Source organism: Roseateles flavus, from assembly GCF_039872765.1.
Taxonomy (GTDB): domain Bacteria; phylum Pseudomonadota; class Gammaproteobacteria; order Burkholderiales; family Burkholderiaceae_C; genus Roseateles_B; species Roseateles_B flavus.
Genome location: NZ_JBDPZC010000012.1, coordinates 37,867 through 94,325 on the forward strand (window position 1 = coordinate 37,867; position 56,459 = coordinate 94,325).

The 56,459-nt window shown below is 70.8% G+C and carries 44 protein-coding genes, 1 tRNA gene and 2 pseudogenes (1 of these 47 running past the window's edge); 21 read left to right on the plus strand and 26 right to left on the minus strand.

What is annotated here, in order from left to right; translation table 11 throughout:
* Window positions 1–216: 216 nt before the first annotated feature.
* From ABDJ40_RS20680 to ABDJ40_RS20690, 4 genes and pseudogenes are all read left to right on the plus strand, one after another.
* Window positions 217–2,472, plus strand: coding sequence for a sensor histidine kinase (locus ABDJ40_RS20680; protein WP_347612498.1), 2,256 nt, complete (start codon window positions 217–219; stop codon window positions 2,470–2,472).
* Between the two features lie 13 nt (window positions 2,473–2,485).
* A pseudogene (locus tag ABDJ40_RS24775) lies at window positions 2,486–2,767 on the plus strand (response regulator); the annotation flags it as partial.
* 243 nt (window positions 2,768–3,010) lie between these two features.
* A pseudogene (locus ABDJ40_RS24780) lies at window positions 3,011–3,196 on the plus strand (helix-turn-helix domain-containing protein); the annotation flags it as partial.
* Between the two features lie 65 nt (window positions 3,197–3,261).
* Window positions 3,262–3,337: transfer RNA gene (locus ABDJ40_RS20690), tRNA-Phe, on the plus strand.
* 84 nt (window positions 3,338–3,421) lie between these two features.
* Here the strand turns inward: ABDJ40_RS20690 and ABDJ40_RS20695 are convergent.
* Window positions 3,422–3,685, minus strand: coding sequence for a hypothetical protein (locus ABDJ40_RS20695; protein WP_347612500.1), 264 nt, complete (start codon window positions 3,683–3,685; stop codon window positions 3,422–3,424).
* Between the two features lie 314 nt (window positions 3,686–3,999).
* Here ABDJ40_RS20695 and ABDJ40_RS20700 point away from each other — a divergent pair, with 314 nt between their 5' ends.
* The 9 genes from ABDJ40_RS20700 (at window position 4,000) to ABDJ40_RS20740 (ending at window position 17,516) form a co-directional block, all read left to right on the plus strand.
* Complete coding sequence (locus ABDJ40_RS20700) at window positions 4,000–6,156, plus strand: diguanylate cyclase domain-containing protein (RefSeq protein WP_347612502.1); 2,157 nt, start codon at window positions 4,000–4,002, stop codon at window positions 6,154–6,156.
* A gap of 87 nt (window positions 6,157–6,243) precedes the next feature.
* A complete protein-coding gene (locus ABDJ40_RS20705; RefSeq protein ID WP_430765664.1) occupies window positions 6,244–7,416 on the plus strand; it encodes a glycerophosphodiester phosphodiesterase in 1,173 nt (390 codons plus the stop codon).
* Between the two features lie 440 nt (window positions 7,417–7,856).
* Window positions 7,857–8,933 (plus strand): pre-peptidase C-terminal domain-containing protein, encoded by a 1,077-nt coding sequence (locus ABDJ40_RS20710; RefSeq protein ID WP_347612503.1) that lies wholly within the window; start codon window positions 7,857–7,859, stop codon window positions 8,931–8,933.
* A 112-nt stretch (window positions 8,934–9,045) separates the two neighbouring features.
* On the plus strand, window positions 9,046–9,459 hold the full coding sequence (locus ABDJ40_RS20715) for a YkgJ family cysteine cluster protein (protein ID WP_347612504.1): 414 nt from the start codon (window positions 9,046–9,048) through the stop codon (window positions 9,457–9,459).
* Window positions 9,460–9,730: 271 nt separating this feature from the next.
* The gene (locus ABDJ40_RS20720; protein WP_347612506.1) at window positions 9,731–11,365 is read left to right on the plus strand and encodes a methyl-accepting chemotaxis protein; all 1,635 of its coding nucleotides are present in this window, start codon (window positions 9,731–9,733) and stop codon (window positions 11,363–11,365) included.
* A gap of 71 nt (window positions 11,366–11,436) precedes the next feature.
* Window positions 11,437–14,187: a patatin-like phospholipase family protein gene (locus ABDJ40_RS20725; RefSeq protein WP_347612508.1), complete on the plus strand. Its 2,751-nt coding sequence runs from the start codon at window positions 11,437–11,439 to the stop codon at window positions 14,185–14,187.
* Between the two features lie 108 nt (window positions 14,188–14,295).
* Window positions 14,296–15,597 carry a UDP-N-acetylglucosamine 1-carboxyvinyltransferase gene (locus ABDJ40_RS20730; protein ID WP_269631112.1) on the plus strand — a complete coding sequence of 434 codons (1,302 nt, stop codon included), beginning with the start codon at window positions 14,296–14,298 and terminating at the stop codon, window positions 15,595–15,597.
* 69 nt (window positions 15,598–15,666) lie between these two features.
* Complete coding sequence (locus ABDJ40_RS20735; RefSeq protein ID WP_347612510.1) at window positions 15,667–16,590, plus strand: hypothetical protein; 924 nt, start codon at window positions 15,667–15,669, stop codon at window positions 16,588–16,590.
* Window positions 16,587–17,516, plus strand: a complete 930-nt coding sequence (locus ABDJ40_RS20740; RefSeq protein WP_347612511.1) for a pseudouridine synthase — start codon at window positions 16,587–16,589, stop codon at window positions 17,514–17,516. The genes ABDJ40_RS20735 and ABDJ40_RS20740 overlap by 4 nt, the downstream gene beginning before the upstream one ends.
* Here the strand turns inward: ABDJ40_RS20740 and ABDJ40_RS20745 are convergent.
* Entirely contained in the window at window positions 17,483–18,298 is an 816-nt protein-coding gene (locus ABDJ40_RS20745; protein WP_347612512.1) for an endonuclease, read from the minus strand. The genes ABDJ40_RS20740 and ABDJ40_RS20745 overlap by 34 nt on opposite strands.
* A gap of 200 nt (window positions 18,299–18,498) precedes the next feature.
* Here ABDJ40_RS20745 and ABDJ40_RS20750 point away from each other — a divergent pair, with 200 nt between their 5' ends.
* Together ABDJ40_RS20750 and pbpC are read left to right on the plus strand one after the other, a co-directional pair.
* Window positions 18,499–23,556 (plus strand): alpha-2-macroglobulin family protein, encoded by a 5,058-nt coding sequence (locus ABDJ40_RS20750; protein ID WP_347612513.1) that lies wholly within the window; start codon window positions 18,499–18,501, stop codon window positions 23,554–23,556.
* Between the two features lie 72 nt (window positions 23,557–23,628).
* Complete coding sequence (gene pbpC, locus ABDJ40_RS20755) at window positions 23,629–26,034, plus strand: penicillin-binding protein 1C (protein WP_430765668.1); 2,406 nt, start codon at window positions 23,629–23,631, stop codon at window positions 26,032–26,034.
* On the opposite strand, the gene ABDJ40_RS20760 is transcribed toward pbpC, so the two are convergent.
* Window positions 26,035–26,763, minus strand: coding sequence for a hypothetical protein (locus tag ABDJ40_RS20760; RefSeq protein ID WP_347612514.1), 729 nt, complete (start codon window positions 26,761–26,763; stop codon window positions 26,035–26,037).
* 205 nt (window positions 26,764–26,968) lie between these two features.
* On the opposite strand from ABDJ40_RS20760, the gene ABDJ40_RS20765 reads away from it, so the two are divergent.
* Entirely contained in the window at window positions 26,969–28,279 is a 1,311-nt protein-coding gene (locus ABDJ40_RS20765; RefSeq protein ID WP_347612516.1) for a GGDEF domain-containing protein, read from the plus strand.
* A 76-nt stretch (window positions 28,280–28,355) separates the two neighbouring features.
* Here ABDJ40_RS20765 and ABDJ40_RS20770 read toward each other — a convergent pair whose 3' ends face one another.
* From ABDJ40_RS20770 to ABDJ40_RS20800, 7 genes are all read right to left on the minus strand, one after another.
* On the minus strand, window positions 28,356–29,177 hold the full coding sequence (locus tag ABDJ40_RS20770) for an HDOD domain-containing protein (RefSeq protein WP_269631120.1): 822 nt from the start codon (window positions 29,175–29,177) through the stop codon (window positions 28,356–28,358).
* Window positions 29,178–29,334: 157 nt separating this feature from the next.
* On the minus strand, window positions 29,335–30,096 hold the full coding sequence (locus tag ABDJ40_RS20775) for a TSUP family transporter (RefSeq protein ID WP_430765666.1): 762 nt from the start codon (window positions 30,094–30,096) through the stop codon (window positions 29,335–29,337).
* Between the two features lie 398 nt (window positions 30,097–30,494).
* Window positions 30,495–31,526 (minus strand): hypothetical protein, encoded by a 1,032-nt coding sequence (locus ABDJ40_RS20780; protein WP_347612518.1) that lies wholly within the window; start codon window positions 31,524–31,526, stop codon window positions 30,495–30,497.
* On the minus strand, window positions 31,523–32,470 hold the full coding sequence (locus tag ABDJ40_RS20785; protein WP_347612520.1) for an RDD family protein: 948 nt from the start codon (window positions 32,468–32,470) through the stop codon (window positions 31,523–31,525). The genes ABDJ40_RS20780 and ABDJ40_RS20785 overlap by 4 nt, the downstream gene beginning before the upstream one ends.
* A gap of 89 nt (window positions 32,471–32,559) precedes the next feature.
* Window positions 32,560–32,835 (minus strand): hypothetical protein, encoded by a 276-nt coding sequence (locus ABDJ40_RS20790; protein WP_347612522.1) that lies wholly within the window; start codon window positions 32,833–32,835, stop codon window positions 32,560–32,562.
* Window positions 32,836–33,056: 221 nt separating this feature from the next.
* Window positions 33,057–33,641 carry a tRNA-uridine aminocarboxypropyltransferase gene (locus ABDJ40_RS20795; RefSeq protein ID WP_347612523.1) on the minus strand — a complete coding sequence of 195 codons (585 nt, stop codon included), beginning with the start codon at window positions 33,639–33,641 and terminating at the stop codon, window positions 33,057–33,059.
* Between the two features lie 7 nt (window positions 33,642–33,648).
* Window positions 33,649–34,107, minus strand: a complete 459-nt coding sequence (locus ABDJ40_RS20800) for an Lrp/AsnC family transcriptional regulator (protein WP_269631127.1) — start codon at window positions 34,105–34,107, stop codon at window positions 33,649–33,651.
* Between the two features lie 151 nt (window positions 34,108–34,258).
* Here ABDJ40_RS20800 and ABDJ40_RS20805 point away from each other — a divergent pair, with 151 nt between their 5' ends.
* On the plus strand, window positions 34,259–35,188 hold the full coding sequence (locus ABDJ40_RS20805; protein ID WP_347612525.1) for a DMT family transporter: 930 nt from the start codon (window positions 34,259–34,261) through the stop codon (window positions 35,186–35,188).
* A gap of 9 nt (window positions 35,189–35,197) precedes the next feature.
* Here the strand turns inward: ABDJ40_RS20805 and ABDJ40_RS20810 are convergent, their stop codons facing one another.
* On the minus strand, window positions 35,198–36,481 hold the full coding sequence (locus tag ABDJ40_RS20810; RefSeq protein ID WP_347612527.1) for a hypothetical protein: 1,284 nt from the start codon (window positions 36,479–36,481) through the stop codon (window positions 35,198–35,200).
* A gap of 69 nt (window positions 36,482–36,550) precedes the next feature.
* Here ABDJ40_RS20810 and ABDJ40_RS20815 point away from each other — a divergent pair, with 69 nt between their 5' ends.
* Entirely contained in the window at window positions 36,551–38,908 is a 2,358-nt protein-coding gene (locus tag ABDJ40_RS20815) for a DEAD/DEAH box helicase (RefSeq protein ID WP_347612529.1), read from the plus strand.
* Between the two features lie 121 nt (window positions 38,909–39,029).
* On the opposite strand, the gene ABDJ40_RS20820 is transcribed toward ABDJ40_RS20815, so the two are convergent.
* The gene (locus ABDJ40_RS20820; RefSeq protein WP_269631134.1) at window positions 39,030–39,191 is read right to left on the minus strand and encodes a hypothetical protein; all 162 of its coding nucleotides are present in this window, start codon (window positions 39,189–39,191) and stop codon (window positions 39,030–39,032) included.
* 214 nt (window positions 39,192–39,405) lie between these two features.
* Between ABDJ40_RS20820 and ABDJ40_RS20825 the strand changes: the two genes are divergently transcribed.
* Window positions 39,406–39,771 (plus strand): thioredoxin family protein, encoded by a 366-nt coding sequence (locus tag ABDJ40_RS20825; RefSeq protein WP_269631135.1) that lies wholly within the window; start codon window positions 39,406–39,408, stop codon window positions 39,769–39,771.
* Between the two features lie 79 nt (window positions 39,772–39,850).
* Window positions 39,851–41,227 (plus strand): leucyl aminopeptidase family protein, encoded by a 1,377-nt coding sequence (locus ABDJ40_RS20830; RefSeq protein WP_269631136.1) that lies wholly within the window; start codon window positions 39,851–39,853, stop codon window positions 41,225–41,227.
* Window positions 41,228–41,287: 60 nt separating this feature from the next.
* Here ABDJ40_RS20830 and ABDJ40_RS20835 read toward each other — a convergent pair whose 3' ends face one another.
* The 5 genes from ABDJ40_RS20835 to ABDJ40_RS20855 are packed head-to-tail and all read right to left on the minus strand — an operon-like array spanning window position 41,288 to window position 46,333.
* Window positions 41,288–42,940 carry a GMC family oxidoreductase gene (locus ABDJ40_RS20835; RefSeq protein WP_347612532.1) on the minus strand — a complete coding sequence of 551 codons (1,653 nt, stop codon included), beginning with the start codon at window positions 42,938–42,940 and terminating at the stop codon, window positions 41,288–41,290.
* A 21-nt stretch (window positions 42,941–42,961) separates the two neighbouring features.
* Window positions 42,962–43,996 carry an NAD(P)H-dependent flavin oxidoreductase gene (locus ABDJ40_RS20840; protein WP_347612534.1) on the minus strand — a complete coding sequence of 345 codons (1,035 nt, stop codon included), beginning with the start codon at window positions 43,994–43,996 and terminating at the stop codon, window positions 42,962–42,964.
* A gap of 11 nt (window positions 43,997–44,007) precedes the next feature.
* Window positions 44,008–44,649 carry a MarC family protein gene (locus ABDJ40_RS20845; protein WP_347612536.1) on the minus strand — a complete coding sequence of 214 codons (642 nt, stop codon included), beginning with the start codon at window positions 44,647–44,649 and terminating at the stop codon, window positions 44,008–44,010.
* Entirely contained in the window at window positions 44,628–45,416 is a 789-nt protein-coding gene (locus tag ABDJ40_RS20850; RefSeq protein ID WP_347612538.1) for a helical backbone metal receptor, read from the minus strand. Before ABDJ40_RS20850 ends, ABDJ40_RS20845 begins: the two co-directional genes overlap by 22 nt.
* Window positions 45,413–46,333: a hypothetical protein gene (locus ABDJ40_RS20855; protein ID WP_347612540.1), complete on the minus strand. Its 921-nt coding sequence runs from the start codon at window positions 46,331–46,333 to the stop codon at window positions 45,413–45,415. The genes ABDJ40_RS20850 and ABDJ40_RS20855 overlap by 4 nt, the downstream gene beginning before the upstream one ends.
* A 296-nt stretch (window positions 46,334–46,629) precedes the next feature.
* Between ABDJ40_RS20855 and rbp the strand changes: the two genes are divergently transcribed.
* On the plus strand, window positions 46,630–47,097 hold the full coding sequence (gene rbp, locus ABDJ40_RS20860) for an RNA-binding regulator (protein ID WP_347612541.1): 468 nt from the start codon (window positions 46,630–46,632) through the stop codon (window positions 47,095–47,097).
* A gap of 171 nt (window positions 47,098–47,268) precedes the next feature.
* Here rbp and ABDJ40_RS20865 read toward each other — a convergent pair whose 3' ends face one another.
* The 9 genes from ABDJ40_RS20865 to ABDJ40_RS20905 all read right to left on the minus strand — a co-directional run.
* Window positions 47,269–49,590 carry a carbohydrate binding family 9 domain-containing protein gene (locus ABDJ40_RS20865; RefSeq protein ID WP_347612544.1) on the minus strand — a complete coding sequence of 774 codons (2,322 nt, stop codon included), beginning with the start codon at window positions 49,588–49,590 and terminating at the stop codon, window positions 47,269–47,271.
* Window positions 49,591–49,735: 145 nt separating this feature from the next.
* Entirely contained in the window at window positions 49,736–50,515 is a 780-nt protein-coding gene (locus ABDJ40_RS20870; protein WP_347612546.1) for an SDR family oxidoreductase, read from the minus strand.
* Window positions 50,516–50,532: 17 nt separating this feature from the next.
* Complete coding sequence (gene lptC / locus ABDJ40_RS20875; protein WP_347612548.1) at window positions 50,533–51,210, minus strand: LPS export ABC transporter periplasmic protein LptC; 678 nt, start codon at window positions 51,208–51,210, stop codon at window positions 50,533–50,535.
* Between the two features lie 31 nt (window positions 51,211–51,241).
* On the minus strand, window positions 51,242–51,847 hold the full coding sequence (locus ABDJ40_RS20880) for a KdsC family phosphatase (protein ID WP_347612550.1): 606 nt from the start codon (window positions 51,845–51,847) through the stop codon (window positions 51,242–51,244).
* Window positions 51,848–52,834 (minus strand): KpsF/GutQ family sugar-phosphate isomerase, encoded by a 987-nt coding sequence (locus ABDJ40_RS20885; RefSeq protein WP_347612552.1) that lies wholly within the window; start codon window positions 52,832–52,834, stop codon window positions 51,848–51,850. It lies immediately after the preceding gene.
* 50 nt (window positions 52,835–52,884) lie between these two features.
* Window positions 52,885–53,649: a hypothetical protein gene (locus ABDJ40_RS20890; protein WP_269631150.1), complete on the minus strand. Its 765-nt coding sequence runs from the start codon at window positions 53,647–53,649 to the stop codon at window positions 52,885–52,887.
* A gap of 33 nt (window positions 53,650–53,682) precedes the next feature.
* The gene (locus ABDJ40_RS20895) at window positions 53,683–53,898 is read right to left on the minus strand and encodes a hypothetical protein (RefSeq protein ID WP_347612553.1); all 216 of its coding nucleotides are present in this window, start codon (window positions 53,896–53,898) and stop codon (window positions 53,683–53,685) included.
* A gap of 130 nt (window positions 53,899–54,028) precedes the next feature.
* Window positions 54,029–55,300 carry a Glu/Leu/Phe/Val family dehydrogenase gene (locus ABDJ40_RS20900; RefSeq protein WP_269631153.1) on the minus strand — a complete coding sequence of 424 codons (1,272 nt, stop codon included), beginning with the start codon at window positions 55,298–55,300 and terminating at the stop codon, window positions 54,029–54,031.
* Between the two features lie 228 nt (window positions 55,301–55,528).
* Window positions 55,529–56,459 carry the 3' portion of a hypothetical protein gene (locus tag ABDJ40_RS20905; RefSeq protein WP_347612555.1) on the minus strand. 8 nt of this gene lie beyond the right edge of the window, so 931 of the gene's 939 nt are visible here — the last part of the coding sequence; the start codon falls outside the window, past its right edge; its stop codon occupies window positions 55,529–55,531.

Sequence of the window (56,459 nt, forward strand, 5' to 3'; positions counted from 1 at the left end):
CGCCCGGCCGCCCGAAGGCGCTCATTCCCGCCTGGCGGGACAGCACGCAGTGCGAAGGGTGCCCCAAGTGCCCGCCGCCCGGCCGCCCGAAGGCGCTCATTCCCGCCTGGCGGGACAGCACGCAGTGCGAAGGGTGCCCCAAGTGCCCGCCGCCCGGCCGCCCGAAGGCGCTCATTCCCGCCTGGCGGGACAGCACGCCCTGCGAAAGGTGCTCCCGTGAGCCGTGTGAGGCGCTGGGCCTGGCTGGTCTCGCTGCTGGCCGTCGCCGGGGCGGCCGGCCTGCTGGCCTTCCTGCTCTCCATCGGCGCCACCGCCGAGCGCGGCTTCTTCGAGCGGCACTACGGCTGGCTGTTCTGGCTGAACGTGGGCGTGGCGCTGATGCTGGCCACCGTGATCATCAGTGCCGGCGTGCGCCTGGTGCTGCGCGTGCGGCGTGGCAAGTTCGGCAGCCGCCTGCTGCTGAAGCTGGCCGGCATCTTCGCCCTGGTGGGTGTGGTGCCCGGCGTGCTGATCTACACCGTGTCCTACCAGTTCGTGAACCGTTCCATCGAGAGCTGGTTCGACGTGCGCCTGGCCAGTGCGCTGGAGTCCGGCCTCAAGCTGGGACAGGGCACGCTGGACGGCCTGGTCAACGAGCTGGGCGCCAAGACCAAGAACGCTGCCGAACGGCTGGGCGAGCAGGGCGGCAACCCGCCCATGACCCTGGCCCTGGAGCGCCTGCGTGACCAGCTCTCGGCCCGTTCCGTGAGCCTGCTGGGGGCCAACGGCCAGCCCCTGGTCGTGGTGGGTGGCGCCGAGAACCCCGCCCTGACGCTCAGCCGCACCAGCAGCAACCTGCTGCGCGACGCCCGCCGCCAGGGCGTGATCAGCAAGATCGAGGGCCTGGAGGACGAGGCCAAGGCGCTGGAGGGGCAGGCCCGCATCCGTGCCCTGGCCCTGGTCCCCAGCAATGACTTCAGCCTGGGCGCCAGCGACCGCTACCTGATGGTGGTGCAGGGCCTGCCGGGCTCGGTGCTGGCCAATGCGCTGGCCGTGCAGAATGCCAATGTCGAGTACCAGCAGCGCTCGCTGGAGCGCGACGGCATGCGCCAGATGTACCTGGGCACCCTGACCCTGGTGCTGATCCTGGCTACGTTCGCCGCGCTGCTGCTCGCCGTGACCCTGGGTGACCAGCTGGCCCAGCCCCTGCTGCTGCTGGCCGACGGCATGCGCCAGGTGGCCCAGGGCGATCTCACGGCCAAGCCCACCATGGCCTCGCGTGACGAGCTGGGCGGCCTGACCCGCAGCTTCGCCGACATGACCCAGCAGCTGGCCGACGCCCGCCACATGGTCGAGCAGAGCGTGACCCAGCTCGAGAGCGCCCGCACCCATCTGCAGACCATCCTGGACAACCTCACCGCGGGCGTGATCGGCTTCGATGCCCGCGGCGGCATGGACACCATCAACCCTGGCGCCACCCGCATCCTGCGCCTGCCGCTGTCGGCCTACCAGGGCCAGCGCATGGAGGCCGTGCCGGAGCTGCAGGAGTTCGCGGCCGAGGTCGCCCAGCGCTTCGCCAGCAGCGAGGATGCCGACGGTACCTGGCAGGACAGCTTCGAGCTCAAGCTGCCCGGCAAGGAGGCCCTCAACCTGCTCGTGCGCGGTGCCAGCCTGCCCGAGGGTGAGCGCCTGATCGTGTTCGACGACATCTCCGAGGTGGTCTCCGCCCAGCGCTCGGCCGCCTGGAGCGAGGTCGCACGGCGCCTGGCCCACGAGATCAAGAACCCGCTGACCCCCATCCAGCTGTCCGCCGAGCGTCTGCAGCACAAGCTGGAGGCCAAGCTGGAAGGGCCCGATCAGGCCATGCTGGTGCGCTCGGTGGGCACCATCGTCAACCAGGTGCAGGCGATGAAGCAGCTCGTCAACGAGTTCCGCGACTACGCCCGCCTGCCCGCCGCCCAGCTCAAGCCGCTGGACCTCAATGCCCTGGTGGGCGAGGTGCTGATGCTCTACGTCTCGGCCCAGGAAGCGGGCTGTCTGCAGGCCGAGCTGAGCCCCGAGCTGCCCCTGATCGTGGGTGACGCCACCCAGCTGCGCCAGGTCATCCACAACCTCGTGCAGAACGCCCTGGATGCAGTTGCTGATCGAGAGCAAGGGCATGTGCGGGTACGCACGCTCAAATCCGTCGGCGACACTGGCGAGCTGCGTGGCTTGCGCCTCGTGATCTCGGACAACGGTCCCGGCTTTGCGGAGAAGGTCCTCAAGAGGGCCTTCGAGCCTTACGTGACCACCAAGTCCAAGGGCACGGGTCTCGGTCTTGCCGTGGTCAAGAAGATCGCCGATGAGCATGGGGCGCGGATCCGCCTCAGCAATCTGCATCCTGACGGCGACGAGTCCCTGCCGCCGAACGGCGCGCAAGTTTCGTTATCATTTTCAAAACTCGCGACTGCACCGAGCCCGGCCGAGCCGAGCGAAGCTCCCGGGGCCGCGTGAACAGTAGGCATACATGGCAACCATTCTTGTTGTTGACGACGAACTGGGCATCCGCGCCCTGTTGTCTGAAATCCTGACCGACGAAGGTCACACCATCGAGCTGGCCGAGAACGCTGGCCAGGCGCGCGCCGTGCGCGAGCGCATGCGGCCCGACCTCGTGCTGCTGGACATCTGGATGCCCGACGTCGACGGCGTCACCCTGCTCAAGGAGTGGGGCAGCAGCGGCCAGCTGACCATGCCTGTGATCATGATGAGCGGCCACGGCACCATCGACACCGCGGTGGAAGCCACCAAGTTCGGCGCCATTGCCTTCCTGGAAAAGCCCATCACCTTGCAGAAGCTGCTGCGCGCCGTCGAGCAGGCCCTGGTGAAGACCGCCCCGCGTCCCGCTGCGCCGCCGCCCGGCCTGCCCAGCTATGCCGCGCGCCCCGAACTGCCCCTGCATGCCCACAGCGCCGTGATGAGCCACGGCGTCCACAGCGTCGCCCCGGCCATCGCCCCCGTGCAGGCCCTGGCCTCCGAGCAGCTGTTCGAACTGGACCGTCCCCTGCGCGAGGCCCGCGACGCCTTCGAGAAGAGCTACTTCGAGTTCCACCTGGCCAAGGAGAACGGCTCCATGACCCGCGTGGCCGAGAAGACCGGCTTGGAGCGCACCCACCTGTACCGCAAGCTGAAGCAGCTGGGCGTCGATCTTTCAAGAAACAAGCGCAACAGCCAAATTTAGTGTTATAGTCATGGTCTTCGCTGATCACTGCGCCGCAAGACGCAGGCGGTCGGGAAGAAAAAAATGGCCAAGTAGCTCAGTTGGTAGAGCAGCGGATTGAAAATCCGCGTGTCGGTGGTTCGATTCCGCCCTTGGCCACCAGAATTCGCAGAAGCCCGACCAGTGATGGTTGGGCTTTTTGCTTTCTGGCGCGGACCGAAAACCTGCGCGCCCGCGGCCGCGGGCTCAGCGGCCGCGGGCCGGCGGCGCTTCCCGGGTGACGATCTCCTGTCGCTTGTACTGCACCACGCCCTGCCAGGCGGAGCCCGCCACGCTGAGCAGGATCAGCAGGGCGAAGGCCTGCAGCTTGGTGATGCGGGGCATCTGCCAGATCGGCACGACGGCATGGTTCCAGCAGACCGCGAACACCCAGCAAAGAAGGTAGACGGCCAGCACCACCAGCACGGCCGGGCCGAAGCCCATGGCCAGACTGCTCCATTCCATGTTCATTGAGTCCTCCCGGCTCTGCCGCCGTCTCCCTTGTGTCGTCTCTTGTGGGCCGTGGCGCGCCGGATCGCCTCCGGGCCGCCCGGCCGGCGCGAAGTGTGCCATGGGGATGTGCACCTCGGCCCATCCCCTAAAATCGGGGGGCTGACAGCCAACCGTCAGCGCCGGTGCCCACATTGCGGCCCATGCATTCATGCGCGATCAGGGCATGAGGCCGGCGCGGGCCGTGGCGCTCCTCGGGAGTGCTCAGGTCGCCGGCAGCGTCAGGAAAACAGGGTAGCCCGGGTGTCAACGCAACGCCCAAGTTGGGGATCGCAATGGACGTGACCGCGCAGCGGCACCACGCCTTTTCTGGGCCGCCGGGCCTGCTGCTGCTCGCACGTCTGTGCTGCGTGGCCCTGGGCTACTACCTGACGGCCCGCATGGGCCTGCTGATCCCGTATGTGGGCACCCATGTGTCGCTGTTCTGGCTGCCCACCGGCCTTGCGGTCGCGGCCTACTACCGCTGGGGCGACCGCATGGCCCTGGCTGTGCTGGGGGCGGCCTTCCTGGCCAATCTGGAACTGGGCGGGCCGCTATGGGCGGCCGCGGGCATCGCGCTGGGCAATGCCGTCGGGCCCTGGCTGAGCAAGCAGGTGCTGCTGCGCCTGGACTTCGACGCCACCCTGGGCCGCCGCCGCGACCTGGGCGTCTACCTGCTCGCCGTGGCGCTGGGCATGCTGGTGAGTGCCAGCAATGGCACGCTGTGCCTGCTGGAGAGCGGCCTGCTGGCGCCCGGGCAGTGGCTCTCGGCCTGGACCACCTGGTGGACGGGCGACGCCGTGGGCGCGCTGCTGGGCGGCATCCCCCTGATCACGCTGAGTGTCAGCGCCCTTCGCCAGGGCTTTGGAGGGCGCCGCGGCGCGCTCAACCTGCTGCTGCTGGGCGTGGTGCTGGGCTGCGGCTTGCTGAGTTTCACGCCCTGGGTCACGCCGCATCCCGGCCTGGCCTTCCCCTTGCTGGCCCTGCCTCTGTTCCTGATGGCCCTGCTCGCGCTGCGGGCGGGGGTGATGGTGGCCTCGCTGGCCGTGCTGCTGCTGTCCGGCACGGCAGCCTGGGGCACCGCCAATGGCGCCGGTCCCTTCGCCTCGCAGGATGCGCACCTGGGCCTGCTGGCCCTGTGGAGCTACATCACGGCGCAGGCCTGCACCAGCGTGCTGATCTGCGGGCTCGTGGCCGAGCTGCTGGCCAGCCGCCGCCAGCAGCAGGCCCTGTTCCAGCATGCGCAGCAGGGCATCCTGCTGGTCGAACCGGATGGCCGCCTGAGCGCCTTCAATCCGGCCGCCGTGCGGCTCCTGGACCTGGACGCCGGCCTGCATGCCGGCCGTCCCCTGGCCGAGCTGCCGGCGGGCACGGGGCCGCAGCTGCAGGCCTGGCTGCAGGTCAATGGGGCCCTGCCGCAGGTCTCCCAGCAGCCCTACCTGAGTATCGTCACCTGTCTGGGCCGGCGCGTGGAGCTGGAGGCCCAGACCGCCCGCTACCGCGATGCACGAGGGCGCTGGCAGACCCAACTGATGCTGCGTGACGTCACCGAGCGCCGCCAGGCCGAGGAGGCGCTGCGCCAGAGCGAGCAGCGCATGCGCAGCATTGCGGACCGCCTGCCCATGCGCGTGGGCTATGTCGACCGCGAGCAGCACTTCCGCTTCATGAACCTGGCCTTCGAGCGGGACTTCGGCCGCCCGCGCAGCGCGATGCTGGGCTGCACGATCCAGGAAGTGATCGGCCCGGCCGCCCATGCCCAGGCCGCGAGCTCCATCGAGCGCGTGCTGGCGGGCGAGACGGTCACCCTGGATGCCGAGAAGACCACGCAGGAAGGCTATCAATGCGAGCGCCTGACCTTCGTTCCGCAGTTCGCGGAGGATGGCCGCACCGTGCTGGGTTTCGTGACCATGGTGGTCGACAACACGGCCCAGAAGCTGGAGGAGCGCCGCCTGATCGAGCTGAGCCTGTCGGACCCGCTGACCGGCCTGCTGAACCGGGCCGGCTTCGACCAGCGCCTGCAGGAGGCTCTGGAGCGGTCCGGCGCGCGTCCGGGCTGCATGGCGCTGCTGCTGCTGGACATCGACGGCTTCAAGGGCGTGAATGACCGCCTGGGCCACCCGGCGGGCGACCTGCTGCTGCGCGGCTTTGCCGGCCGCCTGGCCCGCACGCTGCGCAGCGCGGACGTCATCGCACGGCCGGGGGGCGACGAGTTCGCGGTGATCGTGGAGGGACTGCCGGACGAGCCGACCGCGGCCCGCATCGCCGGCAACCTCGTCGAGGCCATGCGCGCACCGTTCGTGCTGGAGACGCATGCCGTGTGCATCAGCACCAGCATCGGCGTGGCCGTGCATGGCGGCGCCGTGCCCGTGCAGGCCGCCGAGCTGCTCAAGCGGGCCGACCAGCGTCTCTATGCGGCCAAGGCCGCGGGGCGGGATCGTTACGTCGCGCATTGAGGCCGGCGCGGCGGAGCGACCGGGCGCCTGCATCAAGCTGTCATCTGCCGCTGCGATGCTCCCGGGCCTGTCTCCCTGGAGTTCCGCATGCAGAATCCTTCGCCTCTTCTCGGTCGCCTGATGCCTCTGGCCGGCCTTCTTGTCGCCACCCTGGCCGCCTGCGGCGGCAGTGCCTCCGAGCCTCAGGCGTGGCCGCCGGCCTCCGCCGTGATCGCCCACCGCGGCGCCTCGGCCCTGCGCCCCGAGCACACGCTGGCGGCCTACCAGAAGGCCATCGACGACGGCGCGGACATCATCGAGCCCGACCTCGTCTCCACCAAGGACGGCGTGCTGGTGGCCCGGCATGAGAACGCCATCGCCATCCTCAACGCCGATGGCAGCGTCAAGGAAGCCACCAGCAACGTGGTCGACAAGCCCGAGTTCAAGGACCGGCTGCGGACCAAGAGCATCGACGGCGTCAGCATCCGCGGCTGGTTCACCGAGGACTTCACCCTGGCCGAGCTGAAGACGCTGCGGGCTCGCGAGCGCATCCCTGCCATCCGCCCGGCCAATGTGGCCTACAACGACCAGTTCGAGATCCCGACGCTGCAGGAGGTCATCGAGCTGGCCAAGGCGCAGTCGGCCGCCAAGGGCCGCACCATCGGCATCATTCCCGAGACCAAGCACCCGAGCTACTTCCAGTCCATCGGCCTGCCCCTGGAGCCGGCCCTGCTGGCCGTGCTGGACAAGAACGGCTGGAACCACCGCGATGCGCCGGTGATCGTGCAGTCCTTCGAGGTGGCCAATCTCAAGGCCATCGCCCAGAAGAGCACGGTGCGCCTGGTCCAGCTGATCAACAGCAGCGGCCGGCCCTGGGACTTCATGCAGGAAGGCGCGGCCAACACGCGCGGCTATGCCGACATGGTCACCGCCGACGGTCTCAAGGAGATCGCGCGCTACGCCTACGCCGTGGGCCCCTACAAGGAATGGGTGATCCCCCAGACCCGCGACGCCAAGGGCGTGGTCACCGGCCTGGGCCAGGCCACCTCCTTCGCCCGCGATGCCCACGCCGCCGGGCTCAAGATCACCATCTGGACCCTGCGCCCGGAGAACGCCTTCCTGCCCACCAGCCTGCAGGGCACGCCCGGCAGCGATGCCACGGCACGCGGCAACAGCGTGGCCGAGATCCGCGCCTACCTGGACGCCGGCGTCGATGGCTTCTTCACCGACGACTCTTCCGTGGGGCGGCAGGCGGTGCAGGGCTGGAAGCCCGCGAACTGAGCGCCAGGACCCGCCCGAGCTTCTGGAAGGAGCGGTAACAACGCGTTAGTTACGTGAGTCGTGGTTCGAAGTCCCGCAAACCGGCTGCATCAAGCGTCATGGATGGTGCCAGATAGATACCTTTTTGAGGCCGGTAATGGGCCATAACGGCACAAGTGGTTCGCAAGTGGACTGGTTTTGCCGGATGCTGGCAGGGCGCTGATCGCCCAGCATGGTGGCACCGCAGGGCCTGAAGGCGCTTCCCTACCCGGGGCCGCCGGGTCGGCACTGCGGTGCAGGACCGACCTCGCGCGGGCTGCCCGGGCGACGGCCGCGCCTGGGATGGGCTGGCGTGATGCAGGCCTGCGGTGCCTTCCATCCCAACCCCGCCCGGCCCACTTTCGCCTCTGCCTCACAAGGTGCACAGGTCTTCGGGCCCGGGCACTCTTGAAAGGTGATCCATGACCAAGTCATCCCAAGCCCCCCGCCGCCAAGCCCTGCAGCTCATGGGCGCGGCGTCCGTTCTCGCCCTCTCCGGGCGCGAGGCCGCCAGCGGCGAGCTGCTCTACGGCGCGGCGGCGGCGGCCTGCCGCAACGACATCGAGTCCACCGCCGGGCCCTACCCCAACATCGACCCCCTGGAGCGGCGCGACCTGCGCGCCAACTCGCGCGGCAACACCAGCCTCAAGCCCGGTGCGCCGCTGACGCTCAGGATACGCGTCCATGACATCGAGAACGCCTGCGCCCCCATCCCGGGCGCCGTGGTGGACATCTGGGGCGCCGACGCCGTCGGTACCTATGCCGGCTATGCGCCCTTCAACACCGTGGGCCAGGACTTCTGCCGCGGCTACCAGCGCACGGACGCCAACGGGCAGGCCGAGTTCCTGACCCTGTTCCCCGGCAGCTACACGGGCCGCGCCCTGCACATCCACTTCTCCATCCAGAGTCAGGCCCGCAACCTGCGGCCCAACGACGACGGGCGCAACCTGCCCAATGTGTTCGTGGCCCAGCTCTACTTCGCGGCCAGCACGGCCGATGAGGTCTTCGCCAGCAATCCCATCTATCAGCAGGGCGCGCGGCGCACACCCAATGAGGCGGACAGCATCTACCTCAGCGACGGCGGCAGCACCTACATCGTCACGGTCACCAAGACGGCCAGCGGCTATGTGGGCGAGATCGACGTGGGCGTGAAGAAGGCCGCCATCGGCATGGGCACGCCCTCCACCGAGGTGCCGCTGACGTCCGGCGTGCCGGTGGCGGTGAGCCTGGCCGCCAAGCAGACGCGGCTCTACAGCATCAAGCCGGCGGCCGGCGCTCGCCAGCTGCAGCTGCGCCTCAGCGGCGGCACGGGGGATGGCGACCTGTTCCTGCGGGCCAACGCCGCGCCCACGCCCACGCTCTACGACCGCAAGTCCGACGGACCCACGAACGCCGAGAGCATCACCCTGACGCCGCTCGCAGCGGGTGCCAAGTACTACGTGCTGGTGCAGGCTTACGCCGCGGTCTCGGGCGCCAGCCTGGTGGCCACGGTGAGTTGACGCCTCCGGTGATTTGACGCGATGAGCAGGGATCCAGGGCCGCCCGCCCCGATGCGAAGGACGGGCGGCACGCTAGGATGCCGGGCTTTCCCTTCTTTGCCCGACCCCTGTCATGAGATCGTCCATCCACATCGTCGACGTCGACCGCACGGAGACCTGGACGCGCTACCGCAAGGGCCTGTGCGACAGCTGCGCCGCCAACTGCTGCACCATGCCCGTGGAGGCCCGCCTGGCCGACCTGGTGCGGCTGGGCCTGGTCGATGCCTTCGAGGCCGAGCACGAGGCCCCCAAGCAGATCGCCAAGCGCCTGAGCAAGGCGGGGTTGATCGAGCATTTCAGCTTCAAGCACGGCATCTTCCAGCTGGCCCGCCGCGCCGGCGGGGACTGCCAGTTCCTGGACGCCCGGACCCGGCGCTGCACGGTGTATGAGCGCCGCCCCGACATCTGCCGCAAGCACCCGCAGGTCGGACCGCGGCCCGGCCACTGCCCCTATGGCGCGCGCCGGGAACCGGCTGCGGCGGACTGAAGCTGCGGACTGAAGCTGCGAACTGAAGCTGCGAACTGAAGCTGCCGCCTGGCACCTGCGGATTTTCAGCGGGTTTCGGCGTCAAAGCCTGCAGCGCCATGTCCTACGAAGCCGGCTGGTGATCGCTTGCGGCCCTGCATCAGCTGCGTTACAAGACCGCACAAGGGCCGCAGAGCCTGGGTGTCATTCAGGCCTGGCGGCTGTACGCGTCGAGGGTGAAACACGGCGCAGCGGCTGTCCTGCCTGACCAATCTTCAGGAAGGACAGCGCCGTGCGCAACAACCAACCGGTCACCGACCGCGAGTACCTCTTCCCGCCCGGGCAGAACCTGGTATCAACCACGGATCTTCAGGGGCGCATCCTCTACTGCAATCCGGCCTTCATCGAGGTCAGCGGCTTCGAGCGTGACGAGTTGCTGGGCCAGCCCCACAACATGATCCGTCACCCCGACATGCCGCCGGAGGCCTTCCGGGACATGTGGGAGACCATCGCCAGCGGCCATCCCTGGTCCGGCCTGGTCAAGAACCGCCGCAAGAACGGCGACCACTACTGGGTGATGGCCAATGTGACGCCGTTGATGGAGGGCTCGCGCGTGGCCGGCTACATGTCGGTGCGAACGGAGCCCGGGCGCGAGCACGTGCGGGCCGCCGAAGCCGTCTACCGCCAGCTGCGCCAGGAGGCGGAGCAGGGCAGGCCGCTGCACCGCCTGCGCCGCGGGCAACTGGAGCGCGTTGACGTCCTGGGGCGGCTGCTCGCGCGGCTGCGGCCCGGCCCGCAGAGTGCGCTGGCCGGCCTCTTCCTGCTGCAGGCCCTGGTGCTGGCCCTGGTGTTTCCGCTGGGCAGCGCCTGGGCCTTGGCGGCTGGTGTGCTGAGCGCGCTGGCCGGTGGATGGCTGGCCCGGCGACTGCTGAGCGGCCCGGTGGATGCGCTGCTGCCCTTCGCCAACCGCATGGCCGCGGGCGACCTGACGCAGAGCCTGGGCCGCGAGCAGCGCGGCCACAGCGGGCGGCTGGCGCTGGCGATGAACCAGCTCAATGTGAACCTGCAGTCGGTGGTGCGAGACGCGCGCACCGAAGCCCACAAGATGCAGGCCGCCACCTCTGACATCGCCACGGGCAATCTGGAGCTGTCGCAGCGCACGGAGTCGCAGGCCAGCAGCCTGCAGCAGACGGCGGCCTCCATGGAGCAGATCACCGGCACCGTGCGCCAGACCACGGCCTCGGCCCACCAGGCCAGCGAGCTCGCCCGCGAGGCCAGCGCCGTGGCCGCCAACGGGCAGGCCGCGGTGGACGAGGTCTCGCGCACCATGGACGCCATCCGCCTGTCGTCCAGCAAGATGGCCGACATCATCCAGGTCATCGACACCATTGCTTTCCAGACCAACATCCTGGCCCTCAATGCCGCGGTGGAGGCGGCGAGGGCGGGGGACTCGGGTCGCGGCTTTGCCGTGGTGGCCAGCGAGGTGCGAGCCCTGGCGCAGCGCTCGGCCACGGCGGCGCGGGAGATCAAGTCCCTCATCGAGGCTTCGTCCTCCGACGTGGAAGCCGGCCATCGCCACGCGGGGCAGGCGCAGCAGACCATGCGGGGTGCGGTCGAGTCCGTGCAGCGGGTCGCCGCGCTGATCAGCGGCATCGAGCGCGCCGCCACCGAGCAGCTGGACGGCATCTCGCAGGTCAACTCCGCCGTTGCCAGCCTGGACATCATCACGCAGCAGAACGCCGCCCTGGTGGAGCAGATCGCCGCGGCAGCCGCGGCCCTCAAGGACCAGGCGGATACCGTCAGCGACACGGTGGGCATCTTCAAGCTGGATCGCCAGCTGGAGGCCGCCGAGGCACCGGATGCCGTGGCCCTGCGCAAGGCGGCCAAGGCCCGGCGCCAGGGGCTGCAGGTGCGGGCGGCGGGCTGAGCGGGCGCGGTGTGAAGGGCGTGGCGTGAAGGGCGCCTGGCGGCAGCCCCGAGGCCGTACAGTCGCCCCTCATGCAAGTCGACCGCCCAGAACTTCCTGACCGCCTGGACCCGCAGCCCGCGCCGCCCGGCGGCGGCCGGCGCGAGAAGCTCGGCCTGGCCCTGGCAGGCGGCGGCTTCCGGGCCAGTCTCTTCCATGTGGGCGTGCTGCGCTACCTGGCCCGGGCTGATCTGCTGCGGCATGTGGAGGTGCTCTCCACGGTGTCCGGGGGCAGTCTGGTCGGCGCGCTGTACGTGCTGCAGCTGAAGCAGGTCCTGGAAGCCCGGGATGCCCTGCAGCCGGGGAGCGCACCCCTGCGGCTGGAGGCGGACGACTACGTGTGCATCGTCGACGAGGTGGAGGTGCGCATCCGCGAGATCGTGCGCCAGAACCTGCGTATGCGCCTGCTGCTCAACGTGGGGCGATGGGTGGGCATCAGCCTGGGCCTGGCCTCGCTGGGCCGGCACTTTGCGCGCTACCTGGACGCACAGCTGTTCGGGCACGTCTGCTGCCGGCTCCATCGGCAGGCCGCTGCCGCCCGCCAGGTGCCCAGCGGCGGCCCGGACGGACCCTTCGCGGACTTCATCACCCGGCGGCCTCCCTGGAGCCCGCCGCGCCTGAGCCTGCGGGCGCTGCGCCTGTGCGCGGGGCGGGTCGATGCCCACGGCGGCACGGAGAACTACAACCGCGCGGCCCTGTGGAGCCAGGCGCCCGGTGCGCAGCCGGCCTCCGCCGTCACCCGCCTGATCCTGAACACCACCTCGCTGAACTCCAGCGGGCGCTTCTGGTTCTCCCATGCGGAGTTCGGCGAGTGGTATCTGGGCTATGTGCGCCAGGCCGACATCCGGGCCGACCTGTGGCCGCGCAAGTGGCTGCAGCAGGAAGCGCCGTCGCTGGGCAGCGCGCAGGCGTCACCCGAGCAGGTCGATCCGGTGCTGGACGCACTGTCGCAGGCCTACTGCAAGGAGTTCCGCGTGGCCGCCCTGCCGGAGGAGGCGCAGCTCAGGGCGCAGATGCGCGAACGCTGGCCGCTGCTGTGCTGGTGGCGCGGGACCGAGCCGCAGCTGCAATGGCAGCGCCTGCTGCCCCTGCAGGCGCGCCTGGCGTCCTGCCAGCTGGGCGCAGCCGGCGCGGGCGTGAAGCCCAAGACCGTGCCGATGTTGGCGACCCTGCTGCGGGACATCGAGATGGGCCGCGCCCGGCAGCTCAAGAACTTCGCCTGGCTGCTGCGCGTCGGGCGGCATGGCATCCAGGGCGGCCCCGCCGTGCGCGACGGCATGAGCGACCTGCAGCTGGTGGCGGGCTTTGTGGAGTCACTCAAGGCGGTGGACGACGGCTGGCTGGCGGCGCTGGGCCTGGCGCCTGGTGCCGGGGCCACGGCGATGCTGCAGGGCGGGGCCGAGGCGCCCCTGCACGACTGGGCCGATGCGCTGCTGCTGCTGGTGATCGAGGTCTACCAGTGCCGCTGCGCCGAGTTCATGTCGCCCCATGTGTGGCGGGACTGGCAGGACATGCCGCTGTCGGAGGCGGTGGCGGCCTCGGCCTCCTTCCCGCCGGTGTTTCCGCCCCATGTGCTGTCGACCCTGGTGGACGATCGCAAGATCCGCGCGCTGGGGCTCACCGATGGCGGGGTGTTCGACAACCTGGGCAGCACCGCCTTGCTGGACGAGCAGTGCACCATGATCATCGCCAGCGATCCGGGCGGGGTCTTCGACACCCGCGCCCGCGAGGTGTCCGTGGGCCGCATCGGCCTCATGGGCCGCCTGGTGGAGCTGCTGAGCGAGCGGCCCAACCAGCTGTTCCGCCATGAGCTGCGCGAACGCCGCCGCATGGGCGAGGCCTTCGAGGCTTTCGCTGCCGGCACCCTGGGGGCCGACGCCGCGCAGTTCGTGGAGGCCCGCTCCCTGACGGCCCTGAGCACGTTCCGGATCGCCCCCACGGAGGATCTCAACAGGCCGGGCAGCCGCGGCCAGCTCCTGTCGGCCATCCGCACGGACCTCGACGTCTTTGCCCAGCTCGAGCAGGATGCCCTGATCCAGCAGGGCGAGCGCCAGGCCGAGCGGCACCTGCAGCGGCGCTTCGCCCCGGAGGCCGGCAGGCCCTTGCAAGTGGGGCAGCGTCCGCTGCCGGACCTGCCCGGGCTGACGGCCGGGGAGCAGGCGGTGCTGGCCGTTGCCCGCCACCGCTTCTGGCGCCTGGCGCGCCTCGCGCCGCTTTCCTGCCTGCTGCTGCTGGGGCTGCTGATGGCCGCGGCCTGGCATTGGCCCTGGCCGGCGGCTCTGGGGGCCGCCTGGGAGGCGCTCTGGCGCGGGCTGTCCTGCCTGCCGCAGGGGCCGGGTCTGCTGAGCGCGGCGGCGCTGTCCAGGCTGTGGGCCCTGCTGGGGGCCTGGCACTACCTGCCTCTGCTGGCGCTGCCGGCCCTGCCGCTGGCCTGGCTGGTCTTGCGGCGCTGGCTGGCGGAGCCGGGCTTGTGGCGGACGGGGCTTGGCGCGCTGAACCGGTGGCTGCGCAAGTCAGCCCTGGCGCGGGGCCTGCGGACCTGCCATGCGCAGCTCCTGCGGTGGTCCGTGGGACGCTGGCTGTTCGGGCAGAGCCGGGCCACCTGGCGGCGGCGCCTGCGTCATGTCAGGAGCCTGTTCGTGTACGGGCTGGGCCTGCTGCTGCTGCCTGGCGTGCTGGGCTCGCTGTGGATGATCATGCCGCTGCTGTTCGCCCTGGTGCTGGCAGGCGTCGGCGTGCTGTCCCTGGGGACCAGCTGGCTGTACCGGCGCGTGGCGCGCTGAGGGGCGTGCCGGAAGCGGCATTGCCCCGCTGCGCCAGCCTTTGCGGCCGATCCGGGATAATCGGCCCGTCCCCCATTCCAGGGGCCCGACCCTCTCGCTGCAGCATCCATGTCGAATCTGATTGTTCACGGCGGTACCCCGCTGGCTGGCCGCATCATCCCCTCGGCCAACAAGAACGCCATCCTGCCCATCCTCTGTGCCACCCTCCTCACCGCCGAGCCTGTGCGTCTGAGGGGCATCACCGAGATCACCGATGTCAAGAAGATCCTCGAAGTCTTCAGGAAGCTGGGCAGCACGGTCGAGGTCGACTACAAGACCGGCATCCTGGACGTGCATCACCGGGACACCCACTTCGACGCTGCGACCGACCGCCTGCCCGAGGAGATGCGCTCGTCCATCATGCTGGTGCCCGGCCTGATGGCGCGCTTCGGCGCGGCCCGCATCGAGGACGACGTCAAGGGCTGCACCCTGGGCGCCCGCGAGATCGACCCGCATGTGGAGGTCTTCGAGCGCTTCGGCGCTAGCGTGCAGCGCCTGAGCGACGGCCTGCTGCTGAGCGTGGACCGCCCGCTCAAGGGCAATGACCACTGGACGGACTACGCCTCCGTCACCACCACCGAGAACTTCGTGCTCTGCGCCGCGCTGGCGCAGGGCACCTCCACGCTGATGAACGCGGCCTCGGAGCCGCACGTGCAGGAGTTCTGCGCCTTCATGCAGATGCTGGGGGCCAAGATCGAGGGCCTGGGCACCTCGCGCCTCAAGATCACGGGCGTCGAGCGCCTGGGCGGCGGAGACTTCAGCTTTGCCGAAGACTTCCACGAGATCGTGACCTTCCTGGCCCTGGGCGCCATCACCGGCGGTGACGTCCAGGTGAAGAACTCCCAGCCCGAGCAGTTCCCCCTGATCGACCGCACCTTCGCCAAGTTCGGCGTGCACATCGAACACAAGGACGGCTGGTCGCGCGCCCTCACGCAGGGCCCGCTGAAGGTCAAGGAGCCCTTCACCCGCAACATCCTGCAGAAGGTCGAGGCGGCGCCCTGGCCCTACCTGCCGGTGGACCTGCTGCCCATCTTCGTGGCCCTGGGCGTCAAGGCCGAGGGCAGCGTGATGTTCTGGAACAAGATCTACGACGGCGCCATGGGCTGGACCTCGGAGCTGTCCAAGTTCGGCGCGCATGCCTTCCTGTCGGACCCGCACCGCATGGTCACCTTCGGCGGCAAGCCCCTGCATGCGGCCGAGGTGGAGAGCCCCTACATCATCCGCGTGGCCATCGCCCTGCTGATGGTGGCGGCGTCCATCCCTGGGCGCTCGGTGATCCGCAATGCCACACCCATCCGGCGCGCGCACCCGCATTTCGTCGAGAACATCTGCACGCTCGGCGCCCGTATCGAATGGGTGGACGGGGACTGAGCCGCTGCCACGCCCCCCGTGCCCTGATACTGCGGCGCATTCCCTGCTGTCCGAACGCTGCACCGGCCCATGGCCCTGTTCCCGTCGTCCCTGCTGTCGAGCCTGGCGCTGAGCCTGGCCCTGCTGCCCTGCGCGGCGCGGGCGGCTGAGCCGCTGCCGACCCTGCATTGGCTGGTGCAGGACGTGCCACCGCACTTCAGCTACATGCGGCCCGGCCAGGTGCCGCAGACGGTGGAGGACATCGGGCAGGGCGAGCTCGACGGCTTCCTGCGCATCCTCGTGAGGCGCATGCCCCAGTACCGGCATGTGCTGGTCGAGATGCCCTTCACCCGCTTCGAGCTCCAGGCGCGCCAGGGGCAGACCCTGTGCTCCGTCCTGCATGTGAAGACGCCGGAGCGCCTGGGCTGGCTCTGGTTCAGCCACCTCTATCCGCCGCTGTTCTCGCGCCAGCTCCATGTGGTCGTGCACAAGGACCGCCTGGCGCAGTTCGAGACCGCCGTCACCGGCCAGCCCCTCCAGCTGGCGGACCTGCTGCAGCGCCAGGACCTGGTCGGCCTGCTGCCGCGCGACCGCGCCTTCGGCCCCCGCATCGACGCCCTGCTGAAGCAGGCCGGCGATGGCGCGCCGCGCACCGTGGTGCCCAACCGCAACATGCACCTGCTGCACATGCTGCGGGCGCGGCGCATGGACTTCACGCTGGAGTACCCCTCGGTCGTGGACGAGTTCCTGCGCCTCAACGGCGGGGACGACCTGGTCAAGCTGCCCCTGGCCGAGGGCCGCAGCACGCAGCTGGCCACCGTCGCCTGCACCCGCAGCGCCGAGGGCCGGCAGCAGATCGAGGCCATCGACGCCGCCGTGCGCCGCCTGGCCCAGGAGAAGGACCGCGACGCCTGGCTGCGCAGCTGGCGCCGCGAGCCGCTGGACGAGCAGGACCGCCAGCGCGTCAACCGCTACATGGACGAGCGGGCCCGCGGCGGCCCCATCATCGAGTGAGCCGCCCGCCCAAGCTCGCCCTGCCCATGCGCGAGGGCGTCAGTGCCTCGGCCCTGGCCTGCCCGCCGGGGGACTGGCCGCTGCTGCTGGACTTCCTGGCCCAGCGGCTGTCCCTGGTCAGCAGGGACGACTGGGCCGGGCGCATGGCCGGCGGCGAGGTGCTGGGGCCGCAGGGTCAGGTCTTGCCTCCGGAAGCGCCCTATCGCGCCGGGCAGCGCATCTACTACTACCGCCGGGTGGCCCACGAGACGCCCGTGCCCTTCGAGGAGCAGCTGGTCCATGTGGACGAGCTGCTCGTGGTGGCCGACAAGCCGCATTTCCTCTCCGTGACGCCCAAGGGCCGCCATGTGCAGCAGACCCTGCTGACCCGGCTCAAGCGGCGGCTGGGCCTGCAAGACCTGACCCCCGTCCACCGCCTGGACCGCGAGACCGCCGGCCTGACCGTGTTCTGCGTGCAGCCCGCGCATCGCGACGCCTACCAGCGCCTCTTTCGCGAGCGCAGCGTGGACAAGGTCTACGAGGCCGTGGCCGCCGCCCCGCCGTCCGGCCTCGAGCTGCCCCTGCGCTACCGCAGCCGGCTCGTGGAGCGCGAGGGCGAGGCCTTCATGCAGATGGGCGAGGTGCCTGGCGAGCCCAATGCCGAGACCGTGATCCGCTGCCTGCGCCTGCTGGATGCGGGGCGGGCCCTGTACGAGCTGCGCCCGCTGACGGGCCAGAAGCACCAGCTGCGGGCGCAGATGTGCGCGCTGGGCCTGCCGCTGGCGGGCGATCGCATCTACCCGGTGCTGCAGCCGCCGCGTGAAGACTTCGACGAGCCCCTGCAGCTGCTGGCCCGGTCCATCGCTTTCGTCGATCCCGTCAGCGGGGCGCCGCGTGCCTTCCGCTCGGAGCGTCAGCTGGCGCTGGCCAGCAGCAGCTCGGCCTGACCGCTCAGCAGCGGGCCGACGAGGATGCGGTAGCCGTCGAGGTCGAAGGGCGGTGGCGCGTGGCCCGCCGGCAGCTGCAGCGCCCGGCCCTCCACCGTGCCCAGGTAGGCCCAGTGCTGCAGCACATGGGTCTGGACCCAGTCGCCCGCGCGTTCCACCAGGCCCACGGCGCCGTCGAAGGGCCAGGCCTGCACCTGCCACTGCGCGAGGGCGGCCCGCAGGCGATCGGCATGCTGATCCTCGGGCTCCTGGCCGCCGCACAGCGCACACCGGCCCAGCTGGCGCGCAAAGCAGCCGCGTGCCGAGGCGGGCTCCAGGCCCAGGCGAGCCAGGCACAGCTCCTGCGCCTCGGCGAGGCCGCGCAGCGCCTGCTGGGCCGCATGGCCGGAGCTGTACAGGCCGAACAGGCCCGGGCTGCGGGCGAAGTCCTGGTCCCGCGAATGCACGAGGCGCAGCACGGGGGCGGACGAGACCATCGCCCAGGCGCACAGCGAGCGGCTGCGGCGCAGGCGCTTGTTGAACAGCGGCTGCTGCGCCTTCACCCAGCGCGATTCCAGCAGCAGCGCGCCCACCTCGCCCGCCGTGCGCTGCCAGCTGACGCGGCAGGCCTGCGCCAGCATCCGTGCCTCGGCCGGCTCGCGCAGATGGGCCAGCACGCGCGAGCGGATGTTGACGCTCTTGCCGATGTACAGGGGCAGGGCGCCTTCGCCATGGAAGACATAGACCCCGCAGGCGGCGGGCAGCTCGGCCAGGTTGGCCTCGGGAATGTGGTGCGTGGGCATGAGGGTCGTCAGGCTGCCGGAAGTATGCCCGCGCGGCGCGGCGGGCTCGCCTGCTGTGCGACTGACAGCACCGGGGGCCTGTCATCCCCCCACCAGGAGGGGGCAACAAGGCGCAACAGCCGCGATGCGGCGCGCGCCCGCCGCCCTACACTGCTCGCGCCCCCGATAGAGCGAGGGGCGGGAGTGACACGATGGCAGCGATGGGCAAGGGACTGAAGATCCTGGCGGGCGTGGGCCTGGCGGCGGCGGTGGCCGCGGCAGGCTGGTGGGGATGGCAGCGCCAGCGCGGTGCTCCGGAGGCCAGCGAGGCGGACAGCGGCCCCCTGGCCGCCTTTGCGCTGGCCGACTGCAAGGCCCGGCTCTTCGACGGCTCGCCGGCCATTGCGGTGATGTTCACCCAGGCCCTGGCCGGCGGCCAGGACTTCGGCAAGCTGCTCACCGCCACCGAGTCCGCCCCCAATGAGGAGGCCGACAAGGCCACCCCTGTCGAGGCCCGCTGGGTGCTGGGCGACAACCCCCGCGTGCTCTACCTCCCCTATGTGAAGCCGGAGCGCAAGTTCCGTGTGAAGCTGGCCGGCGAGCTGGCGGCCAAGGCCGGCGCGACCCTGGCCACGCCGCAGACCTGCGAGGTGGCCAGCGAGGCCATGCCCGACGCCTACTACTTCGCCAGCCGCGGCACCGTGCTGCCGGCCGAGATCAACGGCGGCCTGCCCGTCGTGACCGTCAACACGCCCCAGGTGGACGTGCAGTTCCTGCGCATCCGCCCCGAGAACCTCAGCGCTTTCCTGGACCAGGTCGGCGGCCGGCGCGAGCGCCCGAAGGCTGCCAGCTACGAGGAGGGCAGCGAGGACTACGAAGGCGGCTACTACTACGAGGACCCGGGCCGCCGCCTCAAGGGCCGGACCTCCGGCTATGTGCTGGACCAGCTGCGCAGCATGTCCGACAGCGTCTACATCGGCCGCTTCACGACGGACGAACGCCCCAACCGTCGCAACGTCTCCTTCCTGCCCGTCGAGCGCATCAAGGAGCTGCAGGAGCCGGGCATCTACGTGGCGGTGATGAACACGCCGGGCCGCTTTGGCTGGGACTACCAGGTCACGCACTTCTATGTCACCGACATCGGCCTGCACCTGCGCCGCCATGCCGCGCAGCTGGACGTCTTCGCCACCTCGCTCAAGGGCGGCACGGCGCTGTCAGGCATCGAGCTGACCCTGGTGGACGAGGCCGGCAAGGCCCTGCAGCAGCTCAGCAGCGATGGGCAGGGCCACGGCGTCTTCACCCAGAAGCTGGACAAGGCCCGCGTGGTGCTGGCCAAGCGGGGCAAGGAGATGTCCGTGCTCTCGCTCAATGATGCGGCGCTGGACCTCTCCGAGTTCGATGCCATCGGGCATCCCTCGCGCAACAACAAGCTCTTTGTCTATGCGGGCCGTGACCTCTACCGCCCCGGCGAGAGCTTCCAGGCCTCCGTGCTGGCCCGCGACGCCGACGGCCGCGCCTGGGACAAGCCCGTCCCCCTGACCCTGAGCCTCAAGAAGCCCGACGGCAGCAATGCCGCCACCCTGCTGGTGCGCCCGGGGGCCACCGGTGCCGGCTACTACCAGCAGGCCATCACCCTGCCGGCCGACGCCCCCACGGGCCGCTGGCAGCTGCAGGCGCGCGTGGACCCGGCCGCCAGGCAGCCGGACGCGCAATGGAGCTTCCAGGTCGAGGAGTTCCTCCCCGAGCGCATGAAGCTGCAGCTCAGCGCCCCCGAGGCCGTGCTGACGGCCGACACCGCGCTGCGCGTGGACGTGCAGGGCGACTACCTCTACGGCGCGCCGGCCTCGGGCAACCGCGTCCAGGCCAGCCTCTACACCGAGCGCCAGATCAACCCGCTGGCCCGCGCGCTGCCGGGCTTCATCTTCGGCGACTTCGCCGACGACAAGGCCCAGAAGCGCAGCGACGCCGAGGACGACGAGCTGGACGACAAGGGCCACACCACCCTCAACTTCCATCCCGCCCTGAGCGAGCGCAGCTCGCCCATGCTGCTGCGCGCCAGCGTCAGCCTGCTGGAGAGCGGGGGGCGCCCCGTGGTGCGCTCGCTGGAACGCAGCTGGTGGCCGGCCGAGCAGCTGCTGGCCATCCGCCCGCTCTTCGATCGCAATGTGGTGCAGGAAGGCGGCATGGCCGAGTTCGAGCTGACCCGCGTGGACGCCGCCGGCAAGTTCCACGCGGCGGCCGACCTGCAGCTGCGCCTCGTCTACGAGGAACGGCAGTGGTACTGGCGCTATGACGACAGCCGCGGCTGGCACTCCGGCTTCAACACCCAGGAAGAGCTGGTGGAGGCCCGCCAGATCAAGCTGGACAAACGCAGCAAGATCGCGCTGCCGGTGCGCTGGGGCCGCTACCGCCTGGAGATCGCCGACCCTGCCACGCAGCAGACCCTGCGCTACGGCTTCTACGCCGGCTGGGGCGCGCAGGACGCCGACGACGTCGGCAACCGTCCCGACCGCGTGCAGCTCAAGCTGGAGGGCGCGCCCTTCAAGCCGGGCCAGAAGGCGAAGCTCGAGATCAAGCCGCCGCACGACGGCGAGGCCCTGGTGACGGTGGAGGGCGACCGCGTGCTGTGGAGCGAGCGCCTGGCCGTGCGGGCGCGCGGCACCACGGTCGAGATCCCCGTGGCCGAGGACTGGAAGCGCCACGACCTCTACATCACCGTGGCAGCCTTCCGGCCCGGCAGCCAGGGCGACAAGGTCACGCCGGCCCGCGCCCTGGGCCTGGTGCACCTGCCCCTGTGGCGCGAGGACCGCAAGCCCAAGGTGGAGCTGGTCGCGCCCCCGAAGGCCACGCCGGAGCAGTCGCTGCCCCTCAAGGTCAAGGTGCCGCAGCTGGCGGGCAAGCCGGCCCTGGTGACCGTGTCCGCGGTGGATGTAGGCATCCTCAACATCACCCGCTACAAGACGCCGGACCCGCAGGACTTCTTCTTCGGCAAGCACCGCTACGGTGCCGACCTGCTGGACCTCTACGGCAAGGTGATCGAGCGCATGGAGGGCAATGCCGCCCGCCAGCGCTTCGGCGGTGACGCAGGCAAGCGGGACACCCAGAGCCTGCCGCGCAAGGTGCTGCTGGTGGACCTCTTCAGCGGCCCGGTGCAGCTCGACGCCAAGGGCGAGGCCACGGTGAGCTTCAAGCTGCCGGACTTCAACGGCACCCTGCGCGTGATGGCCGTGGTGGCCAGCGCCGACAGCTATGGCAGCGCCCAGGCCGAGACCGTGGTCGCCGCGCCCCTGGTGGCCGAGCTGTCCCTGCCGCGCTTCCTCTCACCCGGTGACAAGGCCACCATCGCGCTGGACGTGAGCAACCTCTCGGGCAGCGCCCGCGAGGTCAAGGTGCGCCTGGAGGCCGACGGCCCGCTGCGCGTGCTCGCCCAGCCCGAACCCGTGCCGCTGGCCGACAAGCAGCGCAAGGTGCTGAGCTTCCAGGTGGAGGCCACCGAGGCTGCGGGCCTGGTGCCGCTGAAGCTGCACGTGCAGGCCGGGGACCTGAAGCTGGTGCGCGAGGCCGCGCTGCAGCTGCAGCCGCTGACCCCGCCCGTGCACGAGCTCAGGCGCACGCGCCTGGAGCCCGGCGCCACGCTGAAGCTCGATGCCAACCTCCTCGACGGCTACTGGGGCGGCTCCGCCAGCGCCACGCTGAGCCTGTCCGACAAGCCCCCCATCGACATCCGGGAGCAGGTCAAGGGCCTGCTGGGCTATCCCTACGGCTGCCTGGAGCAGACCACCAGCAGCGCCTACCCGCTGGCCATGATCGACGAGGAGGCCGCCAAGGCCTTCGGCATGACGCCCGTGCCGCGCGAGGAGCGGGCCAAGCGGCTGGACAGCGCCTTCGGCCGCCTGGCCGGCATGCAGCAGGCCAAGGGCGGCTTCGGGCTCTGGGCCAACACCAGCCCCTATGAGGCCTGGCTGTCGGCCTATGTGACCGGCTTCCTGCAGGACGCCAAGGACGCCGGCTTCGCCCCGCCCGAGAGCATGCTCAGCCGCTCCATGGACAACCTCCTGGAGCAGTTCCAGCGCAGCCCCGGCCAGCAGACCCAGCCGCCCAAGGATCCCAAGCGGGACGACAAGGGCCGCGTGGCCAGCTACAGCGACATCGAGCTGATCCGCATCGCCCACCAGCGCTTCGCCGAGGCGGCCCATGCCGGCTATGTGCTGGCGCGCGCTCAGAAAGCGCCGCTGGCCACGCTCAAGACCCTGCACGAGCAGTACCGCGGCAATGCCCGCTCGCCCCTGCCCCTGATCCACCTGGGCCTGGCCCTCAAGCTCATGGGTGACGAGAAGCGGGCCCGGCAGGCCCTGGACGAGGGCCTGAACCGCGCCTACGGCATCAACCCCGCGCTCGCTCCGTCGCAGGAGGGGTGGTGGTGGGAAGAGTGGCTGGGCGACTACGGCAGCCGCGTGCGTGACCAGGCCATGGCCTATGCCCTGCTGGCCCGCCACGGCATCCAGCACGAACGCCGCGAAGGCCTGCTCTTCGACCTGGCTGGCGACTTCGACCGCCGCCGCTACTTCTCCACCCAGGAGCGCCTGGCGCTCTTCCTGGCGGTGCGAAGCGCCCACGGCCAGGCCGGCGGCGAAGGCTGGAGCGCCAGCCTGCAGACCGGCGCAGCGGCGCCCGACACGCTCAGCGGCAAGGAGACGGCGCAGCGCGACATCGCCGGCACCCGGCTCAAGGCCGGCACCGTGCTGAAGAACGAGGGCAAGGGCTCGCTGTTCGTGGAGCTGCATGCCCAGGGCTATCCGACCAAGCCCCTGCCGCCGCAGACCGACAGCATCGTGATCGAGCGCAGCCTCTTCTCCATCGAGGGCAAACCCGTCACCGCGCGCCAGTTCACCACGGGCGAGATGTTCATCGTGCGCCTGCGCGCCACGGCCCGGCGGCCCATCAAGGACGGCCTGATCGTGGACCGCATCCCGGCCGGCTTCGAGGTGGAGAACCTCAACCTCAGCCAGGGACCGCAGGCTGGCGAGTTCACCGTGGAGGGGCAGAACATCGCCCAGGCCAACGCGAACACGCGCATCGTGCACACCGAGTACCGCGACGACCGCTTCGTGGCCGCCGCGCAGCTGGACGGCAGCCCGCTGGATGTCTTCTACCTCGTGCGCGTGGTGACGCCGGGCCGCTACCAGGTGCCGGCGCCCTTTGCCGAGGACATGTACCGGCCCGAGCTGCGCGGCATCGGCAAGGCGGAGGCCGAGATCACCGTCCTCAACAAGAAATGAAGCCAGGCCCTGACCGTGCTCCCCTGAGCGGCATGCTGGCCTCCTGTCGATGACAGGACCATGCCTGCACGATTGAGCCTGATGCGCCGGGCCCTGCGCCGCCGGGCCTGGTGCGCGGTGGCCGTCTTCGTGCTGGCGCTGCTGGGCCTGGACCGGCTCTTCCCGCTGCCGGCCGCGGCCTGGCCGGACAGCCCGGCGCGGCGGCCGCTGGAGGCCGTGGTGGTGCTGGCCGAGGACGGCACGCCGCTGCGCTACTGGCCGGGCGCGGACGGCGCCATGCGGCACCGGGTCACGCTGGAGCAGGTCTCGCCGCTGTACGTCGAGGCCCTGCTGGGCTACGAGGACCGCGGCTTCTGGTGGCATCCCGGCATCAACCCGGCGGCGCTGCTGCGCGCGGGCTGGCAATGGCTGCGGGCCGGGCAGGTGGTGTCGGGCGGCTCCACGCTGACCATGCAGGTGGCCCGCCTGCTGGACGCCGAGTGCGCCGACCGCCAGCGCAATCTGCAGACTTGCGCCACCCGCAGCCTCGGTGCCAAGGCGCGCCAGATGCTGCGCGCCCTGCAGCTGGAATGGCACCTCAGCAAACGGGAGATCCTCACCCTCTACCTCAACGAGGCGCCCATGGGCGGCATGGTGGAAGGCGTGGAGATGGCGGCGCAGTCCTACCTTGGCAAGTCAGCGCGCGATCTGTCGCCCGCGGAAGCGGCCCTGCTGGCGGCGCTGCCGCAGAGCCCCTCGCGACTGCGGCCTGACCGGCATCCCGCCCAGGCCCAGGCCGCGCGCGACAAGGTGCTGGATCGCCTCGTGAGCCAGGGCATCTGGAGCGCCGCGCAGGTGCAGGACGCCAGGCTGGAGAAGGTCTTCGCGCCACCCCTGCGCTCGCGCGTGCTGGCGCCGCTGCTGGCCGAGCGCCTGCGCCAGCGCGGCCTGAAGGCGGGCGAGTCCGTGGTGCCGTCCCTGCTGGACGCGGGCCTGCAGCAGCGCCTGGAGCAGGTCCTGCTGGACCGGCTCAACACCCTGCCCGAGCAGGTCTCCATCGCCGCGTTGATCGTGGACAACAGCAACGGCGCGGTGCGTGCCTACGCCGGCTCGGCCGACTTCGGCGACATGAAGCGCGCCGCCCATGTCGACATGGTCCGCGGCCTGCGCTCGCCGGGCTCGACGCTCAAGCCCTTCCTCTACGCCATGGCCCTGGACCAGGGACTGGTGCATGCCGAGAGCCTGCTGGTCGATGCGCCGCAGAACTTCGGTGGCTACGCGCCCGGCAATTTCCAGGCGGACTTCTCCGGGCCGGTGAGCGTCTCCGAAGCCCTGCAGCGCTCGCTCAACGTGCCGGCAGTGGACTTGCTGGAGCGCATCGGGCCCGAGCGCTTCGCGGCCCAGCTGCGCGGGGCGGGCCTGCGCCTGCGCATGCCGGCCAATGCGGCGCCCAATCTGAGCCTGATCCTGGGAGGCGGCAGCACGCGGCTGGAGGAGCTGGTGGGCGCCTACACGGCCCTGGCCCGCGGTGGCGAGGCCCTGCAGCCGCGCCTGCAGGCGCAGGACCCGCTGCGCCCGGCGCGGCTGATGAGCGAAGGCGCCGCCTTCATCGTGCGCGAGATCCTGGAGAACGGTGGACGCCCCGGCGCCCCCTTCCGTGAATCCCAGGCCCGCATCGCCTGGAAGACGGGGACCAGCTTTGGCTTCCGCGACGCCTGGGCCCTCGGCGTGACGGACCGCTACACCCTGGGCGTCTGGATGGGCCGCCCAGACGGCACGCCCAATCCCGGCCACTTCGGCGCCAACAGCGCAGCCCCGCTGCTGCGTGATCTGGCCGCCGCCCTGGGCCCTCAGCAGCTCGCACCGCGCCGCCAGCCGGCCAGCGTGCAGGCCGCGCCCATCTGCTGGCCCCTGGGCCGGCTGGCCGCCAGCACGCCGCCGGACCAGTGCCTGCAGCAGCGCATGGCCTGGCTGCTGGACGGCGCCGCGCCGCCCACCCTGCCCGAGCGCGGCGCGACCCAGGGCCTGGAGTTCCAGGTGCTGCTGGAGACCGGCGGGCACGAACGCGTCTCCAGCGATTGCGCCGGCCCCCTGGCCCGCCCCGAGCCCGCCGTGCGCTGGCCGGCGCTCCTGCAGCCCTGGATCGAGAACGCCCAGCGCCATCCGCTGGAGCGCCTGCCCTGGAAGGCCGGCTGCCGGGGCGACGCCCAGGGCGGACCCAGCGCCCGGCTGCGCATCGTGGGCCTGGAGCCCGGCACTGTGCTGCGGCCCTCGCCGGGCCAGCCCCACATCCGTCTGCCCCTGCAGGTGCTGGGCGCGCAGGGCGCCGTGGCCTGGCTGCTGGACGGTCAGCTGCTGGCCTGGCAGGAGCCGGCCGAGGGCAGCGCCCGCCGTGCGCCGCTGCTGCTGCAGCCCCAGCGCAACGGCGAGCAGCAGCTCACCGCGCTGGACGCGCAGGGGCATTACGCCCGGCTGCGCTTCACGGTGCAGGGCTTGTGATCAGAACAGCAGCTTCAGCGTGGCCGAGAACATGCCCGCCTGCTGGCCATAGACCTTGCCAAACAGATAGGCCGCCTGCAGCTGCAGGGCCTGGTGCTCGCGCAGGGTCCAGCTGGCCTGGATCGAGGGGCCGGCGCGGTGGGACTGGCGCTCGGCCGGTTTCCAGTCCCGCCAGTTGCCCAGTTCGCCAAAGCCCTGCACGCCCGCGCGCCAGCCGGGATGCAGCGGCCAGCTCAGCTGCCATTGGTACTTCAGCTCGGTGCCGCTGCGGGCCAGGTCGCCCCAGCCGTGCTCCAGGATCGCCGTGGCCTGCACGCGGGCCAGGCCCCATTCCGTCTGGCTGACCAGGCCCAGCTCCAGGGCATGCCCCTGCTCCGCGCCGTGGCTGCGGACCAGCTGGGTGTGCAAGGCCAGGTCCCAGTCGCCATGGCCGTCGTCCAGGCGGACCTGGTTGAGCCAGTTCCAGGTGTCCAGGCGCACGGCCTCCTCGCGCGTGCCCTCATAGCTGGCCAGCAGCGTGCTGGTCCAGCGCTCGCCGAAGCCGTAGGAGAGCGCCAGTTCGGGCCACAGCACCGCGGGGCCGCCGCCGCGTGTCTTGACGGTCCAGTAGCGCAGCTCGGTCCCCACTTGCCCGGCCTGGGCATAGGGCGCGAGCACGTAATAGCCCGGATCGGCCCGTGCAGGCACGGCGCCGAGCCACAGCGCGCAGGTCAGGCTTCCCAGACGCACAGACATCCTCGGCATGACACTCCCTGGACGGTTCTGCCCCGAAGGCCGGGGTGCCTCACTGTAGCGAGGCCTTGCCAATTTGTGCCGCGCTTCGGGGACAGATGCACGGTCCAGGCCACAAAGTTCCGGGCAATCCCGGGTGGGCGAGCCGCCCGAATCGGCCGATGCTGAAAGGCCGGCAACGTTTGCAGTGCCGGTGACACCCATGAACGCCACGCCTGCCCTGCTTATGTCGCTGAAGTCCCGCGCCCTGCTGGGCCTGCTGACGCTCGGTCTTGCGCTGGTGCTGGTCATGGGGGGCTGGCATGTGAGGCGCGAGCTGCACCTGGAGGCCGAGCAGGCCGAAACCACGCAACAGCTGCTGCCCCTGCTGTACGCCGAACCCCTGTCGCGGGCCGTGGCCGGCAACCAGATCGCGGCCGCCCAGCGCCTGCTGGAGACGCTGGTGAGTCGCCACGAGCTGCAGTCGGCGGTGCTCAAGGGCCGTGACGGATTGCGCCTGCTGTCCGGCCCGGACGTGCTGCCCGGGCCGGACAGCCCGCACAGCGAGTTCGCCCTGCGCCTGCCGGGCGATGGCGAGGAGCTGGGCCGTGTCCGCGTGGTGGCCCCCGAGCTCAATGTCTGGGGGCAGCTGAGCAAGCCGGCCATGCAGCACTGGCTGCTGCAGCTGCTGGCCCTGGCGCTGACCCTGGGACTGGGCGCGGCCCTGCTGATCGACCGCCTGCTGCTGCGTCCGCTGCGCCGCATGGCCTCCGACATGGAACGCTTCGATCCCAGCCGGCCGCCCAGTGAATTCAGCTGGTTCGATGACGGGCAGCCCGCCCGCGCACCGGCCGAGCTGCAGCAGATCAACCGCGCCATGGCCCATGTCCACCAGAGCGTGGACCAGCAGCTGCAGCGCAAGCAGCGGGAGATGCGCGAGCTGAGCGCCCAGGTGGCGCAGCAGGCGCGCGCCTTGCACGAGGCGCAGGCGGCGCTGGACCTCAAGCAGCGCGAGCTGGCCCAGCTGGCCCGCCACGACGCGCTGACCGGACTGGCCAACCGCCGCGAGTTCGACGACGCCCTGCGCCGCGAGTTCAAGCGCGCCCAGCGCCAGCAGTCCCGCCTGGCCCTGGCCGTGCTGGACCTGGATCACCTGAAGGCCTACAACGAGCTGCACGGTCACGCCGCCGGCGACGAGGTGCTGCGCCGCTTTGCGCGCCTGCTGGGCGAACGCTTCAAGCGCGACACCGACCTGGTTGCGCGCCTGGGCGGGGAGGAGTTCGGGGCCCTGCTGCCCGGCTTCGACATCGCCTCCGCCCAGCACATGCTCGAGAGCCTGCGCGAGGACTGGCGGCGCCTGTCCCTGCCGCATGGGGCGAGCCCGGTGGACGAGGTGGTGACGGTGAGCATCGGCCTCGCGGCCTATGGCCCCAGCCACCCCTATCTGAGCCCGCTGGCCCTGATGCAGGCGGCCGACGAGGCGCTCTACATCGCCAAGCACGCCGGGCGTGACCGGCTGAGCCTGGCGGCCTGAGCGGCTCCGCCCATCGGCCCGCATCGGGCATGAAAAAGCCGGCAGGACGCCGGCTTGCTGCATTCGCGGGGAAGGCTCAGTCCCGGCCGTGCGCCTGGGCTTCCAGCAGCTGCTCGCTGACACGGCGCGCCGCGCGCAGCACCAGGGTCTCGTCCAGCTGGGCCTGCGGGGCAATGGCCTTGGCGATTTCGTCCAGGCGCTCCGGCGCATTCATCAGGGACCAGGCAATCACGGAGATCGCGCAGACGCTGCGGCGCTGCAGGGTGTCCGGCATCAGCAGGCTGGTCTGCACTTCCACATGGCTGCGGACGCTGGCTACCGAGGCCGGCGCGAGACCCCAGCTTTCGCACAGGGCGGCGCCCAGGGCGTCATGGCTCACGCCGAAGGCGGTGTGCTCCAGCTTGACCAGCTCGGCGTCTTCCTGCGTGGCGCGCAGCATGGCGGGGTAGTGGGCGGGAGCGTGGCGGTAGAGCACGGCCTTGCCGCATTCCTCGAAGAGGCCGGCCGAATGCGCCGCCCAGGGGTCCACGCCCAGCATCTGGCCCATGCGGCCCATCAGCAGGCCGCGCTGCGAGGCGCGGGCCCAGACGGGGTCCAGCTCAGGGGCGGGCGGGAAGGCGGCGCGCAGGCCCATCTCGAAGGTGATGGCGGCCACTTCGCGCATGCCCAGGTAGGTCAGGGCCTGGTGCACCGTCTGTACCCGGCCGCGCAGGCCGTACAGCGAGGAATTGACGGCCTTCAGCACGGCGGCGGCGAGGGCCATGTCGGTCTCGACCAGGGCAGAGACGGCCAGGAGGTCGATGTCGTCGGCGGCCATCAGCAGGGACAGCTTGACCAGCACCTCGGGTTGGGTGGGGATCTCGATGTCGAGAGTGCGCAGTTCAGGATCAACAGACATGGGCGGCCTTGCTTGGTACGTGAGAGCGTCTCCAGGGCCGGCCGGCAAGTGCCGCGCCTGCCCTGGGAGGCGTGATCCGGCAATGGTAGCGCCGTGGGGCGGCTGTCGCGGAATCTTGTGACGCCTGGAGACGAATCTCCGTCCCCAGGGCAGGGAATCAGCGCAGGAAGGCGTCGTAGCTGGTCTTGAGGATCAGCGCCCCCACCACCAGCACGAACATGCCGCGCACAAAGCCCGTGCCGCGGGCCAGGGCCATGCGCGTGCCCAACAGGCTGCCGATGACGTTGGTGACCGCCATCACGGCGGCGATGTGCCACCAGAGGTGCCCCTTCATCGTGAACAGCAGCAGAGCGGCGGCATTGGTGGCGGTGTTGAGCAGCTTGGCGCTGGCCGAGGCATGCAGGAAGTCGAAGCCCAGCAGGCGCACGAAGAGGAAGACGAAGAAGCTGCCCGTGCCCGGCCCGAAGAAGCCGTCGTAGAAGCCGATCACGCCGCCGATCAGGCTGGCCAGCAGCATTTCGCTGCGGCCGCTGAAGCGCGGGGCGTGCTCGCGGCCCAGGTCCTTCTTCGCCAGCGTGTAGAGCAGCACGGCGCCCAGGATCAGGGGCAGCAGCTTGCGCAGGCCTTCGGGGCTGACGAGGGTGACCGTCCAGGCGCCGCCGAAGCTGCCCAGCAGGGCGGCGACGGCAGCCGGCAGCAGGGCATGCCAGGGCAGGGTGACGCGCGCGGCGTACTGCCGGGTCGCCCAGGCCGTGCCCCAGATGGCCGCACCCTTGTTCGTGCCGAACAGCGTGGCGGGCGTGGCCTGCGGGTAGACGCTGAAGAGGGCGGGGACCAGGATCAGCCCCCCTCCGCCGACGACGGCATCGATGAATCCGGCCAGCAAGGAGGCGAGGGCGACGGTGACAAGGTCCAGCATGAGGGGCGAGCGTCAGGAGAGGCGCGACCGGCCGCATGGCGGCAGCGCACCAATAAAAACGGGCACCGATGTGGTGCCCGCCGATTGTGACAGTGGCGCGCCACGGTAGTGGCGGCCCCGTCTTGTTTGTCTCCTCAGCCCCCGTAGGCGAGCACTGCAAGCGCAGCGTCCGCGTCGAGTGACGCCAATGTAGAGGCCGGCTCCCATGCACGCACTTGGGGTTTTTACCGTAGGTCAAGCACCGCGCTGGTGCGTCATGCGCCCTTCAGGGGCCACGTTTCTCTATGGAAATGGCAACGGCAGGCTGCAGGGGCGACGGTCCGGACAGGGGATCGCTGTCCCCTGATCCAGGGGCGCCGGCTGCCTTTGCGCGGCATCAGCGCCACTTCAGCGCCACTTCAGCGCGGCGACAGGGGGTTGAACAGGGGCTTGAAGCCGAAGGGGTCGGGGCTGGCGGGGTCCACGCTGACCCGCACCGCGTGCACCTCCTGCTCGCCGAAGACCTGCAGGCGCAGCAGGTTGCGCAAGACCTGACCCTTGCCGGGCTCCTTGACGGCCTTGAAGGGGCGGTCGATCACGAAGCGGTGGCTGTCACCATGGACCAGCAGGACGGGGCGGCCCCAGTCCTGGACCAGGGGCAGCAGGCCCTGCTCGAAGAGCCGGGTGAAGCCGCTGTGGCTGGGGAACTCCATCCACTGGTTGGCACCCAGGAAGGGGTCGGCCTGCATGGCGATGACCACGGCGCGGGCATCCAGGCTGCGTGCCCGCTCGAAGCCGGCCTGCAGCCAGGCCAGGTTGGCCTCGTTGCGCGCGAGGAACTCCTGCACGGCGGCCAGGTCGCGGGGCTCGAAGCCGTTGTTGGAGCCCGGCACGTTGAGGGTCAGGAACAGCACGCCCTCGCGCTCGAAGCGCAGGTTCTCGCGGAAGCGGGCATGGGCCGGCTGCAGGTCGGCCTGGCGCTGCACGGCCAGAGGCTGGCGGCCCAGGCTGCGCGGGGCGCCGAAGAACATCTCGCGCAGCGTGTCCAGCCGCTCCTGGGGCGCATAGCCGCCGGCTGCGGGGCGGTGGCAGTCGGTCCATTCGTTGTCGCCAGGCGTGTAGACCAGGGCCGAGTCGAACTGGTTGAAGAAGGCGCGCTGGCGGGCGAATTCCTCGTCGCTGCAGGGGCTGCTGCCGCTCTTGAAGTCCCCCACGTGCAGGCTGAAGGCCGGCGCCTGGGCATTGATCAGCTGGATCAGCTGCTGGTAGACGGGGTAGGCGGTGTCGGCGGGGCCGTAGGGCATGTCGCCCAGGGCCACGAACTCGAAGGGCCGGGGCGCCGCGGCGGGTTCTTCGGCCCAGACCGGCGCAAGGCCTGATGCGCCGGTCAGGCAGGCTGACAGCAGGGCCAGCCGGCAAAGTGAGTGGCGGAGTCTCTGGCGAGGCTTCATGGGGCGGATTCCGGGCGAGGGGCGGTGCTGGGGTCGTCGAGGGTGGGTGCCGGCGGTTCTGCGGCTTCTGCGGACAGGGGCAGGCGGTCCGTCCGTCGCAGGTCCAGCACCACGGTGTGGGCGGCCTTGTCCTGCAGGGCCTGGCGGTTCGCGTCCCAGGCCAGCTGTGCGAAGCCCATGCCGCCGGTGCCCATGCTGGCCAGGTAGCCGCCGTAGCGGCTGAAGCTGCGCATCAGGGTCATGGGCTTGCCGCTGAGCTCGGCCACCTTCAGGCCCATGAGGCGCTTGCCCACGGTCTGCCCCGGCCACAACACCGGCAGCAGCGTGAAGTAGACGATGGCCAGGCTGAAGCGCAGGCCCACCGCGCCCAGCGCCTCGTCCAGCCACTGCCGGGGCTGGAAGCCGCTGTGGGCGCGGGCCGCCTCCTCGGATTGGCGCAGGCGGCGGATCTGCGACTCCAGCTCGGCGATGCGGCGGCTTTCGGGGCTGGCGGCACTGGCAGCCGATGCGGCGGAGGGAGGCGGGGCGGTGGCATCGGCCCGGGCCTCGTCCTCCTCGGGGGGGTCTTCGGCCGGCGCGCTTGCGGCCGGGCGGGTGGCGCGGGGCTTGTCCTCGACGGCCTCGCGCAAGTCCACCCAGAGGCCGCGCAGGCCCAGCGCCAGCAGCAGTGCAACCGCCAACCACCAGAGGGGTGAGGGCGGGCGGCGGGCATCGCGGCGCCGGATCTGCAGCCAGGCGGCCAGGGCCACGCTGCCCAGCAGCATCCAGTTGCCCAGGGAGGAGGCCAGGCCGATCAGGGCCAGATCCAGGGCCATGGCCCAGGCCCTCTGCGCCGGCCGTGCCAGCGCATGGCCCAGCAGGGAGGGGCTGACATTGACGTCCTCGGGGGTGACCCAGTCGCGGCGCGGCGAGGGCTGGATCAGGGCGGGCAGGCGCAGGCGCATCAGCGGGCAGGGCGGCGGCGGTGGTGGTGGAGGCTGCCGATTCTGCCGCGTGATTGCGGCGCCATGGGGTCAGATCGTGCCTGGCGTCTTCAATCGTCTTCCAGGCTGTCGCAGCCGGCCGTCGGGCAGAGCAGGCCGATCTGGCTCAGCAGGTCCAGGGCGTCGTCGCGCCAGTCGGGGGCACTGCCGGCATCTGCCGTGGCCGGCGCAGGCGTGCTGGCGGTCTGCAGAGGCGGGCCGGCGGCCGGTCCGCCTGCCGGTGCGGTCGGCGCAGGAGGGCCGGACGTGGTGATCGGCGCGGGCAGGGGTGGCGCCTGAGCCGCGAGCGTCCCGCCTGCCACCGGGGCGGCGTGCGTGACCTGCATCTGCGGGGCTGGCGCTCCGTCGCCGTGACCAGCCGCCCGGTCATGGGGCCGCGGCGAGTCCTGCCAGAAGCCCAACAGCACGGCAGTGATCGCAAGGGCAAAGAACGCCGTGGTCTTCATGGAAGGGGCAGAGCTGTGACAGAGGCCGCAGCATGCGGCGTGCGCCTGAGCGGCTCGCGTCTGCTCTGCGAAGAAATGCAAAGCAGGCCCCGGAGGCCCGGCTAGGTCGCGGGCGCCCGGGCCCGGCCCGCGGAGGCCAGGGACTGCTGCAGCGCCACGAAGGCGTCCATGGCGTCCCACAGGGCCTGCGTGTCCAGGCCTGGCTGCAGCTGGGCCAGGGCCAGGGCGGCGGCCTCCAGGCTGCTCAGCTGGTGGGCCGCATGGGCCTTGCGGATGGCATAGCGGCTGGCCGGCGTGGCCGTGAGCGCCAGGCGGGGCAGGGCCTGCAGCCAGGGCGAATGGCGCATCAGCTGGCGGCTCTGGCGCCAGGTGCCGTCCAGCAGGACCAGGCGGGGCGGGGGCCGCCCGGCCGCCCAGGGGTGCGATGGCGGCGGCGCGCCGGGGTCGGGCGGATAGAGCAGCAGCAGCGGATGGGCGTCCGCGAGCGGCGCGGGAAACTGCGCCCCGACCCGGCGCTCGCAATGCCGCAGGCACAGCTGGAGCAGCCGGGCTGTGCCCTTGGCCTGGCGGGCTTCCTCGGGGTGCTGCAGGATCAGCAGGGGCACGGCGTTGTCCAGCGGCCGGATGCAAGCGCACAGGCAGCCGGCCAGGGGGCGCTCGCAGCGCAGGCAGGTGGGGCGGCTCACCCGGGCCTCACAGCGCCTTCAGCGGCAGCGGCGCACCGCTCTTGACGCAGCGGATGGCGAAATTGCTGGTGATGTCCTGGACCATGGGCAGGGCCTGCAGGCGGCGCACGATCTGCTCGTAGTCCGGCAGGTCGCCGACGACCACTTCCAGCAGGTAGTCATGCGCCCCCGAGACCACATGGCAGGCCACCACCTCGCTCATGGCCTGCATGCCGGACTCGAACTCCCGCACCGCGTCTTCGCGGTGGTGCATCAGCTTGACGTTGACGAAGACGGTGGTCGCCAGCTGCAGGCGCTTGCGGTCCAGGATGGCACGGTAGCCGCTGATGTAGCCGGCCTCCTCCAGGCGGCGCAGGCGGCGGGCGCAGGGGCTTTGCGACAGGGCCACGCGGTCCGCCAGCTCGGCCACCGAGAGGCGGCCCTCGCGTTGCAGCAGCTCCAGCAATTGCAGGTCAATACGGTCCATGAACGGGCGTGAAGGGTGAAAAAACGCTTTGAGTGCCGATGAATTGGCGATAACAGGCTTCGCTAGGGCAATCCAGTGGCGAATGCGACCGATTATCGCGCGGCAATCACCAGAAAATCTGCGCCATTCAGTAGTAACCCGCAGTACTCCCGTGTCCAGCATCGCCCCCTCCTCGCTCCAGGCCGCCGGCCTGGCCCTGCCCGCCACCCCCGCCCGCAGCGCCACCCCCTGGGCCGGCTGGGCCGCCCTGGCCTTCACCCTGCTGATCTGGGCCAGCTTCTTCGTCTCGCTGCGTGCCGGCGCCCGTGCTGCCCTGGCCCCGGCCGAGCTGGCACTGGTGCGCTTCCTGCCGGCCGGCCTGGTCTTCCTGCCCGTGGTGATCCTGCGCTGGCGACGTTTCGCCAGCCTGCCGGTGCTGCAGTGGATGAGCATCGTGGCGGGCGCGGGCCTGCCCTATTTCCTGATTGCCGGCGCTGGCATGCGCCACGCCCCGGTGGCCGACGGCGCCACGCTGATCCCCGGCACCATCCCGCTCTTCGTGGCCCTGATCGCCGCCTTCAGCCAGGGCCGTGCCGCGCTGAGCCGCTGGCCGGCGCTGCTGACCGTGGTCAGCGGCGTGGCCACCCTGCTGGCCTTCCACCATGGAGAGGGTCAGCTGGCCCAGGGCTACGGGCTCTTCCTGCTGGGCAGCCTCATGTGGGCCAACTACACCCTGGCCCTGCGCCACTCGGGCCTGAGCCCCATCGAGGCCGCGGCGCTGATCTCGGTCGTGTCCCTGGCCCTGCTGCTGCCTTGGCTGATGATGCATCCGCCCCTGGGCCTGATGGCCCTGCCGGCGCGGGCCTGGGCCCTGCACGGCAGCATTCAGGGCCTGGGCGTGGGCCTGCTGTCCACGCTCAGCTACGCCTTCGCCATCCAGCGCCTCGGTGCGCAGCGCGCGGCCACCGTGGGGGCGCTGACCCCCGTGCTGGCCAGCTGCCTGGCCTGGCCCATGTTCGGCGAGGTGCCGGATGGCGCGACGCTGGCGGGCATGGGACTGATCCTGGCCGGCGTGCTGTGGAGCCAGCGGCCGCAGCGCTGATCACGCGCTTCAGCGGTACAGGGGCAGGGCGTCCACGCGCTGCCGGATCAAGGCCATCATGCGCCGGTAGCCCTCGCCCTGCAGCCCGCCGTACTGCTGCTGCAGGGTCTCGGCACTGAGGAACTCAGGCAGGTCCTCGGTGCGGGGCATGAAATCCCGCTCCGGCGGGTGGGCCGCCAGGCGCCGCTGCAGGCCGACCGGGTCGCGCTCCGAGTACAGGCCCAGGTGGGCGCCGGCCTGGTCCGCGGCCAGGTCATTGAAGCTGAAGCCGCTGCCGCCGCGCGAATCCGCCACCTCCTTGTAGATGCCAATGGCATCGGCCAGCGGACCGCCGCCCTCGATGGCCAGCACCACCGAGACCAGCAGATGCTGGGAGAAGTCGTCCCGCCCATTGGCGGTGAGGATCATGGGCCGCGCCCGGGGCCAGCTGCTGGCGGCGGGCAGCAGGCGGCTGGTGTGCTCGCCCGCGGCCTGCAAGGCCAGGATGAGGAAGGCGGCGCGGTTCTCCAGCCGCGGGTCCTCGCCGGCCTGGCTGCGGCGCAGGGCCTCGGCGAAGAAGGGCGGCATGACGTCCGCCACCGAGACCGGCGTGCCCGACAGATGCGGCTCGCAGAGCTTCACCAGCAGTGCGTTGTAGTGCTGCAGCCGGGCCTGCTCCGCAGCGGGCCAGCGGGCGTTGAGGGCTTTCTTGAGGGAGTCCGGCTTCCACTCGTAGCTCATTTCCAGCTGCCCGGGGGCGAAGCCGATGTGCTGGATCAGTTCGCCCGCCACGCGCAGCTCGGCCTGCGCGGCCAGGCGCTCGGTGAGCCAGCGCACCAGCCAGTCCGAGGCCCAGGTGGGCAGGGGCAGGTGGCCGATGCGCAGCTGGCGCAGGCGCGGCAGATTGCCCGTTTCCTGCAGCCGGGCGTGGATGTTGAGCCAGGGGCCGGCGCCCTGCTCGCGCAGCGGGATGCTGGCCTCCACCAGGGCCTCGTGCTGGGCCAGCTGGGCGGTGGCGCGGGCCTCACGGTAGCGGTTGACCAGGCGCCCCAGCAGCAGCTGCAGCTGCGCCTCGCTGAGGCGGACCACGCGCAGGCCCCCGGGCGGCAGCTGGCGCGGGTCGTTCTGGCGCAGGACCTCGCTGGCCTGCTGCAGCTGAGCGCCTTCGAGCGCCGGCGGAGGCGAAACGCTGGGCTGCGCCTGCAGGGCGAGCATTGCCAGCAGCAGGGGCAGCCCCAGGCCCAGGAACAGCATCAGCCAGAGGGTGCGGCGCAGCAGGCGGCCGAGCTGGGAACGTCGGGGGAGGGCGGTCATGGGCGCCAGTCTGCCACCTCGCCGGCAGGCACCCGAAAGCCAGCCTCGGCGCTGGCGACAATGCCGCCCATGCCCGCCTTCGTCCCGCCTCCCGTGCCCCTGCTGCGTCCGCTGCTGCGCCTGCAGACCCTGGACCGCGGCGATGGCCTGCTGGGCCTGCGGCCGCACGGACGCCTGGGGCCGCGCGGCGCGCCGCTGAGCCTGATGCAGCTCTTCCTGGCGGACGCGGCCGGGGGGCCGCCCTGGCCCTGCCCGCCCGAAGGCCAGGCCGGACCGCATGGGCCCTGGATCCAGCAGCTCCTGGCCCTGGGCGCCCAGCCCCTGCGTGCCGATCACCTGCAATGGCGTCAGCCGCCCGCCGCCGCGCCCGGCCGGGCCTGGACGCTGCTGCTGGAGGAGGACTTCGGCGATTTCGTCACCGATGTCCTCCCCCGCCTGGCCGCCGAAGGCTGGGTGGTGGAGCGCCTGCCCGGCTTCGCCCATGAGCCCCAGCCGGTCAGCGCCTGGCATCTGGGGCTCAGCGCCGAAGGGGCCGGGGTCTCCGAGGCCGTGCCGCGCCTCGGCGCGCCCCGCCAGCGTGGCTCCTGGCTGCTGAGCCTGGGCCTGGAGGTGCAGGGCGAGCGTCTGGACCTGGCACCGCTCATGGCCAATCTGCTGCGCCGTGACAAGCGCTGGCTGGACGCCGTGGCGCTGGAGGCCATCGAGGACGACGACGTCATCTTCCTGCGCGCCCCCGGCGGGCGGCGCTTCCACACCCCGGCGGCGCCGCTGAAGCAGCTGATGCGCCACCTGCTGAGCCTGGTCACGCCGCGCCAGCTGGATGGCAAGGGGCCGCTGCGCCTGTCCGAGTGGCAGGCGCAGCAGCTGGCCCTGTTCGACGAGGACCGGGGCCGCTGGCAGTTCCATGGCCAGCAGGCGCTGGAAGGGCTGGTGGCGCGGCTGCGCGAGGCGGGCCGGCCGGCGCCGGTGCTGCATCCCGAAGGGCTGGGCCTGCGCCTGCGCGACTACCAGCTGCAGGGCCTGGCCTGGCTGCAGTACCTCGGTCAGCACGGCCTGGGCGGCATCCTGGCTGACGACATGGGCCTGGGCAAGACCGCCCAGACCCTGGCGCATCTGTGGCTGGAGAAGCAGTCCGGGCGCCTGGCGCAGGGCGCGCTGCTGGTCCTGCCCACCAGCCTGCTGTTCAACTGGGCGCAGGAGGCGGCCCGCGTCTGCCCCGGGCTGCGCGTGGCCACCTGGCACGGCGCGCCGCGCGGGCAGGCCCTGCCCGATTGCGACCTGCTGCTGTGCAGCTACGGCCTGGTCTGGCGGGACCTGCGGGTGCTGTCCGGCCGGGACTGGGACTGGCTGGTGCTGGACGAGGGCCAGGCGGTCAAGAACCCCGCCTCGCGCACCGCCCGGGCTCTGCGCCGCCTGCCTTCGCGCCAGCGCCTGGTGCTCAGCGGCACGCCGCTGGAAAACCATCTGGGCGAGCTGTGGGCGCATTTCGACTTCCTGCTGCCCGGTTTCCTGGGCGATGCCCGGGGTTTCTCCCGCCACTGGCGCAAGCCTATCGAGGAGGGCGGGGACGGCCGCCGGGCGCGCTGGCTGGCCGCCCGGGTCCGGCCCTTCATGCTGCGCCGCCTCAAGGAAGAGGTGGCGCCAGAGCTGCCCCCGCTGACCGAGCTGCGCACCCTGTTGACGCTGCCCCTGCCCCAGCGCCAGCTCTACGAGGGCGTGCGGGTCGCGGCCGACCACATGGTGCGGCGCATCCTGGCCCGCCAGGGGCTGGAGGGGGGGCTGATCTCGGTGCTGGACGCCATGCTGCGCCTGCGCCAGCTGTGCTGCGATCCCCGCCTGATCGAGGAGGTGCCGGCCCGGCTGGGCGAGGGTGTGAAGCTGGCCTGGTTGCGCGAGCACCTGCCCGACCTGCTGCGGCAGGGACGCCGGGTGCTGGTGTTCTCGCAGTTCGCCCGCATGCTGGACCTGGTGGAGGCCCTGCTGACGGAGCTGAAGCTTCCGGCCCTGCGCCTCAGCGGCGAGACACCCGAACGCCAGCGCGGCGAGCGCGTGGCCCGTTTCCAGGCTTGTGAGTGCCCACTCATGCTCTTGAGCCTGAAGGCCGGAGGTGTAGGACTGAACCTGACGGCCGCGGACACCGTCATCCACCTGGATCCCTGGTGGAACCCGGCCGTGCAGGCGCAGGCCAGCGCGCGGGCCCATCGCATCGGGCAGGACAAGCCGGTCTTCGTGCACCAGCTGCTGGTGCAGGGCAGCATCGAGGAGCGCATCCTGGCCCTGCAGGTGCGCAAGAAGGCGCTGGCGGACGGGGTGATGGGGGTGGACGGGGCCGCCGAGCTGCTGAAGTTCAGCGCGGCCGACCTGGAGGGCTTGCTGGCGCCGCTGCCGGCCCTCGAGGAGGGGGAGGACGAGCCGGAAGGGGCCTAGCGGACCCCGCGCCTGAAGCACCCGCCGCCAGGACGGGCAGCGTCCCGGGTGTCACCCAGAAATGCAAAGAGCGCCTCGTGGGCGCTCCGTGGTGGATGGGGCCGGCTGGGTCCCGGTGAGATCAGCGCTTGCGGTCGAAGCGCATCGCGCGGGCCAGGCTGCGGCGGTCGGTGCCCAGGCTGGCGGTCTCGAAGGCTTCGTGCTTGCGGCCCTTGTCGGTGTTCCATTCGGTCATGGGCACGCGGCGGTTCTGGGCTTCGGTACGGTGTTGCGACTTCATCATGGCGACTGGCCTTTCCTCTTGCTGGACCCCATCAAGCGGGTCTTGTGGGGCACAACGGGGTGGGCAGACAGGCGGTTGACAGCGCCGGCAAACTTTTTTCACGTTCCAGCCTGCCGCCCGGGTTCGCCCCGGGATCCGCCGGCCCGTCGTGCGACTACAACGTGAGGGCTGTCCCTTCCGGCTGTCCCCTGCTTTGTCGCTAAGCTTGCCCGCCATGTCCTCCTCGCTCGCCCAACGCCAACCGCCGCCCACCCTGGTCGCCTGCCTGTGTGCGGCCTGGTGTCGCCTCTGCGACAGCTACCGCGAGACCTTTGCCCAGCTGCGCGAGCAGCACCCTGGCGCCCGTTTCATCTGGGTGGACATCGAGGACGATGCCGAACTGGTGGGCGAGCTGGACGTCGAGACCTTCCCGACCCTGGTCGTGGGCGTGGGCGAGCAGCTGCGCTTCTGCGGCCCCGTGACGCCCCAGCTGAGCACCGCCCAGCGCCTGCTGGAGACCGTGCTCGCCCCCGATGCCGCCGCCGCCGCCGCCGGGCCGGACGCCCAGGCCCTGCTGTCCCGCCTGCAGCACAGCTGCTGACGCTGCCCACCCCTGACCCCCGGCAGGGGCGGCCCCGCGCGGTGACAATCGCGCCACCCACACCAAAGAATTCACAGCCATGACCGTTCAACTCAAGAGCGCCGCGTCGCGCGCCACGCCCATCGTCGTGCTCGATGCGGCGAGCTTCCAGGCCCTGAAGTCCAAGCTGCCCAAGCCCACGCAGAACTGGCTGGCCGCCATCGGATTCACGGCGCGCCCGGACAGCCACGCGCTCGTGCCCGGCGCCGACGGCAAGATCGAGAAGGTGCTGGCCGGCGTGGCCAGCGTGGCCTCGCCCTACGTGCTGTCGGCCCTGCCCATGGCGCTGCCCGAGGGCTCCTATGTGCTGTCGGACGAAGGCCTGGCCGTCGCGCCGGAGCAGGCCGCGCTCTCCTGGGAGCTGGGCAGCTACCACTTCGACGTCTACAAGGCCCGCCCCCGTGCTAGCGCCACCCTGCTGCTGAAGCCGGGCATCGAGGCCGAGCGCGGCCTGGCCACCGCCACCGCCATCTGCGCGGCCCGCGACCTGATCAACACGCCCGCCGAGCACATGGGCCCGGCCGAGCTGGCCGCCGCTGCCCAGGTGCTGGCCAAGCAGCACGGCGCCAAGTTCAAGCAGATCGTCGGTGAGGACCTGCTGAAGAAAGGCTTCCCGGCCGTGCATGCCGTGGGCCGCGCCAGCGTGCGCGCGCCGCGCCTGATCGAGCTGAACTGGGGCAAGGCCAAGGATCCGCTGGTCAGCCTGGTGGGCAAGGGCGTCTGCTTCGACACCGGCGGCCTGGACCTCAAGACCCCCGAGGGCATGCGCCAGATGAAAAAGGACATGGGCGGCGCCGCCAACGCCATCGCCCTGGCCGGCCTGATCATGACCCTGAAGCTGCCGGTGCGCCTGCAGCTGCTGATCCCTGCGGTGGAGAACGCCGTGGCCGGCAACGCCTACCGTCCGGGCGACATCATCAAGACCCGCAAGGGCATCCAGATCGAGATCGGCAACACCGACGCTGAAGGCCGCGTGATCCTCTCCGACGCCCTGGCCTACGCCAGCGAAGGCAAGCCCGAGCTGATCATCGACCTGGCCACGCTCACCGGCGCGGCCCGTGTGGCCCTGGGTCCGCAGCTGCCGGCCCTGTTCGCCAAGCACATGGACACCGCCCGCGAGCTGGTGGACCTGGGCCTGAAGATCGACGATCCCGTCTGGCACATGCCTCTGTGGGCACCCTACCAGCAGGGCATCCAGTCCAGCCTGGGCGACATCGTCAACACCGGCCCCAATCCCATGGCCGGCGCCATCAACGCGGCCCTGTTCCTGGAGTACTTCATCGAGCCGCTGCAGGACTGGCTGCACCTGGACATCTACGGCTCCAATGCCAAGTCCCTGCCCGGCCGGCCCGAGGGCGGCGAGGCCCAGGGTATCCGCACCCTGCTGGCCTACCTGGAAGAGCGCTTCGGCGGCTGAGCGCGGCCGAGCGCCACCTGCACGAGGGCCCGCTTTGGCGGGCCTTCGTTCACCCTTGGCTCATGCGCGCTGCTGCAGCATCCAGCTGGCGATGCGCTCCGCGATCATCAGCGTCGGCGCATTGGTGTTGCCGCTGGTGATGGTGGGCATGAGGCTGGCGTCGGCCACGCGCAGGCCCGCCACGCCGCGCACGCGGCCTTGCGGGTCGGTCACGGCCAGCGGGTCCTCGGCGCGGCCCATCTTGCAGGTGCCCACGGGGTGGAAGATGGTGGTGGCGATCTCGCCGGCCAGGCGGGTGAGCTCCTCGTCGCTCTCGTAGGCCGGGCCGGGCTTTACCTCGCGCGGCTGGAAGGGGGCGAGCGCGGGCTGGGCCACGATGCGCCGCGTCAGGCGCAGGCTCTTCGCGGCGATGCGGCGGTCCCCTTCGGTGCTGAAGTAATTGGGCGCGATGGCGGGCGGCTGGTCCGGATCGCCGCTGCGGATGTTGACGCTGCCGCGGCTGCCGGGATTCAGGTTGCACACGCTGGCCGTGAAGGCGTTGAAGCGGTGCAGGGGCTCGCCGAAGGCATCCAGGGACAGCGGCTGCACGTGGTACTCCAGGTCCGGCCAGCGCAGCTGCGGCGAGGAGCGGGTGAAGGCGCCCAGCTGCGAGGGCGCCATGCTCATGGGGCCGCTGCGCGACCACAGGTACTGCAGGCCGATGCCCAGCTTGCCCCACCAGTGCGCCGCCTGCGTGTTGAGCGTGCGCGTGCCTTCCACGGCATAGACGGCCCGGATCTGCAGGTGGTCCTGCAGATTCTGGCCGACGCCGGGCAGGTCCTGCTGCACCGCAATGCCCAGGGACTGCAGCAGCGCAGCCGGCCCCAGGCCCGAGCACTGCAGGATCTGCGGCGAGCCGATGGCGCCCGCTGCCAGCACCAGCTCTCCGCCCGGTGCCAGGCGCACCTGCTCCATGCCGTGGGACGTGCGCACCTCGGCGCCTTCGCAGCGCAGGGCGCCTGACTCGTCGCGGCGCAGCTTCAGCCGGTGCACCGTGGCGCCGGTCCAGAGCTCGAAATTGGGGCGGCCCAGGCAGGTCGGGCGCAGAAAGGCCTTGGCGGCGTTCCAGCGCAGGCCACCGCGCTGGCTGACCTCGAAATAGCCCACGCCTTCGTTGTTGCCGCCGTTGAAATCCTCGGTGCGCGCAATGCCGGCCTGCTCGGCCGCGGCGGCGAAGGCGTCCAGGATGTCCCAGCGCAGGCGCTGCTTCTCCACCCGCCATTCGCCGCGGTGGCCATGCAGGGCGCGGAAGGCCTCGTCAGCGCTTCCCTTCGCGTCGAGTCGCCAGTGGTCCTCGTGCTGCTTGAAGAGAGGCAAGACCTGACCCCAGGACCAGGCGTCCTCGCCGGTGAGCGCCGCCCAGTGCTCGTAGTCGCGGGACTGGCCGCGCATGTAGATCATGCCGTTGATGCTGGAGCTGCCCCCCAGCACCTTGCCGCGGGGGTAGCGCAGCTGCCGGCCGTTGAGCCCGGGCTCGGCCTCGGTGTTGTAGAGCCAGTCGGTGCGCGGGTTGCCGATGCAGTGCAGATAGCCGACGGGGATGTGGATCCAGTGGTAGTCGTCCTTGCCGCCCGCCTCGAGCAGCAGCACGCGCTTGCTCGGGTCGGCGCTCAGGCGGTTGGCCAGCAGGCAGCCGGCGGTGCCGGCACCGACGACGATGGTGTCAAAGTCCATGGGCTTGATTTCTCCAGGGGGTCAAGCCCAGCCAGCGGCCAGCTCACGGACCAGTTGGGCCGCGGGCTTGGTGCGGGCCAGTGGGAGGGCCTGACCGGCCCAGAGACTCATGTAATCGGCCCGGCCCTGGGCGGCGCCGGCCTGGCGCAGCGGGCGGCTCAGTGCATTCGGGATGGGGAAGTCCGGCAGCGGCGCGTCGGCCATCTCGCGGGTGAATGCGTTGGCCAGGCCGCGGGCCTCGCGGCCCGAGAAGGCGCGGGTGAGCGTGGAGTCGGCATCGCGCGCCTGCAGCAGGGCCTCGCGGTAGGCGGGCGACAGCGGGCATTCCTCGGCCAGCAGGAAGGCCGTGCCCACCGCGGCAGCCGTGGCGCCGAGCGCGCGGGCGGCGGCCATGCCGCGGGCATCGGCAATGCCGCCGGCGGCGATCACCGGCACGTAGAGCGCATCCACCAGCTGAGGCACCAGGGCTATCGTGCCGATCAACGCGCCTTCGGGGCGGCCCAGAAAGCCTCCGCGATGGCCGCCAGCCTCGCAGCCCTGTGCCACGACGGCATGCACGCCGCTGTCTTGCAACTGCAGGGCCTCGCTGACCTGGGTGGCCGTGCCGAGCACGACCCGGCCCTCGTCGCGCAGGGCCTGGACCAGCGCCGGCCCCGGATCACCGAAGGCAAAGCTCACCACGGCCGGCTGCAGCTCGCGCACCACGGCCAGCTGGGCTTCGAAGTCCTCCTCGCAGGCAGCGGGCAGCTCGGGCACGGGCAGGCCCAGGGCCTGGGCATGCGGCGCGAGGCGCTGGCGGTAGGCCTCGACCTGCGCGCTGTCGACGCTCCAGGGCTGCGGGCAGAAGAGGTTGATGCCGAAGGGCTTGTCGCTGCGGGCGCGGATGTCGGCCACCACGGTGCGGATGCGCGCCGGGCTCAGGTAGGCCGCGCCCAGCTGACCCAGGCCGCCGGCCTCGCTGACGGCCGCCACCAGGGCCGCGCTGGCGGCCTCGCCGGCCATGGGCGCCATCAGCACGGGCGTGGGGATGCCCAATTTCTGCAGAAAGCTCTTCATGGCCGGTCCTTTCAGTTGGACAGGTGTGATGCCAGTACCGGGAAGAGCTTGATCAGGCCGTCCTGGAGCAGCTCCACGGCCAGTGCGGCCAGGATCAGGCCCATCAGCCGGGTCATGATGTTGATGCCGGTCTGGCCCAGCACGCGGGCGATGCGGCCGGACGCGGAGAAGACGAGGTAGGTCACCAGCCCCACCACCACGCCATAGCCCACCAGCACGCCCAGCTCCCACCAGTGCCGGGTCTTGTCCGCGTAGATCACCATGGTGGAGATGGTGGCCGGGCCGGTCAGCAGCGGAATGGTCAGCGGCACGACGGCGATGCTGGCGCCGCTGCTGAGCTTGGCCTCGCCTTCGCTGAGGTCCTCGGGCCGGCTTTCGGCGGGGCGGGCATTGAGCATCTGCAGCGCGCTGATCAGCAGCAGCACGCCGCCGCCCACCTGGAAGCTGGCCAGCGAGATGTTGAAGAAGTCCAGCACCTTGAGCCCGGCCAGCGCGCTGATGGAGATCACCAGGAAGGCTGTGAGCGAGCTGACGCGCACCGTGTGCCGGCGCTGCTCGGCGCCCTGGTCCTGGGTGAAGTGGATGAAGAAGGGCACCACGCCGATCGGGTTGACGATGGCCAGCAGGGCGATCAGGGGCTTGACGATGTCCATCCACGCGTCTCCATCAGGTAGTGAAGGCCGGCCGCGGCGCGCGGGCCGTACCAGCTGAGCAGCTCGCCGTCGACCAGGCGCACGCGCGCCTGCGGGCACAGGGCCTGGGCGGCGTCGAGGTGGCTGGCATTGAAACTGTAGGGTTCCGAGCTGAGCAGCACCTCGTCGATCTCGTGCAGCCAGGCTTCGTCGCCCTGGATCACCGGATAGCGTGCGGCGCCGGTCTCGCCGCCGTCCATGTCCGGCCAGCTCAGCCAGCCGACCTCGGCCAGCATGCGGGCGATGTAGGTGTTGCGCGCCACGCCCATCCAGGGATCCTTCCAGATCAGGTAGAGCACGCGCCGCGGGGGCCAGGTCTTGCCTCGCGCGGCCAGCAGCGCTTGTGCCAGGGCTTGCTGCAGCGCCGCGGCGCGCGCCGCCACGCCGGGCAGGTGGCCGAAATGCGTCTGCAGCTGGGCGATCAGGGCTGCGTTGTCCTGCGGCCCCTGGGGGTGGGTGACGATGATCTCGGGCACGAACTCGCGCAGGGCCTCGGCGGTCTCGGCGCGGTTCTCGTCCATGTTCACGATGACGTGGCTGGGCGCGAGGCGGCGCAGCTTGTCGAGGTTGACGTCCTTGGTGCCGCCGACCTTGGGAACCTCGGCCACCTCATGGGCCGGGTGGATGCAGAAGCCGGTGCGAGCGACCAGCCAGGGACGCAGGCCCAGCGCGATCAGCAGCTCGGTGATGGAAGGCACCAGGGAGGCGATGCGGGGCGCTGCGCTCACAGCTGGGCTTCCTCGGCCGGCGGCTCGGTCAGCGCCAGCCACACGGCGCAGCAGCCGCGCAGATAGAACAGGGCCGGCAGCACCAGGGCCAGGGCGAAGACCACGCCGCCGCCCGTCTGCACGGCCAGGCCGGCGGCGCTGGTGTTGATGGGCGTGCCGGCCGCGCCCAGGCTGCGCAGCCCGCGCCCGAACAGTCCGGCCATCAGCTGCTGCGGCGGAAGCTCGATGCCGGCCGCCCAGGGCACCAGCAGGGCCATGGCCTGGCCGCCGCCGACGACGACCACGCTGACGCAGGCGCTCACCAGGGCCGAAATGCCCAGCACGCCCACCATCAGCACCGCGGTGTCCAGCAGGCGCCAGCGCAGCAGCCCGGCCAGCTTGCGCAGGGCCCGGGCGGGGGGCAGTCCGGACCAGATCGAGGGCCCGGTGAGCGGCCCCACCATCACCATCAGCGTCAGGAGCATGCCGCCGAACAATCCCACACCCAAGGGCACCAGGGCACTCAGCAGCGGCGGACCCACATGGGGCAGGCGGGACAGGCTCAGCAGCCCCAGCATCAGGGCCGTCAGCAAGCCGGCCGTGGACAGCATGGCAACCAAGCACAAGAGCACGCGAGGAGCAATACGAAGACTGTCATAGGCAGCATCGCGCAGGTCCCGGATGGGGTGCCCGCGGGCCTGGTCCATCAGCAGCAGGCCGGTGCTGTTGACACCCAGGAACACGATGCACAGGGCGGCGCAGCCCCACAGGGCGCCGCGCCAGGTCAGTTCACGCGCCAGATCGGCCTCGGCGGCACCCAGCATCAGGCCGGCCAGACAGAAGGAGGCCAGCAGGGCGCGGAATGCGGCGCCATTGCGGGCGGCATCCAGGCTGGACAGGAGGCGCGTGAGGGTGTGGGGGTTGAGACTGGAGTTCACGGGGGCGCGGGCTTTCGCTGCATCTTAGCGAGGCCGGGTCGCCCCTCAGGACTGCCACGGGAATTGCTCGCTAACCCTAGTCGCAGCCGCCGATTTGTGCTGGAATGCGCCCAACCAAGGGTTTGTACTGGTTTCCAGACGGCGTCTAAAAACAACAGTCCGCAGAGGGCGCTTTGCGCCGTCAGAAAGGCTCCGCCCATAATCGGCAACCTGTGTCTGGATGCAGCGCCTTCGGTTGAATGGTTCACGATGGGTTGAAGCTCCACATGGTTATTTGGTATTGAAAGGGCTTCCCCATGGGAAACAAGCTTTACGTAGGCAATCTGGCCTATAGCGTCCGCGACGAATCGCTCCACGAAGCGTTCTCGCAATTTGGTACGGTGACCTCCGCCAAGGTCATGATGGACCGTGAAACCGGTCGCTCCAAGGGCTTCGGCTTTGTGGAGATGGGTTCGGACGCCGAAGCGCAAGCCGCCATCAATGGCATGAACGGTGCGGCGCTGGAAGGCCGTGCCATCGTCGTGAACGAAGCCCGTCCCCGTGAAGAGCGTCCGGGCGGCTTCGGCGGCGGCGGCGGTGGCCGTGGTGGCTTCGGCGGCGGTCGCTCCGGCGGCGGCGGCTTCGGCGGCGGCGGCGGCGGTTACGGCGGTGGCCGTTCCGGCGGCGGCGGCGGTGGCGGCTACGGTGGTGGCGGCGGCGGCGGTTACGGCGGTGGCCGTTCCGGCGGCGGCGGCTACGGCGGTGGCCGTTCGGGCGGCTACTGATCGCCTGGGCAGGGCTGAACCCCGTTCAGCCCCTGCAAAGAGAAGCACCCTCGACGAGGGTGCTTTTTTTATGCCTGTCCTGAGGTCTGCCGCCCGGGCCTCGGCCCGGGGTAGGGCATCGCAGGCACCCCTGGGGGGCACTGCGGGCGCCGGCGGCCCGTGGTGGAGCGATCAGCGGCCGAACACGGTGCTGTACTTGGCGAACCACTCCTTCTGCGTCGCCTCGCCGGGTTGGCGGCGGGTGTGGGTGTAGCCCACGCTGAAGGCGCTGCTGAGGCCCTGGCGGCGCTGGTAGACCAGGGATTGCGTGAAGGCATGGCGGCGGTCCTCTTCCAGGGCGCCGTCCGGCATGCGGCTCAGGCCGCGCTGCTGCAGGATCAGGCGCAGGGAGTCCTGCGCGCTGAAATGCAGCACCGCCAGGGACTGCCCCAGCCACTCCTGCAGCGAACGCTGGCGCTGCGGGCCGCGCACGTCGGACCAGCCCAGGTGCTGGTTCCACTCCAGGGCCATCTGGGCCGGCAGGTTGAAGCGGAAGTTGGCGTCGATGGCCAGCGTCTGGCCACGACCCAGGCGGTCCGCCTCGACGTCCAGCCGGCGGCCGAATTCGTAGTCGATGCTGAACAGGCTGAACCAGGGCGAGGGGTTGAGGATGAAGCCCAGGTTGACCGTGCGGGGCTGGTGCAGGACGCCCGTGGGCGAGGCCCGTTGCGCATCCAGCCCCAGATGGGCCCAGAACTCGAACTTACGCGCCGAGGTGAACCAGACACCCGGCTGCACCAGACGCTCGATCACCTGGCCGGACGGGATGCCGAACTCGGCGTCGGCCAGGGTACTGGCCTGGGCCAGCTTGAGCTGCCATTCGAACTCGTAAGCCGGCCAGGTGATGCCCGTGCCGGGCAGGCCCAGGGTCTGGCTGCCCATGCGGCGGTTGATCTGGGCGGTGAGGCGTTGCACGCCGGTCTGGTTGACGAAGCCGTTGTCATTGGCGAAGCGGGGGCTCAGCCGTTCCAGGTGGACGGAATTGGCCCAGTCCTCGCTGCGATGCCGGCCCTCGACCCAGACATAGCTGCCGCTCTGTGCCGACTGGCGCAGGGGCTGGTCGTCGGCGTCAAAGCCCAGGGTGGTGCTGGACAGCAGCACATGGCCCCGCACGCTGGCCTGCTCGCTGAGGTTGCCGTGGAAATCGCTGCCCAGCACCCAGTTGTGCCGGCCCAGGCCATAGTCGCGGATGGAGACCAGGCCCGCCGCGCCCCATTGGTCGAATTGCTGATGCAGGCGGGCGAAGCTGGCCTGCGAACTCAGGTGCTGGGGCAGACGCTCCAGGGTCTCGTAGGCATTGGAGCGGAAGATCTTGCCGCCGCCCTTGTCGCGCAGGCTGAGGAAGGTGCCCTCGGCCTCGGCGCCCCGCCAGGTGGCGCGCAGGCCCCAGTTCGGATCGGTGATGGCGCGGGAGTAGAAGGCAGCCAGGCCACGCGCCTGCCCGCTGTCGTCCGGCTGGCCCTTGCCCGTCACGTCCTGGCTCTCCAGGAAGAAGGGGCGCTTCTCGGTGAGCTGCAGGGCGAAGCGGGTGTTGCCTGTGAGCTGGGGCACGTCCAGCTCCACCTGGGAGAAGTCGGGGTTCAGGGTGGCGTCCACCACCCAGTCGGCGCGCGGGCGCCATTTGAGCTCCAGGCCCAGGCTGGCGTCGTTCTGGCGGCTGAAGGGCGCACCGGCGCTGCGCTCCTCGTGGCGGCGCAGGGTCAGCTCGGGCCGCAACTCGACGAAGCTGCGCTCGCGCACGGTCTGCACCAGGTCTCCCAGGCCCTCGATGGGCTGCAGCTCGGCGATGTTGTGCAGGGAGTCCTGGGTCAGCGGGGCTGACACCAGGAAGACGTTCTCATCGCGCGGGACGCTGCGTCCCACCATCATCCGCCAGTCCGCACCGCCCTGGTAGGGGTAGCGCAGGGTCGACAGCGGCCAGCGCAGCTCGATGCTGTAGCCGTCAGGCAGCCGCTGGGCTGCGGCCTGCACGTCGAAGTCGGGGGCGAAGTCCTCCACGTCGTCCACCGCGGCGATGCTGCCGTCGGCCACCACGCCATTGGCGCCCACGCGCACGAACTGCGCGGTGCGGCGCTGGCCCATGGGATCGAGGAAGACGACGACATAGTCCTGGTCCCGCTTGACCTGGTCCCGGCGCACCAGCGGCGCACGGATCTGCTCGGGGTGCTCGTCGTAGCAGCGGATGCCGATCACGAGCGCGTCCTTGTCGGCGACGACCTGCACCGTGGTGCGCCAGCGTGCGGGCTTCTTGTCCTGCGGCTGCAGCTGAATGAAGCTGTCGTGGATGGGCGCCTGCGCCCAGATGGCTTCGTCGAGACGGCCATCGATCCGTGCATTCGCATGGTCCACGCGCAAGGCCTTGGGCCAGGGCATGTCGGGAAGGTCTGCGTGGGCCTGCGGCAAGCCCAGCAGGGCAAGGCAGGCCATCGCGACCGCGTGGCGAGTTCTGTTCATGGCTCCTCCTTCTCGCGCGCTTTGTTTTTGGACGCGAGGCTCCCGTGCCCGTCGGGATTCCATTCGGGCGCGCGGAGTGTAGGGAGCCGGTGTGCGGCTCGCACGCAAAGGCGTGCGCAGTCAGGGGATGCTTGTGGCGCCGGGCTTACTCGCCCTCTCGGTGTTTACGCGGACGCCCCGCCAGCAGCCGGTCATACAGGGCATTGGGCAGCAGGCGCAGAACCCGCGCCACCATGCCCATCTGCCAGGGAATGACGCGGAATCCATGCCCGGCCTGGATGCTGCGATAGGCTGCTCTGGCAAAGCTTTCAGCAGACATCAGGAAAGGCATGTGATAGCGATTGCGCCGGGTCAGCGGCGTGTCGATGTAGCCCGGTGCGATGGTGGTGACGCGCACGCCGAATGGGCGGCATTCGCCCCGCAGGCTCTCGCAGTAGCTGATCACTGCGGCCTTGCTGGAGCAGTAGGCCGCATGCCCCGGCAGGCCTCGGATGCCGGCCACGCTGGCGATGCCCACCAGGCTGCCGCTGCGCCGCGCATTCATGGGCGCGATGAAGGGATGGAAGGTGGCGGCCAGGCCGATGTTGTTGGTCGCGTAGAGGCGCTGCATCACGGCCAGGTCCTCGTAGATGGCGCTGTCCATGCCCACCGAGATGCCGGCATTGGCGATCACCACATCCGGCAGACCCTGCTCGGCAATGCAGTGGCGGCCGGCCTCGACGATGGACTCGACCTGGCTCACGTCCGCACAGTAGACGCGCCAGCGTGCGGCCTCCAGTCCCTGCTCCCGGGCCCAGCGCGCCATCTCCTCGGTGCGGCGGGCCACGAGGGCCAGGCGCCAGCCCTGCCGGTAGAACTCGAGGGCCATGGCCTGGCCCAGGCCGCTGGAGGCGCCGGTGATGTAGACGAGGGGGGCTTGGTTCATGGCAGGTCGGGCAGGGCTCAGGGCCTCTTGCGCCGCGGCAGGTAGCTGGCCGTGCTGCGGCCATGGAACTGCAGCTGGCCGCTGAGGTTGTCGTATTCGAAGGACTGCACGCTGAAGCTGCCCTGGCCGGTGCGCAGGGTCACCGGCAGGTGGGAGCTCATCAGCTCGCGCGGCGGATTGAGCTGCAGGAACTCGCCGCTGATCTCCAGCTGCGCAGGCAGGTTTTCCGGCTGGGCCTGGGCATAGCGGCGCACCAGCACGTCGCCTTGCAGGCGGATCTCGCTGGCGTCGGCATTGCTCAGAGCCTGGCGGGCCTGGGCGACGGTCAGCGTGCCGTCCTTGCCCAGGGCGCGCAGCTCGATGCCGTCGATCTCCAGGGTGTCGGTGTCCGGGTAGTGGCGCATCTCGCGGCCGCGGACTTGCAGGGCCAGCGTGCCGTCGGGCTTGAAGCGCTGCAGCTCGAAGCCCTGCATCTGGTAGTCGGGCTCATGGCGCAGCACGCGCTGGGCGCTGCCGTCCTCGGGCAGGGGCGTGCTCTTGACCAGCCACCAGGTGAAGGCCGCCAGCAGGGCCAGGATCAACAGGGGCAGGTAGGTGCCGACCAGGTTCTGCAGGCGCCACAGCAGCGGCGGCGCCTCGCGACGGCGTGCGGGCCCGGGCGGCGGCGCCAGGGGCGTGCTGCTCGTGGCGCTCATGGGCGAGCCTTCGACCCGTGGGCGGCACGGCTCATGCGGGGTGACCTCCGTCCAGCGTGCTCAGATGCCCGTGCAGCAGGCCGGCGTAGCGGCCCTTGGCCATCAGCAGCAGGTCACAGCACTCGCGGGCGGCACCGTGGCCGCCGGGGGCGCGGGTCACGTGATGGGCGATGGCCAGCACCTCGGCATGCGCCTGTGCCGGTGCGCAGGCAAAGGCGGCGCGACACATGAGGGGCAGGTCGGGCCAGTCGTCGCCCATGGCGGCCACCTGGCTCCAGTCGAGCCCCAGCTGGGCCAGCAGGGGCTCGGCGACGGCCAGCTTGTCCTTGGCGCCGTAGACCGCATGCTTGAGGCCCAGGTCCGCCACGCGGCGGCGCACGGCGGGCGAATCACGGCCGGTGATGATGAGGGGGGTGATGCCGCCCTGGTCCAGCAGCTTGAGGCCGTGGCCGTCCAGGGTGGAGAAGGCCTTGAAGCTCTCGCCCGCCTCGCCGATGTAGATGCGGCCGTCGGTCAGCACGCCGTCGACGTCGAAGATGGCGGCCCTGATCCCCAGGTTCGGGCCCAGGCCCGAGCCCTGCGCCTTCAGCAGCAGTTCGGGCGGGAAGCTCAGGGCGGGGGTGGTGATGGCGCGCATTCAGATCACCTTCGCGCTCATCAGGTCGTTGATGTGCACGGCGCCGATCAGGCGCTCTTCCTCGGTGACCAGGACCACGGTGATGCGGGCGGCTTCCATCAGGTCGGCCGCATCCACGGCGAGGTCATCAGCGCGCACGCTCTTGGGATTCAGTGACATCACCTCGCCCGCGCGCAGGCTGCGCAGGTCCGTGCCGCGCTCGATGAGGCGGCGCAGGTCGCCGTCGGTGAAGACGCCCTGCACGATCTCGGCCTCGTCGACCACGATGGCCAGGCCCATGCCCTTGGCGGACATCTCGCGCATCATGTCGGTAAAGGGCGTGTCCGGCTCGACGCGGGGCAGGGCCTCGCCGCTGCGCATGAGGTCGCGCACATGGGTCAGCAGCTTGCGGCCCAGGGCACCGCCCGGGTGCGAGCGGGCGAAGTCCTCGGGGCGGAAACCGCGGGCATCGAGCAGGGCCACGGCCAGGGCGTCGCCCAGGGCCATCTGCGCCGTCGTGGATGCCGTGGGCGCCAGGTTCAGGGGGCAGGCCTCGACGGCCACGCGGCTGTCCAGCACCAGGCTGGCGTGGCGTGCCAGGCTGGACTCGGCCCGGCCGGTCATCGCGATGATGCAGACGCCCAGGCGCTTGAGCACCGGCAGCACGGCATTGAGCTCGTCGCTCTCGCCCGAGTTCGACAGCGCCAGCACGACGTCCTGCGGGGTCACCATGCCCAGGTCGCCATGGCTGGCCTCGCCGGGGTGCACGAACATCGCGGGGGTGCCGGTGGAGGCCAGGGTGGCGGCGATCTTTCGGCCCACATGGCCGCTCTTGCCCATGCCCATCACGACCACCCGGCCCCTGCAGGCCAGCACGGCCTGGACGGACTGCGCAAAGCTCTCGCCCAGGCGGGGCAGCATGTCGGTCAGGGCCTGGGCCTCGATCTGCAGGGCCTGGCGGGCCATCTCGATGGCTCGCGCCGCGTCGTAGGACTGGGGGGCATTCATGGGCGGCAGTGTAACAACCGGGGCTGCCCGGCCAGGGCCTGGCGAGGGCTTCAGGCGGCCTGCTCGGCCAGCTTGATGTACTCGACGTTGAGGGTGATCAGCTCGCTGTAGCGCAGCACGAAGTAGTCGCCGTCAACCACGTAGAAGCGGTCGGTGAAGAGCAGCGGGCTGCCGTCATCGTCGGCCGGGACGGGCTTGTCGGCGGCCAGGGGGCGGCGCATCACCGCGCGCAGCACCAAGCGGTCGAGCTTGCCTTCGGGGTCGAGGAAGTAGTCGCTCAGCAGGCCGGTGTAGAGGTAGCCCTCGCCGGCGACGTTCACGATGGCGCTGACGGCGATGAGGTCAGGCGCCTCGTCGCGAGGGAAGTCGGCGCCCGTCAGCAGGTAGTACCAGGGGGCGCCGGAGAAGCGCAGCCAGGGGCTGAGGCGGGAGTGCTGGCTGTCCAGACGCCAGCGGCTGATCAGGCGGCGCAGTGCCGTGGGCATCAGGTAGGCGAAGAGCAGCAGGCTGCCGAGGTAGGCGGTGATGGGGCCGGCCATGGCGGCGATGGCCTCCACGGACTGGGCCTGGCGGACGTTGTCCGAGCCCAGCAGCCGCAGCAGCACCTCGGGCCGGGGCTCGTAGGCCGTCAGCAGCCAGGCCAGGCCGCACCACAGCAGGTGCAGGGCCAGGGCCCAGAGCAGGGCTTCGCTGACGATCTGTCCGAAGGGGGAGTAGTCCAGCGACTGCCGCTCGATGCGCTTGATGCGCGAGCGGGCGATGAAGCCGGGCAGGAGCAGGGCGAAGACGGCCAGGGTCGGCAGCGCGAAATTCATGCCCGCAGGAAACGGTGCCCAGGGTGCCGGCGCTCAGGCGGCGCGCGGAACGACGATGGGGGTGAGCTTGCGGGTGCGGCCGCCATCGGCCTTGAGCTCGATGACGGTGGCCAGCGGGGCCTCGGCGGCCGGAGCGTCCGACGGGGACTGGGCTGCCTGCGCGGCGATGGCGGACTTGCGCGCCAGGTAGTGCCGCAGCTGGCCCTTGGCCTGCGGGTCGGCCAGCACGGCCTTGGCGAGAGGGCTCATCAGCGCTTTCATGCCCGGGATGATGCCACAGCGGCTCCGGGGCCGGGCATGAAAAAGGCCCGCCGGCGGTCGCATCGGCGGGCCTGGGATGCAGGCCGCCGGGGCAGCCTGGATCACAAGGATCTGCGGATCAGGGGTAGAGACCGCGCTCTTCGCGGGCCTGCAGCACGCGGGTGCAGGCCACGGTGAAGGCGGCGGTGCGCAGCGAGATCTTGTGCTTCTCGCTGGTCTCCCAGATGCCCTTGAAGGCGCCGATCATGATCTGGTCCAGGCGGACGTTGATCTCGTCCTCGGTCCAGAAGAAGCTGGAGAAGTCCTGCACCCACTCGAAGTAGGACACGGTCACGCCGCCGGCATTGGCGATCACGTCCGGCACCACGATGATGCCGCGGTCGGCCAGCACGGCGTCGCCGTCCGGGGTGGTCGGGCCGTTGGCGCCTTCCAGCACGATGCGGGTCGAGAGGCGCTGGGCGCGCTCGGCGCTGATCTGGCCTTCCAGGGCCGCGGGGATCAGCACGTCGGTCTTGACGTCCCAGAAGTTCTCGTTGTCGATCTTGTCGGCGCCCTTGAAGCCGCCCACGCCGCCGGTCTTGGCCACGTGGTCCAGCAGGTCGGCCATGTCCATGCCCTTTTCATTCAGGATGGTGCCGGTGTGGTCCTGCACGGCGACGATCTTGGCGCCGTTGGCGGCGAACATCTTCGCGGCCACGGAGCCCACGTTGCCGAAGCCCTGCACGGCGATGCGGGCGCCTTCCATGGGCACGTTCAGGCGGCGCATGGCTTCACGGCCGATCACGAACACGCCGCGGCCGGTGGCGGCCACGCGGCCCAGCGAGCCACCCAGGGGGATGGGCTTGCCGGTCACGACGCCGGTGGCGGTGGCACCGACGTTCATGGAGTACGTGTCCATCATCCAGGCCATGATCTGGCCGTTGGTGTTCACGTCAGGGGCCGGGATGTCCTGCTGCGGGCCGATGATGATGCCGATCTCGCTGGTGTAGCGGCGCGTCACTTTCTCGAGTTCCTTCAGGGACAGGGTCTTGGGATCCAGGCGGATGCCGCCCTTGGCGCCGCCGTAGGGCAGGTTCACCGCGGCGTTCTTGACCGTCATCCAGGCCGACAGGGCCATCACTTCTTCCAGCGTGACGTCCGGGTGGTAGCGCACGCCGCCCTTGCCGGGGCCGCGGGTCAGGCTGTGCTGCACGCGGTAGCCCTCGTAGTGGGCGATGGTGCCGTTGTCCAGCTCGATGGGGATGTCGACGATCAGCGCGCGCTTGGGGCGGCGCAGGGTCTCGACCCAGCGGGCCAGGTGGCCCAGATAGGGTTCCACGGCATCGATCTGCGACAGGTAGGTGCCCCAGGGGCTGTTGCGCGTGGGCGAAACAAAGGAGAGGTTGGGCATGTAATGCTCCGTAATCTTTGGCGTGGCGCGAACGGTATCGCGAACCAGGATCGCGCGGCCAGTGATTCCAAAGCCGAGTGCACATGCGCCTATGCGGCGAACGCATAGGTGGTGGAAGTTTGCGCCGAATGGCCTGTTCGCGCAAATTTTTGCTCAATCCGCCCCTGGTAGTTACCCATACCGCTCTGCTACCAGGGCTGCTGCGAAACCTGGCCGCCCGCCGGAAGCTCAGCCGCCGGCCGCCTGGAGCTGCTGACGGCGCAGGCGGACCAGGGCGTCGACGACGGCCTGGGCGCGCTGTTCGTCGGCGGGCGAGAGCTGCAGATCGGCGAAGCGGACGGGTGGGTGCAGGCCGGCCGGCAGTTGCGCGAAGGCCTGCGAGGTCTGGACCCCCGCCTGCCGGTAGGTGGCCGTCTCCTCGGCCGTTTGGAGCAAGTGCCGGAAAGCCGAGCGGGCGCTGTACTCGGGCGTAACGAGCAGCAGGGCGCTCGCCTTGCGCAGCACGTTCATATCCGCGGCGGTGAGGCCGAGGCTGTCCGGCCGGTCTGCCAGCAGGGCCTTGCCCAGGGCAACGAAATCCTGGCCGGCGAGGGCCCAGCGGCCCAATTGCCGGGCGCTGTCGCCGGAGGGGTCCAACTGTTCCTCATAGGCCCAGTAGACAGCATCTGGAAGCCCCTGGCCGGCGGCCAGCAGCACCAGCTGCGTCATCAACGCCGGGCCCGTGGCACCAGCGGTCTGGCAGAAGGCGTCGACCCGGGCGCGCTCCGCCGGGTCGGTGTCGGGCAGCAGCTGGGCCAGTTGGGCGTGCAGCCCGCGCCGTTCATAGTCGGCCCGCAGTTCCTTGAAATACTGGCACCGGGATATTTCCCGCGCCACCTCGAACGCCCGGCCTGCCTGGCCGGCTTGCAGGGCGAGCTGGGCCTCCGTCTGCAGGCCGCCAGGAAGCCGGCGAACGAGGTCGGCGTGAAGGCGTGGGGTGCCACTGGTCGGCGCCGGAGCAGGGCTGGCGGGCGTGGCCGGTCTGGGGCCGGGCTGCCGGGCCACCGGCATCGGATCCGGGTTGCGGTCTTTCCGCACGGCCGGGGCCGGCCGGCCCGGGCGGGCGGACTCCGGCGCATCGGCGAGCCGGGCCAGCTCGGCTCGCCCCACGGACAGGAGC

What these genes read in the sequence shown, in the direction of transcription:
- ABDJ40_RS20780 (WP_347612518.1), bottom strand. Translation starts at nt 31,526, where the DNA reads ATGAAGCCTCGCCAGAGACTCCGCCACTCACTTTGCCGGCTGGCCCTG.
- ABDJ40_RS20770 (WP_269631120.1), bottom strand. Translation starts at nt 29,177, where the DNA reads ATGTCTGTTGATCCTGAACTGCGCACTCTCGACATCGAGATCCCCACC.
- ABDJ40_RS20785 (WP_347612520.1), bottom strand. Translation starts at nt 32,470, where the DNA reads ATGCGCCTGCGCCTGCCCGCCCTGATCCAGCCCTCGCCGCGCCGCGAC.
- ABDJ40_RS20895 (WP_347612553.1), bottom strand. Translation starts at nt 53,898, where the DNA reads ATGAGCCCTCTCGCCAAGGCCGTGCTGGCCGACCCGCAGGCCAAGGGC.
- ABDJ40_RS20820 (WP_269631134.1), bottom strand. Translation starts at nt 39,191, where the DNA reads ATGATGAAGTCGCAACACCGTACCGAAGCCCAGAACCGCCGCGTGCCC.
- ABDJ40_RS20695 (WP_347612500.1), bottom strand. Translation starts at nt 3,685, where the DNA reads ATGAACATGGAATGGAGCAGTCTGGCCATGGGCTTCGGCCCGGCCGTG.
- ABDJ40_RS20815 (WP_347612529.1), top strand. Translation starts at nt 36,551, where the DNA reads ATGCCCGCCTTCGTCCCGCCTCCCGTGCCCCTGCTGCGTCCGCTGCTG.
- rbp (WP_347612541.1), top strand. Translation starts at nt 46,630, where the DNA reads ATGGGAAACAAGCTTTACGTAGGCAATCTGGCCTATAGCGTCCGCGAC.
- ABDJ40_RS20800 (WP_269631127.1), bottom strand. Translation starts at nt 34,107, where the DNA reads ATGGACCGTATTGACCTGCAATTGCTGGAGCTGCTGCAACGCGAGGGC.
- ABDJ40_RS20775 (WP_430765666.1), bottom strand. Translation starts at nt 30,096, where the DNA reads ATGCTGGACCTTGTCACCGTCGCCCTCGCCTCCTTGCTGGCCGGATTC.
- ABDJ40_RS20900 (WP_269631153.1), bottom strand. Translation starts at nt 55,300, where the DNA reads ATGCCCAACCTCTCCTTTGTTTCGCCCACGCGCAACAGCCCCTGGGGC.
- ABDJ40_RS20810 (WP_347612527.1), bottom strand. Translation starts at nt 36,481, where the DNA reads ATGACCGCCCTCCCCCGACGTTCCCAGCTCGGCCGCCTGCTGCGCCGC.
- ABDJ40_RS20705 (WP_430765664.1), top strand. Translation starts at nt 6,244, where the DNA reads ATGCAGAATCCTTCGCCTCTTCTCGGTCGCCTGATGCCTCTGGCCGGC.
- ABDJ40_RS20870 (WP_347612546.1), bottom strand. Translation starts at nt 50,515, where the DNA reads ATGAACCAAGCCCCCCTCGTCTACATCACCGGCGCCTCCAGCGGCCTG.
- ABDJ40_RS20715 (WP_347612504.1), top strand. Translation starts at nt 9,046, where the DNA reads ATGAGATCGTCCATCCACATCGTCGACGTCGACCGCACGGAGACCTGG.
- ABDJ40_RS20825 (WP_269631135.1), top strand. Translation starts at nt 39,406, where the DNA reads ATGTCCTCCTCGCTCGCCCAACGCCAACCGCCGCCCACCCTGGTCGCC.
- ABDJ40_RS20750 (WP_347612513.1), top strand. Translation starts at nt 18,499, where the DNA reads ATGGGCAAGGGACTGAAGATCCTGGCGGGCGTGGGCCTGGCGGCGGCG.
- ABDJ40_RS20765 (WP_347612516.1), top strand. Translation starts at nt 26,969, where the DNA reads ATGAACGCCACGCCTGCCCTGCTTATGTCGCTGAAGTCCCGCGCCCTG.
- lptC (WP_347612548.1), bottom strand. Translation starts at nt 51,210, where the DNA reads ATGAGCGCCACGAGCAGCACGCCCCTGGCGCCGCCGCCCGGGCCCGCA.
- ABDJ40_RS20745 (WP_347612512.1), bottom strand. Translation starts at nt 18,298, where the DNA reads ATGCCCACGCACCACATTCCCGAGGCCAACCTGGCCGAGCTGCCCGCC.
- ABDJ40_RS20890 (WP_269631150.1), bottom strand. Translation starts at nt 53,649, where the DNA reads ATGAATTTCGCGCTGCCGACCCTGGCCGTCTTCGCCCTGCTCCTGCCC.
- ABDJ40_RS20710 (WP_347612503.1), top strand. Translation starts at nt 7,857, where the DNA reads ATGACCAAGTCATCCCAAGCCCCCCGCCGCCAAGCCCTGCAGCTCATG.
- ABDJ40_RS20790 (WP_347612522.1), bottom strand. Translation starts at nt 32,835, where the DNA reads ATGCAGGTCACGCACGCCGCCCCGGTGGCAGGCGGGACGCTCGCGGCT.
- ABDJ40_RS20840 (WP_347612534.1), bottom strand. Translation starts at nt 43,996, where the DNA reads ATGAAGAGCTTTCTGCAGAAATTGGGCATCCCCACGCCCGTGCTGATG.
- ABDJ40_RS20845 (WP_347612536.1), bottom strand. Translation starts at nt 44,649, where the DNA reads ATGGACATCGTCAAGCCCCTGATCGCCCTGCTGGCCATCGTCAACCCG.
- ABDJ40_RS20700 (WP_347612502.1), top strand. Translation starts at nt 4,000, where the DNA reads ATGGACGTGACCGCGCAGCGGCACCACGCCTTTTCTGGGCCGCCGGGC.
- ABDJ40_RS20735 (WP_347612510.1), top strand. Translation starts at nt 15,667, where the DNA reads ATGGCCCTGTTCCCGTCGTCCCTGCTGTCGAGCCTGGCGCTGAGCCTG.
- ABDJ40_RS20730 (WP_269631112.1), top strand. Translation starts at nt 14,296, where the DNA reads ATGTCGAATCTGATTGTTCACGGCGGTACCCCGCTGGCTGGCCGCATC.
- ABDJ40_RS20880 (WP_347612550.1), bottom strand. Translation starts at nt 51,847, where the DNA reads ATGCGCGCCATCACCACCCCCGCCCTGAGCTTCCCGCCCGAACTGCTG.
- ABDJ40_RS20835 (WP_347612532.1), bottom strand. Translation starts at nt 42,940, where the DNA reads ATGGACTTTGACACCATCGTCGTCGGTGCCGGCACCGCCGGCTGCCTG.
- ABDJ40_RS20830 (WP_269631136.1), top strand. Translation starts at nt 39,851, where the DNA reads ATGACCGTTCAACTCAAGAGCGCCGCGTCGCGCGCCACGCCCATCGTC.
- ABDJ40_RS20725 (WP_347612508.1), top strand. Translation starts at nt 11,437, where the DNA reads ATGCAAGTCGACCGCCCAGAACTTCCTGACCGCCTGGACCCGCAGCCC.
- ABDJ40_RS20885 (WP_347612552.1), bottom strand. Translation starts at nt 52,834, where the DNA reads ATGAATGCCCCCCAGTCCTACGACGCGGCGCGAGCCATCGAGATGGCC.
- ABDJ40_RS20865 (WP_347612544.1), bottom strand. Translation starts at nt 49,590, where the DNA reads ATGAACAGAACTCGCCACGCGGTCGCGATGGCCTGCCTTGCCCTGCTG.